This window comes from Nocardia sp. NPDC059195 (assembly GCF_042754695.1).
In the GTDB taxonomy this organism is placed as follows: Bacteria; Actinomycetota; Actinomycetes; order Mycobacteriales; family Mycobacteriaceae; genus Nocardia.
Map to the genome: position 1 here is coordinate 1 of NZ_JBHZBG010000036.1, position 57,671 is coordinate 57,671.

Below are 57,671 nucleotides of genomic sequence, written 5' to 3' on the forward strand. Positions count from 1 at the left end.
AGCCTTCGGCTCAGCGCTTTCGAGCGCTAACCGGCGACCCGGCCGCGGACCGGCCACTTCGTGGCCGTCCCTCCCCAGGGGTCGGGAGTGCGGGGCTGGTAGTGCGGTCATGGCGGATTTGGGGTGCACGGTGTGGTTGGTGGTGCGGTCATGGCGGGCTTGGGGTGCACGGTGTGGTTGGTTTGGGCGGTTGGGCGGTTGGGCGGGACGCTCGTTGTTCGCGGTGGGGGGATAGGGTGGTGTGTACTGATTGAAGGGGAGTTCGGTGTCTGATTCGTCGGCAGGTCAGGGGTATTCATCGCAGGATGATGGGGTGACTGCGTATCCGGTGAATCCTTCGGGCTACGCGCCTGTTCCGCAGCCGCCTGTTCCGCAGTCGCCGTATTGGCCGGGCGCTCCCTATCCTGTGCCGGGTGGTGCGTATCCGCCGGTGGATGCCGGGCCGCGGATTGTTCCGCAGAGTGTGCAGATCGCGTTCTACGTGATGCTGGCCGGGGCCGTGGTCACGCTGCTCGGGATGGCTTACTCGCTCACCATGCTCGACGAGGCTCGTAGCGATGCGCTCGACGCGTCGGGTGGGGTGTTGCGGGGGGACGACCTGGATCTTCTCGTGTATGCGAGCGTCGGTGGGGCCCTCGCGAGTTCGCTGGTGACGGCGGGGTTGTGGGTGTGGATGGCCTTCGTCTGCCGGGCGGGGAAGAACTGGGGGCGGATCACGGGGACGGTGTTCTTCGGGCTCAACGCGCTGTTCTATGTCTTCGGCACGGTGATGGCGATCGCCACCTCGACGGCCGGTATCGCGCTGGTGTTCAGCACGGTCACGTTGGCTATCGGACTGGCCGCGGTGATCCTGTTGTGGAACGGCATGTCCGGTCCCTACTTCGCACCGCGGACGCCACCGGGCTATCCGGCCTACCCCGGCTATCCGCCTATCGCGCCGTAGTTGAAGTTCGCCCGGTAGACGCTCGGGGAAACGCCGAGCTGGCGAACCATGTGCTGGCGCAACGACTCCGCCGACCCGATCCCGCTGTGCCGCGCAACCTGTTCGACCGGCAACGATGTCGATTCCAGCAGCTCTCGGGCTCGGTGCAGGCGCTGACCCAGTAACCATTTCTGCGGGCTGAGTCCGGTTTCCTCGTGGAATCGGCGGGTCAGGGTGCGCACGCTGGTTCGGGCGTGCTCGGCCAATTCGCGCAGCGACAGGGGAGTGTCGAGGCGCTCCAGTGCCCAGGCTCGGGTGGCCGAGAGCGAGAGGTCGTCGTCGGCGGGTAGTGGGGTGTCGACGAACTGGGCTTGGCCGCCGGGCCGCACGGGTGTCACCACCGCGGCGCGCGCGGCGGCGTTGGCCACGGTGGCGCCGTAGTCGGCTCGAATCAGGTGCAGGCACAGGTCGATTCCGGCCGCCGCGCCTGCCGCGGTGGTCACCGGCCCGTCCTCGATGAACAGCGCGTCGGTGCGCACCTGGACGAGCGGATGGTCGCGGGCCAGTTCCTCGGCCAGGCCCCAGTGCGTGGTCGCGGTGCGGCCGTCGAGCAGTCCGGCCTGGGCGAGCACGAACGCGCCGCTGCAGATCGAGGTGACCAGGACGCCGCGGTCGACGGCCGCGCGCAGTGCCTTCAGCGTCACCGGATCCGCGTCCGTGCGGCTGCCCGTACTGGGCACGACCACCGCGTCGGCGGAGTCGAGGACGTCGAGCCCGTGCCGGATCACGACATCGAATCCGCCTGGCGTCGATGGCAATACTCCTGGCTCGGCCGTGCAGACCACCACCCGATAGCCGGGCTCGCCGTCGATCATGACCGAGCCCATCAGGGTTTCCGGCATCGACAGGTCGAAGGACTTCACCGGCGGGACGGCCACCACAGCAATGGTCTTCATGGCCCGATCCTTGGGATAGCTGGCATTGTGGCCACTAGTCTAGTCGTCCCGCGAACGGCATCGTTGAATGTGCGGGCGTAACCCCATCGCCCCATCGAAAGATGTTGTTGTGAAAGGGAATTCACATGTCCACTCATGTAGTGATCGGCCGAGGTGGTACCGCCACCGCTACCGCGTTGTCGCTAGTCGAAGCCGGGGATCGCGTCCGGATGGTGAGCCGGAGCGGGCTCGGCCCCACCCATCCCGACGTGGAACTGATCGCGCTCGACGCACTCGACACCACCGCCCTGACCGAGATCGCGACTGGTGCGGGCACCGTGTTCAACCTGGCGATGCCGGCGTATCACACCTGGCCGCACACGGTTCCGCCCTTGTTCGGCTCGATTCTGTCGGCGACGGAAACCGTTGGCGCCGACCTGGTCATGCTGGGAAATCTGTACGGCTACGGCCCGGTCGACGGTGTCGTCAGCGAACGCACCCCGCTCGCCGCGACGGGTAGTAAAGGGGCGGTCAGAGCCAGAATGTGGGCCGATGCGCTCGCCGCGCACGAGGCGGGCCGGTTGCGCGTCACCGAACTGCGCGCGGGTCAATTCCTCGGCGCGGGCGCGATCTCGATCTTCTCCCTGCTCGTTCAGTCCGCCGTCCTGGCGAATACCCCAGCCCGGGTGCCGCAGGAACTCGACCTGGCGCACTCGTTCACCGCGATCGGTGATGCCGCGGCCGCACTGGTCACCCTCGCGCGAGACGACCGGTCGTGGGGGAGGGCCTGGCACGCCCCGGTGATCACCACGACCGTGCGCGAGGCCGCGAACCGGCTCGCCGCGCTGGCCGATGCCGCGACACCCGAACTGGCAGTGCTCACCGACGCGGAGATCACCGAACTCGCCGAGGAGGATCCGTTCTGGGCTGAGCTGTTCGAGACGAGACACATGTCCCATCGCGAGTTCATCGTCGACGATTCGGCGATACGTTCCACCTTCGGCCGCACCGCGTCGACGCTGGACGAGGTGCTCGCCGAGGTGGTCACCGCCGACGCGGCCGCACGGGTAACCATCCCCGACGCGGGGTAGCTGCGGCCGAGGCTGTACCGATATTCGCCGCCCTCGAATCTGCGCTTCTTGTCGGTGCCTCGGCGCACACTGAGCCGATGGCATACGACGAGGAACTCGCCGAGCGGATCCGGGAGATCGTCTACCCGCGGCCCGACCTCGCCGAGCAGAAGATGTTCGGCGGTCTGGCCTTTCTGATCGGCGGCAATATGGCCGTGGCCGCCAGCGGCAAGGGCGGGCTGCTGGTGCGGGTCGCTCCGGCCGACGGCGATGGCCTGCTCGATGGATCGGCGATCACGCCGATGGTGATGGGCGGGCGCGAACTACACGGCTGGCTGCGAGTGGCGCCCGCAACGGTCGACGACGACACGGCACTGCGGGAATGGGTCGAACGTGGAGTGCGGTTCGCCGAGACCTTGCCGCGAAAATAAGTTCGGTGGATGTGTCGAAGCGTGGTGTTCGGCTCCGACCAGTGGGTGAAGCAAGCCACTCACCTGAAGGAGCACATCATGTCTGTCAACACTTTCCTCTGGTTCGATGCCGACGCCGAAGCAGCGGCCGAACTGTATGCCGCGACCGTGCCGAACTCGCGCATCGTCGAGATCACCCGCCAGGGTGACGGCTCGGCCTTCATCATCACCCTCGACCTCGACGGTCAGGCCGTCACCTTGATGAACGGCGGCCCCGGCCACCCGCACAGCGATGCCGCGTCTTTGCAGGTGGTCGTGGATACCCAGGAGGAGATCGACAGCCTCTGGGCGGCACTGTCACAGGGCGGCGGAACCCCCGGCCCGTGCGGCTGGCTCACCGACCCGTTCGGTGTGTCCTGGCAGGTCGTCCCGGCCGTGCTGCCCAAGCTCATGGGTGGTGAGGCCGAGCGCGTCATCGCCGTCGGCACGGCGCTGCGCTCGATGTCCAAGCTCGACATCGCCGCCCTGCAACAGGCCTACGACCAGGCCTGAACGCGCGAACGGCCGCCGCGGGGAGAGGTTCGCGGCGGCCGTTGCGTGCGGGCGGGCTAGTCGGCCGAGCCCGACAGCAGCCCACCCAGGCCGGAACCGGTACTCGTCCCACCGCCGGGCGTGGTCGGCTTCGGGGCGACGGTGATGGTGACGGTCTTGGAGCTGATGAGCTCCTGCACCGCCTTGATCTCGTGCGCGCCGGTGGTCTTCGGCGTCCAGGTGATGGTGGCCTTGCCGTCCGACACCGAGACCGGCTCACCGATCTGGGTGCCGTTGTCGGTGAAGGTCACCTTGAACAGGAAGGAAGTGGCCGTGACATCGGCGGTGACGGTGTAGGCGGTATCCACATAGTGGGTGCTACCGCTCACCGCGATCCCCTGCACGAGCGCGGATGCCTGCGGTGCTGCCAGTACGGCGGCCGCGGCCACCGCGGTGAAGGCCGTCAGTCCGAAACCGGCACGCCGCGCCTGGTAGATCTTCATGATGTTCTCCTGTTCGCGCTGATGATGAGCGCGACATTAGCCAGCGGATCCGGCCCGTGTCCCGAAAACTGAAATAACGATGTTTAAAAGTGTGGAGGCTGGTTGCGTCGCAGGTGGCGACCGAATTCACCCGGAGCGGATGAGGCAGCCGCGGCGACCGGCCGCGACACTGGAACCATGTCGACGTCGGGTCCGCTGCGCTATCAGTTCGTCATCGAGGGCGAGCTGTCCGAGCGTGTCCTCGCGGCTTTTCCCGAGCTGCGCCCCAGTTCGCATTCGCCCACCGGGACGACCACCCTCTACGGCCTCGTCGCCGACAGCACGGCCATGCGCGGGGTGATGGCCCGCATCGACACCCTCGGCCTCACGCTGCTGAGCATGTCCCAGTTACCCGACTGAGCGTTCACCGACGAGTCGAACTCGATCTGATAACGAGCGCCCCTACTTCACCTGGCCAGCAACCGAACAGCCGCCGTTTCGCCTACCGTCGATCTCGGCGGAGGTCGGCCGCCGCGCGGTGAATGGCGTGTTCAGGAGGGTGAAGATGGCTTCGTCGTCGGGTTTTCTGGACTTTCACAGTGGCGGCTCGGTGATAGCTGTGGTCGGTCCGTACGCCGGCCTGCCCGAGCTGTCCTTCGCGCCGGTTCGCTGCAACGAGGCGTTCGCCCGCCTGGATCGGGCGCAGGCCGGCGCCGGGCACACGGTGCTGCTGTGCGGACCGGCGGGCAGCGGAAAGACCGTCGTGCTGGTCGACTGGGTGCGCCGCCGGTGCCCGGCGCGCGTCGCGTGGTTGACCGTCGCCGAACAGCACGGTACCGACCTGCTGGCCGAGATCGCCCGAACCCTCGATCCCACACCGGATTTCGTTCCGGCCGGCGGGCTGCACACGCCGATGGACCGCGCCGCGGACCTCGTCGCCGCCCTGGCCGATGTCGAGCCGACAGTGCTGGTGATCGACAACGCCCACCTGCTCACCGACCCATTGCAGCTCGCCGGCCTCGAATACCTGCTCACACACCTGCCCGCCCAGGTCACCGCGTTGATCGCGAGCCGCTTCGACCCGCCGCTACGCTGGCACACCCTCGATCTGGCGGGCAGGCTCACCCGGATCGGCGCGCCCGAACTCGCCCTCTCCCCGGACCGGGCCGCCCAACTGCTCGCCCAGCACGGTTGCCGACTCGACGACGACGAGCTCGCCGTGGTCCAGAACCTGACCTGTGGCTGGGCCGCACTGGTCCGCATCGCCGCGATCTGTCTGTCGGCCACCGGGACCGACCGCGACACCGCCCTCGCCGCACTGGCCCGTCCCTCGCACGCGGTCGCCGACTTCCTGGTCGCCGAACTGCTCGCCTCGCTACCGGCCCCCACCCTCGAATTCTTGGTCGCCACAGCGGTTCCCACGCGATTCTGCCTGCCGATGGCCGAAGATCTGGTCGGTGACGACGCTGCCCGCATCCTCGACGAACTGCTGCGCGCCAACTTCCCCTTGCACACCGTCGCCCAGGCGGGCGAACTCTGGTACACCTACCATCCGCTCCTGCGGGCCTACCTGCTCGCCGAGGCCGCCTATACCAGGCCCGATCGCCTGCCCGACTGTCATCGCCGGGTGGCGGCTTGGTTCACCGCGGCCGCGATGCTGGAGCCCGCACTCGAGCACGTCGTGGCCGAGCCCGGCGCGCCCGGCCTGGTGGCCTTCCTGCGCGACTGGGGACTGCGCATGGTTCTGGAAGGAACGGGCCATACTCTGCTCGCCGCCGTCGAAAACTTCGCCCAGCACGATACTTTCGTCCGCCTGCTGCGCGCGGCCGTCGCGGTGGAGTCGGGCGATATCGCCGCCGCCGAGGTCTATCTCGAGGCCGCCCACGTCGGCCCGGAATCGGCGGCGCCGATGGTGCCCGCCGAGTGGGTGGCCGCCCTCGATCATGCCGTGAGCGCGGGAGTCGCTGTGCTGGTGGGTGATTCGTCTTCGATGCGCTGGCCGCTGCCGCCGGTGACCGGGCAGTCCGACCTCGACTGCTACGCCGCGCTGCACTGCGGAATCGCCGAGATCTACGGCGGCGAAATCGACAGTGGCGCGGCGTCTGTGCGCCACGCGATCGTGCACTCCGAGCAAACCGGTCTCGGTCGCGTCGCAGTGCGCGCCAGAACCGCGACGGCCGTGGCGGCCGGGATGGCGGGCCGGGTCGGCGAGCTACGAGCGCTGGCGGCCCAGGCGATCGACTGCGCCGAACGCTATGAACTGGCCGGTTTCCCCGATGCCGCTGCGGCCAGGGTGCTCGCGGCCTACGGCGCCTACCAGCAGGGTGTGGATTTCGAGCGGCCGTTGCCGAGCTTGCTCTCGGCCGCGGCCGACGAGACCGTGGTGCCCGCACCGGTGCGCCAGGCGGCGATCATGACCGGCGTGCTGCTGTTCGACGACGCCGCTGATCGCTCGGCCGCCGCGGTCGCGCTGAGCAAGCAACTCCACCGCCTGCTCGACGAATCGCCGACACTGCACGGCACCGGCGAACTGGTCACCGATGTGCTGTGGCTACTGCTGCGCGTCCAGGCCAGGGCGGACGCGCGGCAGTTGATCGACCACGCGGCGCGGGTGCTCGGCGAGACTCCGGACCTGGCTGTCGCCGAAGCGGGACTGGCTCTCTATGCCCATCGCCCCGCCGTCGTGCTGACATTGCTGGAACCGCTGCTCGCGACCGGGCGGCTGTCGTCGCGATCGGTGGTCGCGGCGTGGCTGCTGGTCGCGGTCGCCGCCGACCGCCTCGAACGCCCCCGCAAGGTCGACGACGCCGGTGAACAGGCCCTCGCGCACGCGGCCACCGAACAGCTGACGCGCCCGTTTCTCGACGTGCCGGCGGCTGCCGATCTGCTCGCCCGGATCGGCGCGCGCTTCGGCCAGTACGCGGCTCTCGTCGACCGTATCCGCGCCGACCGAGGCGCCACCGCGGGCGCCCCGCAACTCACCCACACCGAACTGGTTGTGCTTCGCCAACTTCCCTCCGGCATGACGGCCGGCAATATCGCCGCCGACCTGGGCGTCTCGGTGAACACGGTCAAGACGCACCTGCGCGGCATCTACCAAAAACTCGCCGTCAACGCCCGCGCCGAGGCGATCGCCCAGGCGCGCGTGCTCGGCCTGCTCTGAGCTCAGTCCGGTGCCTGCAAAGCGGGGAACCAGACGTCGGTGAGGACGGTGGCGGCCTTCTCGGCAGTGACCTCGATGGTGCCCTGCATGGCCCATCGGGTGAAGAACCGTTCGAGCTGGGCGACCAGCAGTTCGATCCGCAGCCTGGCCTCGTCGCGGCGATGTTCGGGCCAGCGCGAGAGGTAGGCGGGCATGCTGTCGGCCAGCGTCATGATCCCCTCGCGCGCCAACGCGCGGAACTCCGGCTCGAGCGCGGTGGCCTCGTCCCAGGCCGGGAGCATGTCCCTGTTGGTGAGGAACCAGTAGATCGCGCGGGTCATCCACTCCCGCAACGCGGCACGGGAGCCGTCGGTGAGCACCCGGTCCAGGTCGGCGTAGAACTCCCGAACGCTGGTCAGCGTGCCTTCCTGGGCGATGGCGCGCAGCACCTCGCCCTTGCTCGTGAAATGCAGGTAGAAGGTCGCCCGGCTACAGCCGACGGCGGCGACGATGTCGTCGACACGGACATCGGAGTAACCCTGCGTCTCGAACAGGGTGCGCGCGGTCTTGACGATCCTCGCCTTCGTCAGGCGCTTCTGTTCCTCGCGTAACGATCCACGACGGGCGGGTTCGGTCGTCATCGGGTCAGCTTAGACGATCCGCCCATTCACTGGACATGATGTCCAGCGAGACGCTATCCTGTGGTCCACGTCACTCGGCATGGTCAAAGGTGACCGAGGCCGCTCAGGAGTTGTGCATGGATTCACGTCATTTACCCAAGGTCTGCGTCATCGGCGCCGGACCTTCGGGTATCACCGCCGCGAAAAGGCTGGCCGAGAACGGGATTCCGTTCGACTGCTACGAGGCATCCGACGAGGTCGGTGGCAACTGGTACTTCAAGAACCCTAATGGCATGTCGGCGTGCTATCAGAGCCTGCACATCGACACCTCGAAGTACCGCCTGCAATTCGAGGACTTTCCGGCACCGGCGGATTGGCCGCACTTCCCGCATCATTCCCAATTGCTGCAGTACTTCAAGGACTACGTCGACCACTTCGGGCTGCGGGAGCGGATCCGGTTCAACAGCCTGGTCACCGCCGCCGAGCGCGACGACGCGGGTCTGTGGCGGGTGACGACGGCGACCGGCGAGACCGAGGTCTACGACGCGCTGATCGTCTGCAACGGCCATCACTGGAATCCCCGATTCCCGGACTATCCAGGCGAATTCGACGGCGTGCTCATGCACAGCCACGCCTACAACGACCCGTTCGACCCGATCGATATGCGCGGCAAGCGGATCGTGGTGGTCGGCATGGGCAACTCGGGCCTCGACATCGCCTCGGAACTGTCCCAGCGCTTCCTCGCCTCGAAGCTGTTCGTCTCCGCCCGCCGGGGCGTGTGGGTGCTGCCCAAGTACGTGAACGGGCAAGTGGGCGACCGGGCTTCGATGCCCGCGTGGATTCCCGGCAAGATCGCGCTCAAGCTCAAGCAGCGCTTCGTCCGCAAGAACCGCGGCGAGATGTCGACCTACGGTCTGCCGACACCCGATCATGAGCCCTTCGAGGCGCATCCGTCGGCGAGTGAGGAGTTCCTGCACCGGGCCGGCTGCGGTGACGTGGAGTGCAAGCCCGCGATCACCCGATTGGCAGGCGACACTGTGCATTTCGCCGATGGCAGCAGCGAGCAGATCGACGTGATCGTCTGCGCGACCGGCTACCACATCAGCTTCCCGTTCTTCACCGACACCGAACTGGTGCCCGACGCGGCCAACCGGTTCCCGCTGTTCCAGATGATGATGAAACCCGGCGTGGACAACCTGTTCTATCTCGGTCTCGCCCAGCCGATGCCGACTCTGGTGAACTTCGCCGAGCAGCAGAGCAAGCTGGTCGCCGCCTATCTGACCGGGCATTATCACCTGCCCCCACGCGCGCAGATCGACGAGGTGCTCGGGGCGCAGGAAGCCAAACGTAGTGGGCGCTACTACGATTCGCCCCGTCACACCATCCAGGCCGAATTCGAGCCATACGTGCGCTCGATGACCAAGGAGATGGAGCGCGGAGCGAAACGTGCCGCTGCCGCGGGGAATTCCCTGCCGGTGCCCGCTCGGGTGACGGTCGAGGTGGCGCGATGAGCACCTCTTCGGGCTTCTGCCGCGACGAATTCGCTGGGGTGCGTGCGGCATTCGATGAGCACCTCGCCTCCGGCGCCGAACTCGGTGCCGCCCTGTGCGTCACCGTCGACGGCGATCCGGTTCTCGACCTCTGGGGTGGCTACGCCGATCCTGAGCACAAGACCCCGTGGGGCGCCGACACCCTGGTCAACGTCTTCTCGGTCACCAAGACGATGACCGCGCTGTGCGCACTGCTGCTGGTGGACCGGGGCGAACTCGACGTCGACCAGCGCGTCGCCCACTACTGGCCCGAATTCGCGGCGAACGGCAAGGCCGACATCGAAGTCCGCCACCTGCTCTCGCACACCTCGGGCGTCTCGGGCTGGGACAAGCCGATCGAGCTGTCCGACATCTACGACACCGATGCCGCCGCCGCCCGGCTGGCCACGCAGGCGCCCTGGTGGGAGCCGGGCACCGCCTCGGGCTATCACGCCATCAACTACGGCCATCTCATCGGTGAACTGGTGCGCCGCATCACCGGTCGTTCGCTCGGCCGGTTCTTCGCCGATGAGCTGGCCGGGCCCTTGGGCGCCGATTTCCACATCGGCACCGGCCCCGAGCACGCCGACCGGATCGCCACCCTGATCCCGCCGGAGATGCCGGATTTCGACCTGTCGACCCTCGATCAGGACAGCGTGCTGATCAAGACGCTCACCAGTCCCTGGCTGGAGGTCTCCGAAACCGCGACGCCCGCCTGGCGCGCGGCCGAGATCGGCGGCACCAACGGGCACGGCAATGCGCGCTCGGTGGCGCGCGTCCAGTCGCTGATCGCCAACGGTGGCGAGCTGAGCGGCAGGCAGTTCCTCTCGCCCGCGACGATCGAGCTGATCTTCCGCGAGCAGGCCGACGGGATCGATCTCGCCTTGCTCGCCCCGCTGCGCTTCGGCATCGGCTACGGGCTGCCCCGGCCGCAGACCTTCCCGCACATTCCGGACGGGCGGGTGTGCTGGTGGGCCGGGTACGGCGGCTCGATGGTGGTCAACGACCTGGATCGCCGAATCACCTTCGCCTACACCATGAATCGGATGGCCACCGGTTTGATCGGTTCCAATAGGTGTGACAGCTATCTGAAGGCCACGTTCGACGCGGTCGGCGGCGCCCGATGACCATGCGCGCGATGCAGTTGACGGCCCCGGGCACCCTCGAATTGCGCACGGTGCCCGTGCCCGAGCTCGGCCCCGATGATCTGCTGCTGCGGGTCGGCGCGGCCGGGATCTGCCATTCGGATTCGTTCGTCCTCGGCTTGCCGTTTCCGATGAGCGAGTCCCCACTCACGTTGGGCCACGAGATCGCGGGCACGATCGAGGCGGTCGGCTCGGCGGTGACGGGCCGACGGGCCGGCGAGCGGGGCATCGTGTACCTGTGCTGGTCGTGCGGTGAATGCCGGGAGTGCCTGCGCGGCAACGAGAATGTCTGCCTGGCCGCCGGTCGCACCGCGATGCCACCGTGCCCCGGTCTCGGGCCCGACGGTGGCATGGCCGAGTACGTCCGCATCCCGGTTCGCTCGTTCGTGCCGATCGCCGACGAACTGGACTTCGCCCATGCCGCACCACTGGCGGACGCGGCACTCACGCCGATGCACGCCATCCGCGGCGCCATGGACCAGCTGTGGCCCGGCGCTACCGCGGTCGCCATCGGCATCGGCGGACTCGGCCACGTGGCGATCCAACTGTTGAAGACCCTCACCGAGACCACGGTGATCGCGGTCGACGTCGACGCCGACAAGCTCGCCCTCGCCACCGAATGCGGCGCCGACATCGCGTTGAAGGCCGACGAGAACACCGCGGCCACGATCCTGGAGCTCACCGGTGGACGTGGCGCGGAGGCGGTGTTCGACTTCGTCGGCTCCGATCCCACCGCGAAACTGGCCGTCGAAACCGTCGCCCCGAACGGCGCCTACCGAATGGTCGGCCTCGGCGGCGGTATCCCCGGCATCGACTCGGGACCGGCGGGCGGACCCGGTCTGCCGTGGGGTGCCACCGTTCGAAAGTCCTACGGCGGCACCAGAACCGACCTCATCGACGTGGTGGCGCTCGCCGCCGCGGGCAAGGTGCGCGCCGAGGTCGAGCGGTTCGACCTCGCCGACGCGCGCGCCGCCTTCGACCGACTCGACTCCGGCGCGATCCGCGGACGCGCCGTCCTCATTCCCTGATGGAGAAGAAGAACATGACCAACGCTGTAGACCCGCAGGAATTCGTCGCCAAGGTCGCCGCGGGCCTCACCGCCCCCGGCGCGCCGTTCGAGATGACCGTCGAACCCGTTGTCGGCGTGCCGATTCCGGTTTTCGCTAAGCGCTACACCAACTTGCGTGAGCTGCTGGAGCACTCACTGCGATGGGGCGAGCGCGACTACCTCGTCACCGAGGACCGCCGGATCTCCTTCGCCGAGCACGCCGCGGCCGCGGGCGCGCTGGCCACCGCGCTCGCCGCCAGGTACGGCATCGGTCAGGGCGATCGGGTCGGCATCCTGGCCGCCAACGGCCCGGACTGGGTGATCGCGTTCTGGGCGGCGCAGTGCCTCGGCGCGATCCCGGTCGGCTACAACGCCTGGTGGGCACCTCGGGAGATCGCCTACGGGCTCGAGCACGCCACGCCGACCGTGGTCATCGCGGACGCGAAAAGGGCTGCGCTGCTGGCCGAAACAGGGACCGAGCTGCCCGTCTTGACCATGGACGAGGATCTGCCCGCGCTGATCGCCGAGTTCGGTGGCGGCGAGATCCCCAGCACGCCGGTCGCCGAAGACGATCCTGCCGTCATCCTCTACACCAGCGGTACCAGCGGTAGGCCGAAGGGCGTTGTCCATTCGCAGCGAAACATGGTGGCGATCAGCGACTACCACCGTTTCACCGACGCCATGCTCGCCGCGTTCATGGGTCAGGAGCCCGGCGACGCGCCGAGCGAGCGCCGGTACCTGGTCACCGCGCCGCTGTTCCACATCGCCAGCCTGCACAACCTCGTCATCCCGCGGCTGCGCACCGGTGCGGCAGCGGTGTTCCCGCACGGTGGCTTCGAAGTCGGCCGGGTACTGAGCCTGGTCGAGCGCGAGAAGGTCACCAACTGGGCCGCGGTGCCGACCATGGCCTCGCGCCTGCTGGAACATGAGGTGGCCCAGCATGATCTGTCCTCGCTCACCGCGCTTTCGCTGAACTCCGCGCCGTCCTCGCCCGCGTTGCTCGCCGCCTTGCGTGCGAAGATGCCGACCCTGCAATTCGCGCTGACCACCAGCTACGGGCTCACCGAGAGCGGTACCGCGGCGACTGTCGCCACCCCGCTCGACCTGGCCGCCGACGACGCCTCGGTCGGCAGGGCGATCATCGGGGTCGCGATGGAGATCCGCGATGCCGCGGGCAACGCCGTCGGCGACGGTGAAGAGGGTGAGATCTGCATTCGCAGCCCCTATGTGATGCTCGGTTACTGGAACGACGACGCGGCGACCGCGGCGTCGATCGACGACCAACGCTGGCTGCGCTCGGGCGATTTCGGCACGTTGAACCAGGGCAGGCTGACCGTGTCGGGTCGCCGGACCGACCTGATCCTGCGCGGCGGCGAGAATGTGTACCCCACCGAGATCGAGAACGTACTCGTCGAACACCCGGCCGTCCTCGATTGCGCGGTCTTCGGCGTGAGCCATCCCGATCTCGGCCAGGAAGTAGCGGCCATCGTCGTCGCCGAACCGGGCACGGTGGACCCGGAGGAACTGCGCGCCTTCGTCGCCGAACGCCTCGCCTATTTCAAGGTGCCCGTCCGCTGGCGGATCACTTCGGACATGCTGCCGCGCAACGCGACCGGTAAAGTCATCAGGCGCGAGCTCGCGATCTAAAAGGGGTCAGAAATGTTCGACAGCATCATCAAAGGTGGCCGGTTCTTCGACGGCACCGGCGCCCCGTCCGCGGTTCGCCACCTCGGCATCACCGACGGCAAGGTCGCCGAGATCTCGGCGACCCCGCTCGACGAAACCGGCTGCGACCGGGTCGTCGACGCGACCGGCAAATGGGTCATGCCAGGCATGATCGACATCCACACCCACTACGACGTGGAGGTCCTGCTCGACCCGTCGCTGTCGGAGTCGGTGCGCCACGGCGTCACCACCGTGCTGCTCGGTTCGTGTTCGCTCTCGACCGTGCACGTCGACGGTGAGACCGCGGGCGACCTGTTCGGCCGGGTCGAGGCCATCCCGCGCCAATACGTGGTCGGCGCGATGAACGACGTCCAGACCTGGAGTACTGCAGGCGAATACATCGACGCGCTCGAGCAGTTGCCGCTGGGCCCCAACCTGGCCGGCTTCATCGGCCACTCCGACATCCGCGCGGCGGTGATGGGTCTCGATCGCTCCACCCGCAAGGAAGTGAAGCCGTCCGCCGATGAGCTGGCCGAGATCGAGCGCATGCTCGTCGACGCGCTCGACGCCGGGTTCGTCGGAATGTCTTCGCAGCAGCTGCTTTTCGACAAGCTCGATGGGGAAACCTGCCGATCGCGCACGCTGCCGTCCACCTATGCCAAGAGCAAGGAACGCCACCGGCTCAACACGATCCTGCGCAAGCGTGGTCGCGCGTTGCAGGGCGGGCCCGACATCACCAACCCCAAGAGCTTGGTGTCGATGGCGGTGTCGAGCATCGGCCTCTGGCGTAATCCGCTCAAGGTGAGCCTGCTGTCGGCGGCCGATGTGAAGGCGGTGCCCGGCGCGTCCAAGATGTTCCCCGCCGTCGGCAAGATCATCAACGGACTCGACGGCAACTTCCGCTGGCAGCATCTGCCGGTGCCGTTCGAGGTGTACTCCGACGGCATCTCGCTGCCGGTGTTCGAGGAATTCGGTTCCGGCGCTGCCGCTTTGCACCTGTCCGATCAGATCGACGAGCAGCGTCACCTCATGCAGGACGAAGAATACCGCCGCTCGTTCCGCAAGGACTACGACAACAAGTACGGCCCCCGCGCGTGGCACCGTGACTTCTTCGACGCCGATATCGTCGACTGCCCCGATGAGACCGTCATCGGCAAGACCTTCGGCGAGGTGGGTGTCGACCGCGGCGGCCTGCATCCGGTCGACGCGTTCCTCGATCTCGTCGTCGAGCACGGTGACAAATTGCGCTGGCGCACAACCATTTCCAACCACCGCCCCGAGGTGGCCGATGTCCTGTCCGCCGACCCGTCGGTCCAGCTCGGCTTCTCCGACGCGGGCGCGCACCTGCGCAATATGGCCTTCTACAACTTCGGCCTGCGCCTGCTGCGCCGGGTCAACGACGCGGTGAACCGCGACAAGCCGTTCATGACAGTCGAACACGCGGTGCACCGCCTCACCGGCGAACTCGCCGACTGGTACGGCCTCGACACCGGTCACCTGCGGGTGGGCGGCCGCGCCGATGCCGTCGTCATCGACCCCGCCCACCTCGACGAAACCCTGGACGCCTACGCCGAGGATCCGATCGCGATCTTCGGCAATCTCTCGCGCATGGTCAACCGCAACGACGAGACCGTCACCGCGGTCTTCGTCAACGGGCGATATGTCTTCGGCGAGGGTCAGGCCGATCCGGCACTCGGCACCGAACGAGTGGGGGATTTCCTGCGCGCCGAGTAGGACGAGTGCAAGCCCGTCGACCGGGCCGCGAGGCAGCCGAACCTGCTCGCGGTCGGGTCAACGGCACCGACCCGTCGCGCACGCGGAGCCCGGTGCGCGACGGGCCCACCTCGATCTGCGACCCTCACCTGACGAGGCGAGCGGTGTTCGACCCGAATCCGGTCGCGGCCCGAACACCCGCACATCAGCGAGAGGACTCGACATGTCGGACGCGAAACGGATCACCTGGGGCAAACCCCGCCACCCCACCGACGCCGACCGCGACGCCCTACGCGAGGACCTGCTCACCAAGGCCCGCGCCGTGCGCGCCGACGGCTGGGCGAACTACCGCACCGAGTGGCCCGCGGGTCAGGTTGCTGTTGTCGCCTATCTACTCGACGACACCGAAGTCCTGACCGAACTCGAAGAAAGCGAGAGCACCGTCTTGAGTCGTTTCGCAGCTGACCTGTTCGGCTTCACCGGGGGGCGCAAAGACAACGAAAAAGGTCTCGTCGACACCCAAGCCTGGTTCAGCACCGTCCGCAAATCCCTCGCCACCCAGCGTCGTGACCTGTAGCTGGTCGGAGTTCCCGTCGGCTGGATCACCTCGATACGCGATGCCCTACGTGATACCCTACGTGCATGAAGGTGAAGACGAGCGTCTACCTCGATCAGGAGCAAACCTCGCGTTTGAAGCATGCCGCTGAGGCGACCGGTCGATCTGAGGCGGAGCTCATTCGAGAGGGCATTGATCTCATCCTGCTGCGTGCCCCTCGGCCGCCGCGCACACGACCTTGGCCTACTTTTGATTCCGGTGATCCGCATTTTGCGACACGGGCGGACACTCTGCTCAATGACGCCTACGAACAGTGAGCTTCTTCATCGCGGACACCTCCGCGATCATCGCCGCATATGACAGCGCCGCTCCACAAGGTCCTCGCGTCCGGGAGTTGCTCGGCACTGGCGTAGCAGTCGTGTCGGCGCTGGTCTTGGACGAGGTCGACCACCTGCTGGTCGCACGGTTCGGTAAGGACCGCCGCCACGCCAACCTTGTCCTCGATGATCTACTGACGTCGGCAGAGGAGGGAAGCGTGCTCATTCCACCGGTCGATCATCCTGACATCCGCCTCGCGCATCGTATTATCGGCCAGTTCGCAGGTTTGCGGCTCGACCTCGCCGATGCAGTCAATGTTGCTCTCGCAGAGCGCTATCTGACGAACGAGATCCTTACGCTCGACGAGCGCGACTTCCGCGCCCTCAAGCCACTGAACTCGTCGTACGCGGCTTTTCGGCTACCGATCCAGGATTCATGAGGACCTCGGGCGCTCCACAGGCCAGCCGCGCCACCAAGCCGTCTGCCGCGGGCATTTCGTGACAGAAGCCACAACGCAGGGCATCATGAAGTCTCGCGACCGGGCGCGGCAGGGACAACGGTTGTATGGGCGGATGGAGCGCGCGCTCGGCGGTCGCGGTCTTCGTGCCGTCAATCAGCGGGTGGGGCGGACCGCGGCGGCTTCGCTAATCTCCTGATGTTGTTGCGGCACAACGACACCGGGTACCGGCCGCGAACCCCGCTGGAGCGAATCTGGGAGAGCTCCGTGTCTAACCCGCCATCGCTGCGACGGTGAGTGCTGATGAACCTGATCGTTCTGCGCACGATTACCGGCGGATTGTTGCTCGCGGTATTCGTGCAGAGTGTGGTGTGGTGCTTCGATCCGAAGCAGGAAGTCATGCAACCGATCAATGCGGTACTACTGATCGCGGCCGCGATCTGCGGCATACCCGCCGACCGGGTCGCCGCCGCAGCGCAGAACCGTCGTCAAACGCTGCTGGCCATGGCACACGACCTCACCCGCAGTCGTGCCCTGCTGACGGAAGCGCGGACACTCGCCGCGCGCCCGAGGGAGGGTCAGATCTACCCACGTCTGAGACTCGCGACGCTCGATACCGCCGTCTTGATGAATGCGCTGAGCGTTCCACGCGACCGGGCGGTGATCGACCGGGCGTTGGATCTCGAGGGCCTTGCCTTCGAGCTGAACCGCAGGCTGGAGATCACCGAGGTCAGGTTATGTACGGCTGAGGACATTCAGCGCGCCGAGATCGACCATCTCGCCGCGACGGCCGCGAACCCGGACGGACCTTTCGCTCGAACCGCTGCCGCGTTGACCGCCTTGGAAGACGCAGTTGAGGCAGCGTTGCGCCCGGCCTGGCCGCGGCGGGCTACTACCAGCGATCCGGGGTGACCGGCGCGTCCCACGCCTTGGCGAAACGGGTCTTGTCCTTGGTCTCCACTTCCTTGCGGCGGTAGACGATGTAAGGGCGGGTGACGTAGCCGATGGGGGCGCTGAACATGTGGACCAGGCGGGTGTAGGGCCAGGCCGCGATCAGGGCGAGGACCACGAGGCCGTGGAGCTGGAAGGTCCAGGGGACACCGACCATCAGGCCCGGTTCGGGGTTGATCGAGAACAGGCTGCGGAACCAGGGGGAGACGGTTGTGCGGTAGTTGTAGGTACCCCACAGCAGGTTGGAACCCCAGGTGTTGCTCAGGCCGGTGACCAGGGCCAAGGTCAGCAGCGTGTACATCATCACGTCGTTGCGGCTGGTGTTCTTGCGCACGGCCGGAATGACGATGCGGCGGTAGCACAGGATGGCAACGCCGAGCACGACCATGAGTCCGGCGATGGAACCCGCACCGACAGCGAGGATGTGATAGGCGTGCTCGGAGATGCCGACCGCCGCGGTCCAGGATTCGGGGATCAGCAGGCCCATCACGTGACCGAAGAACACGCCGAGCATGCCGAAGTGGAACAGCGGGCTGCCCAGTTGCAGCAGCTTGGACTCATAGATCTGCGAGGAACGGGTGGTCCAGCCGAACTGGTCGAAGCGATAGCGCCAGACATGGCCCAGCACAAAGGAAGTCGCCGCGATGTAGGGCAGGATCAGCCACAGGCCTTCGGGCAGGGGGATGGTGGCGTTCATCTGCGGCCTTCCGTGGCTTCGAAGAGTGCGGGGTCCATGGCGTACGGCTCGAGGCCGACCTCTTCCTCGGGCGGACCCTGGGCGGCGAGTTCGGCGATGCGCCTGCGGTCGGCGGTGGTGACCGGCGGCAAGGTGGTGAGGACCGCGCCGAGGACGCCGCTGTAGGGAGAGTTGTTGTCGCCCAGCGACAACCGCAGCAGTTCCATTACCGGCACGTGCTCGCCGAGCAGGCGTTCGCCACCGATCGGGTCGATGGTGGCGGCGAATTCCAGCAGCACCGGCAGGTGGTCGGGCAGTTCCTCGTCGCCGAGTTCCACCCCCGCCTGGCGGTAGGCATGCTTGAACCGCAGCAGCGCCATCCCGCGTTTGCGGGTGTCACCGAAGGCGTAGAACGTCAGGTGCAGGCTGGCGCGGCGGCGCATGTCGAAGGTTTCGACGTAGCTCTGTGCCACCTCGATCGCCGGGGTGTCGCGCAGGTAGGCGAGTATCTCGGCGAAGTGCGCCTGCACCTCGTCGGGCAATCGCGCCGCGGCTTCGGTCAACTGGTCGAGCATGGCCAGGGTCTGCTCGCCGGGGTAGTCGAGCAGGAGCGCGGCGAGCCGCCACACGACCAGGCGGTCGTGCTCGGCCATCTCGGTAACCGGTTGGGGCCGTTTACGAATCGACAGCAGACTCATGGTGCGACACCGCTCACCGGGGTGTCGGCGACGGCAGCGCCGTTGCTGCCGTTGCCGTTACCGGTCTCCCCGTTGCCGGCTGTCTTGCCGTTCGCGTTCGGCAGGAGTCCACTGGTGCTGCGCCCATCCCAGTTGAGCAGGTTGATCCGGCCCGACTTCTCCTCGGGCGCGGCCTGATTGGTGTCCGACAGCGAGAACTTCTCGACGACCTGGTCGAACGCGGTCATGCCGGGCCCGCCGTCGGTGTCGAGACTGCACCCGGTGGCCAGCGAATCCAGTTCGTGCGCTTTGGAAGTCGCGCCCATCGGGATCACGTACCGGTGCTCGTACTTGGCGATGGCGAGCAGCCGGTACATTGCCTCGATCTCTTCGGGCTCGAGACCGATCGACGGCGCGATGTGGGCTTCGGGTTCCTCGCCCAAGTTGACCGAACGCATGAATGCCCGCATCCCGGCCAGCCGCTGCAACGAGGACCGCACCGGCCCGATCTCCCCGGCGGTGAACAGCTCGGCGAGGTATTCGAGCGGGATGCGCAGCGCGTCGATGGCGCCGAACAGGTTGCGCACGTCCTCGCCATCGTGACCGGTCTCGGAGAGCACGTCGACGACCGGCGACAGCGGCGGTACGTACCAGACCATCGGCATCGTCCGGTATTCCGGGTGCAGCGGGAGCGCCAACTGGTAGTCGACGATCAGCTTGTACACCGGCGAATCCTGTGCGGCGGTAATCCAATCCGACGAGATGCCTGCCTTCTCGGCTTCGGCGATCACGCGCGGGTCATGCGGGTTGAGGAACACCCCGAGCTGGGAGGTGTAGAGATCCTGCGGATCGGTGACCTGGGCCGCTTCGAGCACCGCGTCGGCGTCGTAGAGCATCACGCCGATGTAGCGCAGCCGCCCGACACAGGTCTCCGAGCACACGGTCGGAATCCCGACTTCCACACGCGGGTAGCAGAAAGTACATTTCTCCGCCTTGCCCGTCTTGTGGTTGAAGTAGATCTTCTTGTACGGGCAGCCGGTGATGCACTGCCGCCAACCACGGCATTTGTCCTGATCGACGAGCACGATGCCGTCTTCCTCGCGCTTGTAGATCGCACCCGAGGGGCACGACGCGGCGCAGGAGGGGTTGAGGCAGTGCTCGCAGATGCGCGGCAGGTAGAACATGAAGGTCTCTTCGAACTCCAGTTTCACCTTGGTTTCCAGCTTGCCGAGGATGGGGTCCTTGCCGACCTGCTCGGGACCCGAACCCAGGTCGTCGTCCCAGTTCGCACCCCAGGTGACCTTGGTGTCCTCACCGGTGATCAGCGACTTGGGCCGCGCGACCGGGGTGGTGTCCGTGGGCGGCGACGACAACAGGTTGTCGTAGTCGTAGCTCCACGGCTCGTAGTAGTCGTCGACCGTGGGCAGATCGGGGTTGGCGAAGATGTTCATCAGGCGCTTGAAACGCGAGCCCGACTTGAGGGTCAGCTTGCCGCGCTTGTTGAGCGTCCAGCCACCCTTCCACTTCTCCTGGTCCTCGTACTGGCGCGGATAACCCTGTCCGGGACGGGTTTCCACGTTGTTGAACCACACGTACTCGGTGCCGCCGCGGTTGGTCCACGCCTGCTTGCAGGTGACCGAGCAGGTGTGGCAGCCGATGCACTTGTCCAGGTTCATGACCATGGCGAGCTGAGCCATTACACGCATGTCAGTACTCCACGTTCTGGTTGCGGCGGCGGATCGTGGTGACTTCGTCACGCTGGTTTCCGGTGGGGCCGTGGTAGTTCAGGGCGAAGGACTGCTGGGCGTAGCCGCCGATCAGGTGCGAGGGCTTGATCAGCACCCGGGTGAGCGCGTTGTGGATACCACCGCGCTTGCCCTTGGCTTCCTTCGTGGTGTCCTCGGCGCCTTCGATGCGCGGTACGTCGACCGCGCGGTCCTGGGCGTGGTACATGAAGACCGTGCCTTCCGGCATGCGGTGCGAGACGATCGCGCGGGCGACGACGACACCGTTGCGGTTGATCGCCTCGATCCAATCGTTGTCCGCCACCCCGATCTTCTTGGCGTCGACGTCCGACATCCAGATCGTCTGACCGCCGCGCGAGAGCGTCAGCATGTGCAGGTTGTCCTGGTAGGCAGAGTGGATCGACCACTTGGAGTGCGGCGTCAGGTACCGCACCGTCAGGCCGTTGCCGCTCACATTGCCGATGCTCGGCTCCGCGAACAGCGCCGACATATCCAGGGGCGGACGGAAGATCGGCAGTTGCTCGCCGAGTTCGATCATCCAGTCGTGGTCGAGGTAGAAGTGCTGGCGACCGGTGAGGGTGTGCCACGGCTTGAGCCGCTCGACATTGATGGTGAACGGCGAGTACCGGCGACCACCGGATTCCGAGCCCGACCATTCCGCCGAGGTGATCACGGGTACCGGGCGAGCTTGGGTGTCGGCGAAGGTAATCCGTTTGCCCTCGGCCTCTTTCGCGAGGTCGACCAGTTCGGTGCCGGTACGCCGCTCCAGCGCCTCGAACCCTTCGACCGCCAGCCGGCCGTTGGTGGTGCCCGACAGCGACAGAATGGCCTCGGCGGCGTGGGTGTCCTTGGCCAGTGACGGCCGGCCCGCCGCGATGCCGGAGACGATGGTGCCGTTCTGCCCGGCCAGGTACTCCACCTCTTCCTCGGGGAAGGTGGTGATGCCCTTGGTCGTCAGACCGAGCTTCTCCACCAGTGGCCCGAGCGCGGCCAGCTTCTCCGCGATCTTGGTGTAGTCGCGTTCGATCTCCACGATCTTGGGCATGGTCTTGCCCGGAATCGGCTCGCACTCACCGGCTTTCCAGTCCAGCACCTTGCCACCGGCCTGCGCCAGCGCGTCGGGAGAATCGTGCTGCAACGGCACCGCGACAATGTCTTTGCGGGTGCCGAGGTGCTTCTCGGCCAGCCAGGAGAACCCACGCGCGATCCGGTGGAACGCCTCGAAGTCGGTCTTGGCCTCCCACGGCGGCGAGATGGCGGGGGAGAACGCGTGCACGAAGGGGTGCATGTCGGTGGAGGACAGGTCGTGCTTCTCGTACCAGGTGGCGGCGGGCAGCACGATGTCGGCGAACAGCGTGGTGCTGGTCATCCGGAAGTCCAGTGCGAGAAGCAGATCCAGCTTGCCCTCGGCACCTTCCTCACGCCATTCCAGTTCTTTCGGGCGCACGCCGGTCGCATCGGTGGTCTGCAGGTTGGACCCGCAGCCGAGCAGGTGCTTCTGGAAGTACTCGTTGCCCTTGCCCGAGGAGCCGAGCAGGTTCGCGCGCCACACGGTGAGCACGCGCGGGAAGTTCTCCGGAGCGTCGGGGTCTTCGCAGGCGAAGCGCAGGTCGCCCGATTTCAAACCGTCGACGACGTGCTCGGCGGGGGTCTTGCCCGCTTCGGCTGCCTCGTCGGCGAGGTCGAGTGGGTTGCGGTTGAACGTGGGGTAGCTGGGCATCCAGCCCAGACGACTCGCCAGGGCGATGTTGTCGGCGGCGGTGCGGCCGGCGAACTTGCCCTTGCCCAGCGGCGACGCGAACGAGTCCGAGGTGAAGGGGTCGTAACGCCACTGGTCATTGGTGAGGTACCAGAACACGGTGCCCTGCATCTGACGCGGCGGACGCTGCCAGTCGGACGCGGAAGCCAACGTGGCCCAACCGGTGACGGGACGGCACTTCTCCTGGCCGACGTAATGGGCCCAGCCGCCACCGTTCTTGCCCTGGCAGCCGGTGAGCAGCGTCAGGGTGAAGAAGGCACGGTAGATCTGATCGGAGTGGAACCAGTGGTTGGTGCCCGCGCCCATCAGGATCATCGAGCGACCGCCGGAACGTTCGGCGTTGTCGGCGAATTCGCGTCCGATGCGCGCGGCCTGCGCGGCGGGAACGCCGGTGATGTTCTCCTGCCAGGCCGGGGTGTACGGCGACTCGGCGTCGTCGTAGCCCTTGGCCCATTCACCCGGCAGGCCGTCGCGGCCGACGCCGTACTGTGCGAGCAACAGGTCGAAGACGGTGGTAACCCGTTTGCCCGCAACGATTTTCGTCGGCACACCGCGGATGATCGACCCGGCGACATCGGTGTCGAATCGCGGCAGCGCGATGGTGGCGGGCTCGTCGGCGGAATGGCCGAGCAGGGTGAGCAGCGGGTCGACACCCTCGAGGTCGAGGTTCCACTTGCCCGCCTCGCGCTCGCCGAAGCGGTGGCCGAGCGAGCCGTTGGGCACGACCGGGTTGCCCGCCTGGTCCAGCAGCACCGGCTGGTGCTCGACGCCCTCGCCGGTGTGGCCCAGATCGGCGGCGGTGAGGAACTTGCCGGGAAGGGCGCCGTCCTGATCTGCCGCCTCGTCGAGGCAGATCAGGTACGGCAGATCGGTGTAGGACTTGATGTAGTCGGTGAACATCGGAGTCTGCTTCTCGATGAAGAACTCCTTGAGCACCACGTGGCCCATCGACATCGCCAGCGCGGCGTCGGTACCAGGGCGCGCGGCCACCCATTCGTCGGCGAACTTGGTGTTGTCGGCGTAGTCGGGGGAGACCACCACGACCTTCTGGCCGCGGTAGCGCGCCTCGGTCATGTAGTGCGCGTCGGGGGTGCGGGTCACCGGGACGTTGGAGCCCCACATGATGAGGTAGCCCGCGTCGAACCAGTCGGCGGACTCCGGCACGTCGGTCTGGTCGCCGAACACCTGCGGCGAGGCCACCGGCAGGTCGGCGTACCAGTCGTAGAACGACAGCATGTAGCCACCGATCAGCGACACGAAGCGCGCGCCGGTGGCGTGGCTGACCATCGACATCGCGGGGATCGGCGAGAAGCCGGCCACGCGGTCGGGGCCGTACTGCTTGATCGTGTAGACATGCGCGGCGGCCGCGATCTCGGCGGCTTCCCACCATTCGGCGCGGACGAAACCGCCCTTACCGCGCGCGGTCTTGTACGCCTTGGCCTTGGCCGGGTCCTCGACGATGGACTCCCAGGCCAGCACCGGGTCCTTGAGTTCGGCCTTGGCCTTGCGGTACAGGTCGAGCAAGGTGCCACGCACGTACGGGTAGCGCACGCGGGCAGGGGAGTAGGTGTACCAGGAGAAGGAGGCGCCACGCGGGCAGCCGCGCGGCTCGTACTCGGGCTTGTCCGAGCCCACCGACGGGTAGTCGGTCTGCTGGGACTCCCAGGTGATCACGCCGTCCTTGACGTAGATCTTCCAGGAACACGAGCCGGTGCAGTTCACGCCGTGGGTGGAGCGCACCACCTTGTCGTGCGACCAGCGGTCCCGGTAGAACTCGTCGGCATCGCGGCCGCCGACCTTGTAGACGGACCGGTTGTCGGGCGAGACCTCGCCCCGCTGAAAATACTTACCGAGGTTCAGCAATGTGTCGCCGAAATCGGTGGGCGACGGACCTTGCGTGCGCGAATTAACCACGACGCCCCCTTCGAGTACGTGAAATCGGGCTGTTGGGGAAACTCTAAGGAGGCGGACTCCTTCGGCAAAACGAACTTTTCACATCCGTATTCGGGTCGCGGTGAGCTGTGAGGTCGGCGAAATGCTGTGGTCACGGGGGAGGTACGTGGCGGCGCCCGCGATCGGGGGCTCACCAGGGTGAACGAGGCGCGAGCTGGCCGAACGCGGAGATCGAGGGGTGCGTCGGCGGGTCGGCGGTGATGCTTCGGAAACGACTGGTTCTCCCGCGGTTTACATTTGTTTACACGCCCGGTGTGCCCGCTGAACAGCGCTGATGTGACGCCACACACAACTATGGTCGAGTCGGATGAGCATCCGGCGCGGTGCCGAGTCGGCCGGCGGTGGCAGGACGTACCCGGTGGTACCGGACGATCGTCGCGCCCGGCGGGACGGGTTCCGGCGTCGATCCGCGGCGAACTGGCGAGGCGCCGATCGGCGGTGGGTGTCCAGGAGGGGCGACGACCGCGGTCGAGCGGTGCGGAATCTTATAGCAATGCTGAACGGAAAGAATTAGAATCCTTTTAATTCGGTTCGGCACACCGTATTTCGTGACCACGCACACAGTTGCCGAAGGTTAACTACCCAAATGGCGCGGCGCCAATATAAAGAAACGGCATCTTTTCCGGTCGGCGGTTGGTTCGAGCTCGAGCAGTCGTCCAGGATGGGCCTGTGCAGACAGGAAGGGTTGGGGTGCTACCGAAGCCATCGTTCGACGGACCCGATGGGCCGCCGAAACCGCCGACGCTCGGCGGATTGCTGCGGCGACTTCGCGACGATCGGCGGATTTCGAGGGAAAAACTCGCCTTCGCGGCGGGGGTCAGCTCCAGTTACATCACGCATTTGGAGAGTGGGGATAGAGACCGGCCGACACGCGCGGTGATCGAGGCGCTCGTGCGCTACCTCGACCGGATCGCGCCGGTGACAGATATCGAGCGCAGACATCTATTCGATCTTGCCGGGCTCGCCCCTGTCGATAATCCCACAGTCGAGGATCTGCGAGCCGAGATCAGCGTCGAGATGCGCCGGACATTGGCGTTGCAGGAACCCGATCTGGCGGCCTATGTCGACACGCGCTGGAACGTGCTCGCGGGCAACGAATCCTACGACCGCGCGTTCCCTGGACTGGTCGAGGATGTCAATATTCTGCGCTGGTTCTTCGGCAACCCGCTCTCGCGCAAAGTAATGGTGGAATGGGAGAAGGAGTCCACGCTCACCGTGCACTGGCTGCGCGGACTGATCGGCCAGCAGGTCGGCGGTGACTGGGCTGCCGAACTGCTCGACGAATTGGCGCAATATCGCGACTTCCGCCGCACATGGGACGACGGCGACACCGCGTACGGGCGCGAGCACACCGCCATGCGGCTGTGCGATCTGCACACCGGCGAGAACTACACCGTCGACGTCCAGCTGTTCCGGCTCGACTCCGTCGCCTATCCCGGCCGCATCCAGTACTACCTGGGTGTTCGCGGTCTCGATCACTAGATTCCGACGACCGCCGCCGACTGGACGGCGTCCGGGGCGCTGGCCGTGACCAGTGCGGCCAGTGCCGCGGCGACCTGCTCGGGATGGGTCAGCGCGCAGCCGTGGCCCGCACCGGCCACCGTGCGCACACCGTTCGCGCCCGGCAGCCCGTCCGCCAATCGCGTGCATTTGTCGGCGGTGCTGCTGTGGTCGTGTTCGCCGCGCAGCACGAGAGCGGGCACGCTGATCTCGCCCAGCCGCCCACGGACCGAATCGCGCCCGATCAGGCAGTCGGCCGCCGGGCGGATCGCGGTGCGATCGGCGGCGAGCCAGCGGGTGATCCAGGTCCGCCAGATCTCCGGATCGGTGCCGCCGATCAATCGCGGCGCGAGGTCTTGCGCCAATGGCCGCAATGCGCCGCCGTCGCACCATTCGTCGAAGAAGTTCTCGTAAAAGGTTTCATCGTCTCTGGTGCACGCATCGGCCTCGGTATCGAGCAGTGCCAGCCCGGTGACGCGTTCGGGCGCGAGCAACGCCATCCGCAGTGCCGCGTAACCGCCCTGACTCACGCCGCCGACAATCGCGTTCTCGATGCCGAGTGCGTCGAGCACCCGCAGGCCGTCGGTGGCCAGATCCCAGTAATCGAAACCGGGGTTGTCGCCGTATCCGGTCCGGCCGTGACCACGGGCGTCCCAGGTGACGACATTGATATCGGTGTGCGCCAGTACCTTCCGGATCGGGTCGAACATGGATTCGTCCATGAGGAAGCCATGGGCGAGCAGCAGCGTCGGACCGTGGACGGCATCGGTGTGGAAATGGATATTGACAGAATCGGAGTGCACGAAGGGCATGGTCGAAACATACAAGCGAATCAGTCGATTTCGCCCGGTTGCGGACCGAATGCGGCATCGCCTGATCGGTGTACGGCCGGTTCTGTGAATTCACTGGCGAGTGTATGTACCTATCTGGGGACAAATATTTGTGCGCGCCCAGTGGACATGTCTGTTCATGACCGATTGGATAGGAGGCGTCGGCGAAAATCGGCTCGAATCGGAAAAACGGGGATATTGATGAGGGTGACGGAGCAGGGGCAGGATGCCCACATAAGTCTGGCCGCCGCGGGTGACAGCGTGTCGGCGACATTCGCGGTGTGCGACGCGGAGGGCAGGGCGATCTGGTACGGCCCGTTCATCGACGCCGACGCCGACCATCCGCGCGGCGACCAGCTCGCTGCCGCCATGGGTGCCGCGGGCCGCGCGATCTGGCTCGCGGGCCGAGCGCGCGAGGACACCGGGGTCGAGAAGGTGACATTGCACCTGGCGGTCAGCGAGGAGGGGCTCGACGCCATCACCCTGGCCTGCACCGCGTCGATGGCCGGGCTGGCCCTGGATCTGGTTGTCACCGAAGACAATCCGGCACTGGACTGGTGCCAGGCCTTCGGCAGGCTCGACTGGACATCGGGCCCGTTGACCGATCTCGTCGATCCAGAGGTACCACAGACGATTCCGATGCTGCGGGCGATCACCGGCGGCCTCGACCAGCAGTCCGAACCACAGGAAAGGCTCGACATGCACGAACTGGCAATCGATCCCTCGATGGAACTGCGCTCGGCACTGGAAAGTCTGCTGCTGCACGACGCCGTCGGCATGGACGCCAAGATGCGTCACGCCGTCGCCGCCGTCGTCCACCTCGCTGTCGACACCCCGCACGGCCCGCCCGAGGACGCTGAGGAATTCCTCGGCCGCCTCGACGCCTCCTGGCTGGTCGCGGCCTGGCTCGGCCACGACACCGAACTCTCCCTCATCGCCACCCTCGCCGCCGGCGAGATCCCCGCCCTGTCCTGGTGCGAACTGATGTTCACCACCACACTGGCACCATGGTCGACGAGTCCGGTCGCGGTACACGCGCGACGGGTGTTCGGGACCGTGCAGCGTGGGGCGCTGGGCGCGGTCCGGGCTCAGGTCGGCTGAGCAGCGTCGCGCTCCGGGTTCGTCATCGGTGGTGTCGGTCGGCGTCTATGTCGGCGAAGGAGCTCACCCAAAGATGGGGTGGGCGTGCAGGGTTGGGCTCGCCGGGGCGGTGCACGCCGACGACCTGCCAGCCTGCGGTGACGGCGGCGTCGAGTTCATCCGGGTGGTCGGACAGAAACAGGATGTCCGGCGGGGCGACACCGATGCGTTCGGCGATGGATTCGTAGGACGTGGGCTCGCGTTTAGGGCCCGCGGTCACCAGGTCGAAGTGGTCGACTATGAGGTCGGACAGATCGCCCGCGTCGGCGAAGGCGAACCAATCACGTTGGTTGCGTTCGGATCCCGAGGAGTAGACGTAGAGCTTGGTGCCTGCGTCGTGCCACGCTTTCAGTGCGGGTGCCACGTCGTCGAAGAAGCGGCCGTGCAGTGCGCCCGCGCGGAAACCTTGGGCGCAGATCGCGCCCTGTGCAGTCTTGAGTGGTTCGGCCTTGACGTCGGATTCCAGCCAGCCGCGCAGGATTTCGGCGATGCGGTCGGTTCCCGCGTTGGCTTCACCGGCGAGTTCGCGGGTTGCGACGATCACCGAATCTGCTGTGCCGTCGGTGTTCTCGGACAGCCAGGCCCGAAGGTGGGCTGAGGTGTAGCCGTAGAGGTCGGTGCGGACCGCGTCGGTGGGGCTGGTGGTGCCCTCGATGTCGAGGACGATCGCGCGGGTCACGCGAGCAGTTCGTCGAGTGTCGGGAAGCCCGCGCTGATCTTGTCGCCGGTGAAGTCGCCGACCCAGCCGTCGGCCTCCTCGAAAAAGCGGATGGCGATGAAGTCGGGGGTGGTGCCCATGTCGAACCAGTGCAGGGTGCCCGCGGGGACCGAGAGCAGGTCGCCCGCTTCGCAGACCGTCGCGAGCACGGCATCGCCCACGTGCAGGTAGAAGCAGCCGCGGCCGGCGGCGAAGAAGCGCACCTCGTCCTCGGCGTGGCGGTGCTCATCGAGGAACTTCGCACGCGCGCCGGCGGCCGTGGCGGGCCACTCCGGGTTGCCGGTGTCGGGGTGGATGCGGGCGACGTCGATGTGTTCGTAGCGGCCCGAGGCGTTGAGTTCGGCGATCTGCGGGCCGTAGTGGGCGAGCAGGGTGTCGGAGTCCGTGGCGGCGGCGTCGGCGAGCACGTCCCAGTGCGAGTAGGCGATACCGTGCTGTGCCAGCTCGGCGCCGATCTCGGTGGGGTCGGTGGTGCGCACCCGGACGTCGGCGGCGTTGTCGGCGGCCATCACTTGCAGCAGGGTCATGTCGGTCCGATCTCGAGAGGCGTGGCGTCGGTACGTCCGGTGCGGGCGATCAACTCGCACAGGGCTTCCAGGCATTCGGCGCGATCACGCGCCTGGGCAAGTGTGTCACCCCACGTGGTGATCCCGTGCCCGGTAATGAGCAGAATCGGTGGGGCATCAGGGTTTTCGCGAAGAAAGGTTTCGATGTCTGTGCCGATGCGTGGGACGTCCGGCCAGTTCGGGAACACCGGGATCGCCACCGACGACGGGTCGGCGAGGCCGAATCCCTTGAGCAGTTCGAAACCGGTGATCCGCACAGGAGTGACCGCGCCGCCGGGCCGCGCGGCGGTGGTTGCCAGCGCGGTGGCGAACGGGGAGTGCACGTGCACGACCGCACCGGCAGGGCGGGTGCGGTAGACGGCGGTGTGAATGCTGGTCTCCGCGGACGGTTTCCGGGTCTGGCCGGGGCGCGCGGTGGTGTCAGCGATCGCGACGAGCACCGTATCGTCCGCGCCCAGTTCACCTTTGGACAATCCGCTGGCGGTGATGAGCGCATCCTCGCCGCCGCCGGGGAACCGCACCGAGATATTGCCTGCCGTGCCCGGCATCCACCCGCGATCATAGAGTTGACGTGCGGTGGCGGCGATCTCCTGACCTCGGGCGGCGAACGAATCAGAATTCCGGTAGACCACACCGTTTTCCGTGACCACAGCGGTGACGAGGTCGGTGGGTGTCACGTCGAAAGCCGGGTTGAATACCGCAGTGTCCGCCGGTGCTGTCGCGACCCCGCCGAATCCGGTGACCTCGGCAGCGGCTCGCTGTTCCACCACGATCTGCGCGCCGGTCGCCATCGCGGGATCGCGGGTGGACTCCGGGGCGACCACGATGAACGGGATGCCGTGGTGGCGTGCGGCCAGCGCCAGGGTGAAGGTGCCGATCTTGTTGGCGACATCGCCATTGGCGGTGATCCGATCCGCACCGACGAGCACGGCGTCGACCTGACCGGTCGCCATCGCCCACGCGGCGGCGGAGTCGATGGTCAGCCGGTGCGGGATGCCCACCTCGGCCAGTTCCCACGCGGTGAGCCGGGCGCCCTGCAGCAGCGGGCGGGTCTCGTCGACGATCACGTCCTCGACGGCCCCGCGCTCGTGCAGCACCCGCAGTGCCCCGATCGCGGTACCGAACGCGCTGGTCGCCAGCCGGCCGGTATTGCAGTGGGTCAGCAGCCGGAGCGGACGCTCACCGCACAGTCGTTGCACCAGGTCGGCGGCATGGGTGGCGGCGGCAAGGTTGACCCGACCGTCCTCGGCGAGCAAGTCGAGGGTCTCTGCCAGCACCGCATCGGCGCCGTCGGCGATCCGGGCACGTACCCGGTCGACTGCCCACGCCAGATTGACGGCCGTCGGGCGCGCCGCGGCGATGCGGTCGGCTTCAGCCTGCACCGCGGCCACATCGACCACGCGGTGAGCGCGGGGAGCGGTTTCGCCGGGCACGCGGTGGACCGGGCTGCCCCCGTCATCGAGTACGCCGTCGGTCGAGCTACCCGTTTTACCGGGCATACCGTTGGTCGGGCGATCCGCCGCGCCGGGCATACCGTGGCGGGTGTGTGTCCTGGTCGCGATGACCACACCGAACGCGCCCGCGATGCCGATCGCCGGAGCGCCGCGAATGGCGAGGGTGGTGATCGCGTCGATGATCTCGTCGACGGTGCGCAGGCGCAGTTCCCGCACCTCGTGCGGCAGTCCGCGCTGGTCGATGGTGACGAGCGCACCGTCGTCCCAGATCAGGGAACTGTCGTCCATCGGGGTTGTCCTTACAGGTCGCTTGCGATTGCGGCCCGTAAACGGTATCCGACCTGGGCGTGCCCGGACTCATGGGCCTACGTGTGAACAGAGCCCGAATCTGTCACCACATGTCCGAGCGGCTGAGACAACGCGGCGCTCTGTCGCGACGGCGCCGACTGCGGGCTGTGATCGTCGGGAGTTCCGTGCGACAGGCGAGACAGCAATCCTGGCCGGATACGGCTTCGCCGGCCTGTTCATCAGTCACGATCTGGCCGTGGTGCACCAGGTCGCCGACCGGGTTGTGGTGCTGCGGCAGGACCGGATCGTCGAAACCGGCGAGGTGCGCGCGGTATTCGCCGCACCGGCTCAGGAGTACACCCGCCGCCTGGTCGACGCGGTGCCCGTTCCTGATCCGTCGACGGCGCGGCGGGGGCGGGACGGATCCGGGGCAGGCGCGCTACTGAGCATTGGGGCATGACGTGGACGAGCCGCCGGTAGCGATACCGGCGGCTCGTCGACACACGTATTTCAGTGATGGCCGGGGCGGCGCTGCTGATCACGCCGATCGTCCTGGCCTGCTCGCGTCATCCCTTGCGAGTCCTGCTCCTGCCGCTGCCCCTGCTCCTGCCGCTGCTCCTGCTGCTGGCGCGGCATCTGCTTGGGCATTTTCTTCGGTGCTTTTTTAGACTTGTCAGCCATCTCCACACGGTCCTTTCCGAGGGATAAAGGTTTCAAAAGCCTTCAACGCACTGTCCGACGCAATCCACCTCGCGTGCGGGGCGTCCCACGCCTGACTCGTCCAACAATAAGCACCAATACGGCGCGAGGGTAGACCTGAGGCAAAAATAGGTCTCCTACCTGCGTGAATGCGGCGTGTCAGTGCCTGGGATCCATCGGTCCGGATAATCCGGACTCCGCCATTCTGTGCCGACTCGAGAATTGTGTCGAATGTGGGGTATTCGATCTCGGTCATATTCACGAGGCTTGGCAAGAGTTCGGTCAGGAGGGGAGTGGGAGGAACTCGACGGTTGATCCGTCGGTGGCATCCGGGGGGACGATGACCAGGCCGTCGCGGTCTATGAGGCCGGCCAGGTGGGCGGTGCGGACTATGGGGTCGCCGAGCCAGCCGCCGTCGGGGGCGTAGCGGGCGGGGGTGATGCGTGGGACCGGGGCGGTGATCTCGGCGGCGTTGTGGAGGGGGCCGAGGATTCTTCGGGGGAGGGGGGAGCCGGTGCGGGCGGCGACGATCGCGGGGGTCAGGGCGAGGAGGACGGCGATCGCGGCGAAGGGGTTGCCGGGGAGACCGAGGATGGTCGGTCCGGTGGGGAGCTCGGCGACGACGGTGGAACCGCCGGGGCGCAAGGCGAGTCGGGGGACCAGGATGCGGGCTTCGGCTCGGGCGATGGCGGTGCGGAGCTGGTCGGCCGCGCCGCCGCCGGTGGCACCGACGACGACGAGTAGGTCGAAATCGGAGGTGTCGGTGAGCATGTCGTCGAAGCCGTGCGCGGTGTCGCGCAGGTGGACACGGTCGATGACGCGAACACCGCAGCCTGTGAGCAGATCCGGCAGGACGGGGCCGATTGAGTCACGGGTCTGGCCGGTCTGGAGGGGGCCGGTGCTGCGAATTTCGTCGCCGGTCATGACAATTCGTGCGCGGACCGGTCCGCGCACGATGCCTGTGGTGACCTCGACCGAGGCGGCGGCCGAGCGCAGGGCCGCGGTGACTCGCGTGCCTGCCGGTGCCACGAGGTCGCCGATCTTCCTGTCCTCGCCGCTCTTTCGGACATCACCGCGGATCGGGGTGTCGGGCAGGCGGGTCAGTTCGTCGCCGGTGATGGCGGCGAATTCGTCGCGCAGGACCGACATTGTGCCGTCGGGGACATGGGCGCCGGTGGCGATGCGCACCGCTTCGCCGGGGCGCAGGCCCTCCGGCCTCGCGCCGCCCGCGAATCCGACGTCGCGGCGTAACTGCCACGGGCCGTCGCCGCAGACGGCGTAACCGTCCATGGCCGAGACGTCGAAGCGGGGCAGTGGGCCCGCGGCGGTGATCGGTGCGGCCAGTGCGGCACCGGGGACTTCGCTGAGCGCGGCCTCGTAGGTGACCAGGGGAGTCAGGCCGGTGCCGATACGTTCGCGCGCTTCGGTGAGGTCGAGGCGGGTCGACGCGCGGTCGGTGGCCAAGGACTCGCGGGCGCGGCGGACTTCGTCCTCGGTATCGCAATCAGCGATATCGGGCAGCTCGACCAGGATCGTCTCGGCGGGCACGATGGCCTTCATCGGCTGGTTCACCAGCGAATCCAGTCCGGCCAGCGCTGTGACCAGCGCGCTGCGCCGCCATGCGCCGACGAGATACTGCGGGCGACCGGAGGCATCGATCGCGAAAACGGCATCCGCGGTGGATTCGGTTGCGCTGCGGAGCAATTCGCGGACGGTCTCGTCGGTGAGGAAGGGCATGTCGGCCGCGAGCACGACCACCCAGGGCGCGACGGAATCGAGTGCGATGAGGCCGGTGCCGATCGCCGCGACCGGGCCGGAGCCCGGCGGCACCTCACGAACCTGGCCGAACCGGGAATCGAGCTGACGATGCGGTCCGACCACGACGACCTCGGCGCAGTCGCGCACCGAATCCAAGGCCGCGTCGAGCATCGAGCGACCACCGATCACGATCGCCGGTTTGTCGACCCCGCCCATCCGGCTGGCTCGCCCACCGGCGAGCACGATGGCATCGGCGGTGGTCATCGGATGATCCTGGATCGGGTAATCGGCACGAAAGTCATGCTAGTAGGCGTGACGCCGGTGCTCGCGCAGCCAATAGCCGCTCAGAGTCGCGCCGTGCGCAGGACGACGCGGCCGTCGACGATCGGAACGCCTTCTTCGGTGAGCAGCCGCAGCTGACGGGTGGCGAGGTGCGCGGCGGGGCGGCCGCTGGCGCCGATGACGCGGTGCCAGGGGAGGTCCGCGGAGTCGGTGCGCATGATCCAGCCGACGGTGCGAGCCGAGGACAGCCCGGCCGCCGCGGCGATATCGCCGTAGGTCGAAACGCGGCCCGGCGGGATCGCGGCGACGAGTTCGCGGACCTTCTCCACCTGTTCCTCCGTCGTGACGGCCATCGGGCTAGAGGACCGTGGCGATCAGCGCGGCCGTGTCGGCGGGGCGGGCCTGGGCGACCATGTGGTCGCAGTCCCAGACCTCGGCGGTGAAGGTGTCGAGGTGAGACGTGAGGGCGGCCAGGAACTCCGCGGTGACATACGGCGGCTGCACCTTGGCGGCACGGACCAGCACCGTCGGCAGATCGGCGGGCGGCAGCACGAACGGTCGCGCCAGCTGACCCCAGTACGAGGTGATCGCGGGCTGGAAGATGCGCCAACCGACCCGGCCGCCCTCGGTCGGCACGAGGTGCTCGGCCAACTCGCGCTCCAGGATCTCGGGATCTACTTCGCCGGGTCCCCACGCACTGACCTGCTTATCGGAGCGGGCCTCGGCGAGGTCGGTGTAATCAGGGGAGGCGAGATTCGCCAGGGCGATCTGCTCGATCAGTTTCGCGTCGATGCCGATCGCGGGATCGAGCAGGACGAGCGCGCGCACGAGGTCGGGATGCTGCCGGGCCAGATGGATGCCGGTCGCGCCGCCGAAGGAATGGCCGACCACGACGACCGGGCCGTCGGTCTCGGCGCGCAGCAGCTGCGCGAGATCGGCGACGATCGTGTCGAAATCCCACGGCGGCAGTGAGGTGGAGCGGCCGTGTCCGCGCAGGTCGGGGGCGATGATCCTGGCCTGGGGCAGGTGCTCGGTGGCGAGGGTTTCCCACCGGTTGCCGTGGCCGGTGAGACCGTGCAGGGCGAGGACGACGGGACCGTCGGCGGGGCCGAATCGGTGCACATGAAGCGACGACACAACTGCCATTCTGGCCGGTCGCGCCCGGTCGCGCAGCGTGTCCCCCCGGTAGGGGTGCGCCGGTGTGTCGGACTGGTCTGTTGCAATAGCCGATGTGGTGCGATCGGATAGCTCGGTGCGACTCGTGCGCCGGACAACGCGGGCGCCCCGGCCGCGGGCCTGGGGTGCGTCCGTCCGCGCGCTGTTCGCCGAGCAGGCCCAGCCCGCGCCGCCACGTCCGGGGTGGCGGCCGTGGCAGGTGCTGGGCGGGCCGGGCACGGGCAAGACCGCGCTGTTGATCGATCTGGTGACCGCGCGGATCGCCGACGGCGCCGACCCGGCATCGGTGCTGGTCCTCACTCACACCAAGCACGCCGCCGCCGCTCTGCGCGATGCGATCACCCACCAGCTGGGGCCCGCCGCGGGTGGTATTCCGGGCGCGAGCCGGGAGCCGATGGTGCGGACACTGCACTCCTACGCGTTCTCGGTGCTGCGCCGGCACGCGGACCTGCACGGCAATCCGCCGCCGCGGCTGCTCACCGGCGCGGAACAGGACGCGGTGCTCCGGGAGATGCTGCGGGGAGATCTCGCCGACATCGAAGATGGGGCAGGCGGACTGTGGCCGCCGCGATTGCAGCCCGCGCTGGCATTGGGTGGGTTCGCCGAGCAACTGCGCGATCTGATGTTGCGCGCTACCGAGCGCGGACTCGGGCCGGAGGACCTGATGGCGCTCGGTCGGGAACACGACAACGACGCGTGGGTCGCGGCCGGGCGGTTCTTCCAGCGCTACGAACAGGCCTCGATGCTGCGCTGGTCGGTCGGTGTCGCCGCGCCGGAGGCCACCGCGCCCGCCCTCGATGCCGCGGAACTGGTCGGTGCCGCTCTCGACGCCCTGGCCGGCGACCGGAATCTGCTTGCCGGCGAAAGGGATCGGATTCGCTTCCTGCTCGTCGACGACGCACAGCACCTCGACCCGCAGGCCGCGACGCTCGTGCGCGCCATCGGCAGCGGCAGCGCGAGCACCGTGATCACCGGCGACCCGGACCAGGCGGTTTTCACCTTCCGCGGCGCGGATTCACACTTCCTCACCGACCTCGACACCGTCGCGCAGCGTCGAATCATCCTGCGGCACAACCATCGCAGTGGTGCGCCGATTCGTTTGGCGAACGCTCGCATCGCGGCGAGGTTGCCCGGCAGCGCACGGCACCGGGTACTACCGGGACAGGAGAACAACGCACCCGAGCCCGCCGAAACCTGGGGACAGCCGGTAGCGAGCGAGACTTCGGCTCCGGGTGACATCGATCTGTTCGCACCCGGCGACCGAACCGATCGTGCCGGACACGATTCGGCGGGTCCGCGTCATGGCGAGTTATCGCACCGGGCAACCACATCCGACGATCTGCCGCCTGGGAACGAATCAGACGTGTGGTCAGGGCCGGAGTATTCGCTCGATGAACCGCCGCCGGATGACGAGTCATGGGTGCCGCCGGAGGACCTGCCGCCCGTCGACGAGTCGAGTGTGCGGGTGCGTGTGCTGTCGACGCCCGCCAAGGAAGCGGCGCTCATCGCGGATCATCTGCGCCGCGCGCACCTCACCGATGGGGTGCCGTGGTCGGCGATGGCGGTGATCGTGCGGTCGGTGCCGTTGTCGCTGGCGCCGTTACGGCGGGCGTTGCTGGCGGCGGGGGTGCCGGTACGCAGGCCCGCGGTGGCCGAGCCGTTGGCGCGGCGGCGTGGGGCGGCGTGGATGGTGCTCGCGTTGCGGGTGCTGTTGGCAGGGGATTCGTCGCGGCCCGGTTCGCGGCGGGCGATCGATGCGATGTTCTCGCCCGACGATGCGATGGATCTGCTGTCCGGACCACTCGGCGGGGCCGACCAGATCGCGCTGCGCCGATTGCGCCGCGGTGTGCGGCGCAGCGTGCTCGACCTGGAACGCACGGGTGCGCTCGCCGAGCCCTTCGCCGACGGCGCCGACCAGTTCCTGCTCTGGGAAGAGGTCGCGCCCGCGCCGGAAATGCCTGAGCCCGAACCGGATCCGGTCGACGACGAATGGCTGCCGCCGCCCGACCCGGATGATCCGCTGCGCCCGGAACCCGAACCGGACTGGGATATCGCCGAGCGGCTGCCCGACGATATCGACCTTCTCGATGTCGAGAACCCGCCTGCCGCGAACACCGTCGTGGAAGTCGTACGCCCGCAAGCGCCCGCGGTGCCGCTGATCGACCAATCCTCCGCCGAGGTACTGCGCGACCTGATCGTCGGCGTCGGCGAACAGCGATTGCTCGACGGGCTCACCGAAGTCGAAGCCGCGCCGCTGCGTCGCGTATTGCGTGCGGTGGCGAAGGCGAAACAGGCCCAGGCCAGGGGACAGGGTCTCGAAGACGTGCTGTGGACGTTGTGGACGAATTCGCGGCTGGAGCGGCGCTGGTTCCGGCAGTCGCGGCGCGGCGGAGCGTCGGGCATGCAGGCCGATCGCGACCTCGACGCGGCCGTCGAATTGTTCGATGCCGCAGCCGCTTACGTCGACCGGCTGCCGAAAGCGAGCATCGACGGCTTCGTCGAATACCTACTGCACCAGCAACTTCCGCAGCAGGGCAGACCGCTCACCGCCGAGGGGGACGCGGTGACACTGCTCAGCGCGCACGCCGCGGCAGGCCGGGAATGGGACGTGGTGGCGGTGGCGGCCGTGCAGGAGGGCATCTGGCCCAACCCCCGCTCGCGGGGCACGCTGTTGCACACCGAGGATCTCGTCGACCTGGTCGCCGGGGTCGATCCGGGCGCGACCGTGAGCCGGGCCGCGCCGATCCTGGCCGAGGAACGCAGGCTGCTGCTCGTGGCGTGCAGCCGGGCGCGGCGGTCATTGCTGGTCACCGCGGTCGAATCCGCTGCGGGAGACCAGGATCTGGTGCCGTCGCGGTTTCTCACCGAACTCGTCGGCGACGACGACAGCGGCGAACCCGGCGCGCTGCCCGTCGCCGATCCAGGGCGTGCGCTGGTGATGCACGCGCTGGTCGCCGAATTGCGCGGGGTGGTGTGTGATCCCGCGGCCGATCCCGACCGTCGCGACCGGGCCGCACGTCAGCTGGCGCGGCTCGCCGACGCGGGCGTGCCGGGCACCGACCCCGGCGACTGGTACGGCACCGCCGAACTCAGCTCGCAGCGCGAACTCTGGGACGACGACGATTCGCCGATCGGGTTGTCACCGTCGACGGTCGAACTGCTGCGCACCTGTCCGCTGCGGTGGGCGCTGGAACGGCACGGCGGCACCGACGGCGACAACCCGCACGCCGTGAAGGGCAACCTCGTGCACACCCTCGTGCAGGCGCTGGCAGGCGATGTCCCCGAGGCGCAGGTGCGAGCGGCACTGGACCAGGCGTGGAAAACGGTCGACCCGGCCGACGGCTGGCATTCGCGACAGGAACTGCGCCGCACCGAGACGATGCTGGAGACCTTCCTCGCCTGGGTGCGCAGCACGCGCGGTGAGCTCACCCAGGCCGGGGTGGAGGTGCCGGTGGACTGCGTGTTGCCCGCACGTACGGAAGGCGCACGGGCCGTGCGGATTCGGGGACGCATCGACCGGCTCGAACGGGATGCGCAGGGGCGCTTCGTCATCGTCGACGTGAAAACGGGCAAGACGCCGGTCAGTGAGAAGGCGGTGGCCGACCACGCTCAGCTGGCGACCTACCAGGTGGCGGCCGCCCATGGCGCCCTGGACGAGGAAGAGCCGGACGAGCCGACTGCGGTGGTCGACCCCGGTGGCGCGCGGCTGGTCTATGTCGCCAAATCGAACCGCAAGACCGGCGCGGCCGAGCGGACGCAGAGCGCGCTCGACAGCGACGGACTCGACCAGTGGCGCACCACCATTCACGATGCGGCCGACGCGACACGCGGGCCCGGCTATCTGGCGGTGCGCAATGACGGCTGCAGGCATTGCCCGGTCGCGGGCAGTTGCCCGGTGCAGGACACCGGACGGCAGGTGACCGACGAGTGAGCGGCGTGCGCGTCACCCCGCAGCGGTTGGCCGACGCGCTCGGCCTGCCACCCCCGACCGATGAGCAGTCGGCGGTCATCGCCGCGCCACCAGGGCCGACCTTGGTCGTCGCGGGCGCGGGCGCGGGAAAGACCGAGACGATGGCCGCGCGGGTGGTGTGGATGGTGGCCAACCAGCTGGTCGCCCCGGATGAGGTCCTCGGGCTGACCTTCACTCGAAAAGCCGCCCAGCAGTTGACCTCTCGTATTCGTACGCGGCTGGCACGGCTGGCCGGCGCGCCACTGCTGCGCGAGATCGACCCCAGCGGCGCGTTGCGCACGATCGTCGCCGGGGCCGAGCCGGAGATCAGCACCTACCACTCGTACGCGGGCAGGCTGCTCACCGCACACGGGCTGTTGCTGCCGGTGGAGCCCTCGGCGGCGCTGCTCACCCAGACCCAGCTGTGGCAGCTCGCGCACGAGGTGGTGCGGTCCTGGGACGGTGATCTCGACACCGACCGCACCCCGGTCTCGGTGACCGAGGCGGTGCTGGCCCTGTCCGGGCAGCTCGCCGAACACCTGGTGGAACCGCAGCAATTGGCCGAGGCGCACGCGGAGCTGGAGAAGCTCGTCTACACGCTGCCCGCCGGTCCACGTCAACGCGGCGGACCGAGTCAGGCGCTGGTCGGCGTGGTGACCGCGCAGCGTGAGCGCGTCGCCCTGCTGCCGCTGGTCCACCAGCTCGCCGACGCCCTGAACCGGCGCGGCGCACTGGATTTCGGCTCCCAGATGTCGCTGGCCGCGCAGCTCGCCGTCGACCATCCGGAAGTCGCCGCCGCCGAACGCGCTCGATTCAAGCTGGTCCTGCTCGACGAATACCAGGACACCGGGCACGCCCAGCGTGTGCTGCTCTCGGCGCTGTTCGGCGATGCCGAAGCGGTGCAACAGGATCGGCCGAGGAAGCCGGTTCGGATTCGGGGTGATGCGCGGCCGACCCGAGCGCACGAGGCCGACACCCTGTTCGCGGTGGACGGTCATGATCCGCCATCCCCGCAGGTTGGCGTCGCCGAACAGGGAAGCGCTGACGTGGGGGTTGGCCACCTGTCGCCCGGTGGTGACTCTGTCGGCGAGCCGGGGGCCGGTAAGCGTGGTCGGGGTGAGCCGGCGACCGACGGTCCTGCCGGTGGTCGTCTCGGTGATGGCAGACCGAACGGTGGGCGCGCGTCTGACAGTGCCCTCGCGGTGACGGCGGTAGGTGACCCCATGCAATCCATCTACGGGTGGCGTGGTGCTTCGGCGGCCAACCTGCCGAGGTTCGCCACCGACTTCCCCGCTGCGCCAGGGATTCCCGCGCCGGTGCTGCCGCTGCTGACCAGTTGGCGCAATCCGCCCGAAGCGCTGGCGTTGGCGAATCTGGTGGCCGATCCGCTACGGAGGGTGGCGCGGGCGGCCGGTGGGGCGACGGTCGACGCGTTGCGGGCCAAGCCGCAATCGCATGCGGGAGTCGTCGAGTTCGCGCTGACCGAAACCATCGCGCAGGAGCGGGACTGGATCGCCGAGCGGATCGCGCGCGAGTGGGCGACGGCGCGGGAGCACGAAGACCCGCCACCTACTTCGGCGGTGCTCATCCGGCGCAATGCCGATGCGGCACCGCTCGCCGAGGCGCTGCGTGAACAGGGGTTACCGGTCGAGATCGTCGGGCTCGGTGGGTTGCTGGCGACGCCGGAGGTCGCCGATATCGTTGCCACGCTGCGGTTGATCGCCGAACCGGGGACCGGGAGTGCGGCGGTCCGGATTCTCACCGGGGCCCGGTGGCGGATCGGGGTGACGGATCTGGCCGCGCTGGCGCGGCGTGCGCAGATGCTGTCCATCAGCAGCGTGTCGGGTGCCGCCGACGCCATCACCGATGCCGCCGGACTCGCTACGGCGCTGCGTGAGGTCGCGCCCGAGCCGACCGAGCGGGCGGGTCTCGCCGATGCCATCGCCGATCCCGGTGCGGCGGACCAGTATTCAGAAGCGGGGTTCGCGCGGATCGCGGCCTTGAGTGAGGAGCTGGCCGCACTGCGGGAGCGCAGTGGGCAGCCGCTGGTCGAACTCGTCGCCGATGTCGAGCGGACCATCGGCGTCGGGGTCGAGACCCAGGCCAGGCGGGCGATCGCGGGTGGCGGCGCGGGGCGCGAGCACCTCGACGCCTTCGCCGAGGTGGTCGCGGGGTACGCGGCTGATTCCCGGGCATCACTGAGCGGCCTGCTCGCCTTCTTCACCGCGGCGGAGTCGGTCGAAAATGGTTTGGAGCCGGGCGAAGTCGAGGTCGCGCGCGATCGGGTGCAGGTACTCACCGTGCACGCTGCCAAGGGCCTCGAATGGGAGGTCGTCGCGGTGCCGCACGTGAGCGCGACGGTATTTCCCTCGACCACCGCCCTGAGTACCTGGCTCGGCGCACTCACCGAACTCCCCACCACCCTGCGTGGCGACCGTGCGCAGCCGGACGCGTCCGAGGGTGTGCCCGTGCTCGACCTGAGCGCCGTGGGGGACCGCTCCGAACTCGAACACGCGATCGCCGACCACAAGGACGCGCTCAAGAGCCGCCGGCTCGACGAAGAACGCCGCCTGTTCTATGTGGCTCTCACCAGAACTGAACGGGTGCTGCTGGTTTCGGCCTATTACTGGCCGGAGACCGGCACCTCGCAGAAGGGCCCGTCGGACTTCCTGCTAGAGCTCAAAGAGGCGAACGAGAACCCGGGCAGCGAGGCCTTCGGCGTCGCCACCATCGCCCGCTGGGACGATAAGCCACCGCCGGACGCGGTGAACCCCTTCGCCGACAACCCGCCGACGGCCCCATGGCCACGCGACCCGCTCGGCAACCGCCGCGACCCCATCGAGCAGGGCGCCACGCTCGTCCGCGAAGCGCTCGACGAATTGCGCAGCGGCACCTCAGTTGCCGACAGCACCTCCGGCGATCAGGTGGGGATCGACGACCCCGAAGGCTGGGTCAACGACGTCGACGCGCTCCTTGCCGAATTCACCGCGGCCGAACTCGCCGAACAACAGGTGGAGCTGCCGGGCCAACTCCCCGCCACCGCACTGGTGGAGCTGCGCGCCGACCCGACCCGGCTGGCCGCTCGGCTGCGCCGCCCGCTTCCGTACCCCCCGAACCCGATGGCCCGGCGCGGCACGGCCTTTCACGCCTGGGTGCAATCCTGGTTCGGCACCGAACAGCTGCTCGGCCTCGACGAATTGCCCGGCGCCGCCGACAGCACCACCGAAATGGGCCGCGCCGACCAGGAGCTCGCCGCCATGCAGTCCGCGTTCCGCCGCTCACCGTGGGCGCACCGCAACCCCGTCGACGTGGAAGTGCCGTTCGAAACCAGCATCGCGGGCACGGTGATTCGCGGCCGGATGGACGCCGTGTTCGCCGAACCCGGTGGCCGCTGGATCGTGGTCGACTGGAAGACCGGCGCCGAACCCGGCCCCGCCGACGAGCCCGCCGTCGCCATGCAGCTGGCCGTCTACCGCCTCGCCTGGGCCCGCCTGATGGCCGCCCGCACCGGCGAGACCGAGGACCGGATGCTCCAACGCGTCGGCGCCGCATTCCATTACATCCGCTCCGGCCGCACCATCGCCCCCGAGCGACTGGCAGGCCCAGCCGAACTCGAGCGCCTCATCCGCGACGCCGCGCCGGAAAACACCGACACCGATCCACATGAGGCCAACTGAGCCGATAGTCTTGCGGTCGCCGAAGGATGACCTCCTGAGGCACAGGCCCGAGAATGATGTGGCGCTTGCGTCGGTTCTCTGCCGCCTCGATCCGAACAGACCTAGGGTTCCTGGGTCGCCTGATGTTTGTCAGCGCGACGAGGGAGTGCCCTGGCGAGGGAAGCTCGAGTTCGACTAGGCCGGTCACTCGGCGGCGCCAGCCGCCGGGTTTCGGCCGCCTTGATCTGGACTGACCGAAGGGCGCGACGAAGGAGTGCCCGTAGGGAGGGAAGATCAAGGTTCCCAGGCCGAAAACCAGCGGCGCCAGCCGCCAAAATTACAGGAGCAGCATGTTCGGTGACACGCGCAACCCGGTGGGGTTGAGCAGCAGTCCCGACTACGCCCTGGTCGGTCTGTTGCGGATCCCGGCGGCGCAGTCGAGCCCGTGGGTTTCGCTCACTCGTCGTGTGTTGTTCGCGATCTCACTGCTGTTCACCGCCGCGGCAGTGGTCTATCTCGGCCGCCACGGCTACCGCGACAACACCGGTGACGAGCTGTCGTTCCTGGACGCGATGTACTACGCGACGGTGTCGCTGTCGACCACCGGTTACGGCGACATCGCCCCGGTGACCCCGTCGGCACGGTTGGTGAACATCATCGTCATCACCCCACTGCGCGTCCTGTTCCTCATCGTGTTGGTCGGTACCACTCTCGGCGTGCTGACCGAACGGTCGCGGCAGGCATTCAAGATTCAGCGATGGAGGCACACCGTGCGTAATCACACCGTCGTCGTCGGCTACGGCACCAAGGGCCGCACCGCGATCGATGCGATGGTCGGTGACGGGATCCAGGTGTCCGACATCGTGGTGGTCGATACCGACCCCGTCGCACTCGAGGCCGCCGCTGCCGCGGGGCTGGTGACCGTGCACGGTTCGGCGACCAAATCCGATGTGCTGCGGCTGACCGGCGTGCAGCGGGCCTCCGCCGTCGTCGTCGCCACCAATCGCGATGACACCGCCGTGCTGGTGACGCTCACCGCGCGCGAGTTGAACAAGACGGCCAAGATCTCCGTGGCCATCCGCGAAGCGGAGAACACCCACCTGGTCCGTCAGTCCGGCGCCGACTCGGTGGTGGTGTCCTCGGAGACCGCGGGTCGGCTGCTCGGTATCGCCACCACCACACCGACCGTCGTGGAGATGATGGAGGACCTGCTCACCCCCGAGCAGGGCTTCGCCGTCGCCGAGCGCGAGGTGGAGGCGAGCGAAGTGGGCGGATCGCCGCGCCATCTCAGCGACATCGTGCTCGGTGTGGTGCGCAACGGCGCGCTGATCCGGGTCGGCGAACCCGAGGTCGACGCCCTCGACGCGGGCGACAAACTGCTCTACATCCGTCGCGCCGGAAAGTAAGTCGCCACGCCCGAGGCGTACCCCCCGCCTTCGCTGCTGAGGGTCGCTGTCGCGTCTGCGCCCATTATGCGTACCTCCACCTTCGCTCCGGCCGTGCGCAGCTGAAGAACGCTGTCCCGTCGGCGCACACTATGCTCGGCATCGTGTCGTTCCGGCTGAAAGACGTTCCGCTGCTGTCACGTTCCACCATCGACCGGGCGGAGAACGCCCGGCTCGATCCCGGAGCCCTGCGCGAAGGGTGGGGGAAAGCGAAGATCCTGCGTATCGACGCGCGCGGGAAAGTGCGGGTGGAGGGCGGCAAGATCATCCTCGACGCGGCTGTTTCGGTTGCCGAGGAGCCCGGCGCCGGCGCGGTTTTCCTCGGCGTCGTCGATGGCAGTCACCTATGGGCGGTTCGTGCGCACGACCTCGACGGCACACTGAAGGATCTGCGGACCCTCGGCGCCGTCGACGACTTCACCGCTGAGCTGCTGTCCACCGCGTACGCGCTGCTCAACTGGCACGACCGGGCCGGGTTTCACGGTGGCGACGGCACGGCGACCACGCCGGCGCGCGGCGGTTGGTCGCGGCTGACCGCGACGGGCGAGGAAGAATTCCCGCGGATCGACCCCGCGGTGATCTGCCTGGTCCACGACGGTGCCGACCGCGTGCTGCTCGCCCGTCAGCAGAGCTGGCCGGAGACGATGTTCTCGCTGCTGGCCGGCTTCGTCGAAGTGGGCGAATCGCTGGAGCACTGCGTGGAACGGGAGGTCCGCGAGGAGGTCGGCGTCGACCTGCGCGATATCCACTACCTCGGCAGCCAGCCGTGGCCGTTCCCGCGCTCGCTGATGGTCGGCTTCGCCGCGGTCGGCGACCCCACCCAGGAACTCGTGTTCTCCGACGGCGAGATCGCCGAAGCGCACTGGTTCACCCGCGACGAGGTCCGCGCCGCCTTGCAGGTCGGCGACTGGTCGGCGAGGGAACCCGGCGCACGACTGCTCGTCCCCGGATCCATCTCGATCGCGCGATCGATCATCGAGTCCTGGGCGGACTGACTCGGCGAATCAGGCCTGCTGGGCGGCCAACGCCTGCTTGACCGCGGCCAACGACGGGTTGGTCGCGGTGGAGCCATCGCGGTACTTGATCGTCGGCACAACGTGGTTGCCGTTGTTGACGCTGCCGACGAACTCAGCCGAAGCCGGATCGTCCTCGATATCGATCACCGAGTAGGTGATGCCCGCCTCGTCGAGCTGGGTCCGCAGGCGCCGGCAGTAGCCGCACCATGTGGTCGAGTACATCGTCAGATCTTTGGTTGCTTCAGTCACGCGATGTGCAACGTCGCGAAGAGGCGTGGTGTTCCTTGGATCGGCGGGCGTCGCGGTTTGTTGTCGGGGGTCGCTGTCATGATGGTGCGCGTGCCAGCACTCGATCTCACCGCCCTCGACCCGGAACAGGCCGCCGCGGTGCGGGCACCGCGGGGGCCGGTCTGCGTTCTCGCCGGTGCGGGCACCGGTAAGACCAGGACGATCACGCATCGGATCGCGCACCTGATCGCCGGTGGGCATGTGAAGGCCGACCAGGTGCTCGCGGTGACCTTCACGGCGCGGGCGGCGGGGGAGATGCGCAATCGGTTGCGCACGATGGGGCTCGGGGGCGAGGCCGGACAGGTGCAGGCGCGTACCTTCCACGCCGCGGCGTTGCGGCAGCTGCGGTATTTCTGGCCGCAGGTGGTGGGGGACGTGCCGTGGCGATTGCTCGACAGCAAGTTCCCTGTGGTCTCGCAGGCCGCGCAACGGGCGGGGCTGCGCGCTTCCACCGAAATGGTGCGTGACCTGCTCAGCGAGATCGAATGGGCCAAGGCCTCACTGATCGCGCCGGAGGACTATCCGGCCGCGGCCGCCAGGCATCATCGTGACGCGCCGGTCGACGTCGCCAAGGTCGCGCAGGTGTATCAGGGCTACGAATCCGCGAAAGCCTCCGCCGACGGCCTGCTGCTCGACTTCGACGACCTGCTCCTGCACACCGCGGCCGCACTCGAGGACTACCCGGCCGTCGCCGACGAGTTCCGCGGTCGCTATCGCAGTTTCGTCGTCGACGAGTACCAGGACGTCACGCCGCTGCAACAGCGGGTGCTCGACGCCTGGCTGGGCGAACGCGACGACCTCACCGTCGTCGGTGACGCGAACCAGACCATCTACTCGTTCACCGGTGCCACCCCGTCCTACCTGCTCGATTTCTCCCGGCGCTTCCCCGACGCCACCGTGGTCCGGCTCGAACGCGACTACCGGTCGACACCCCAGGTGGTCTCGCTGGCCAACCAGGTCATCGGCGCCGCGCGCGGGCGGATCGCGGGCACCCGCCTGGCGCTGATCGGCCAGCGGCCCGACGGTCCCGAACCGGAGTTCGCCGAGTACGCCGATGCGCAGGCCGAGGCCGTCGCCGTCGCCGTGCAGATCCAGAAACTGATCGCCGCCGGGACGCCTGCGGCCGAGATCGCGGTGCTGTACCGGACCAACGCGCTGTCGGAACCGTTCGAACAGGTGCTCGGTGCGCGGGAGATTCCGTTCCAGGTGCGCGGTGGCGAGGGGTTCTTCCACCGTCAGGAGGTGCGGCAGGCGGTGTCGGCGTTGCGTCAGGTCGACGCGCGCGACGACCTGCCCGATGCGGCGCGCAGTGGATCGTCGCTGATCACGCTGGTCCGCGCCGCGTTGGCACCGGTCGGGCTCACCGCGGAGGAACCGGCCGGTGCGCAGGCGAAGGAACGGTGGTCCTCGCTGCTGGCGCTGGTGCAGCTCACCGAGGAACTGGTCAGCCATGACGACGAGATGGACCTCACAGCGCTGCTGCGCGAGCTCGCGACCCGCGCCGAGGCCAAGCATCCGCCGACTGTCGACGGTGTCACCCTGGCCTCGCTGCACGCGGCGAAGGGCTTGGAGTGGGATGCGGTGTTCCTGGCCGGGCTCACCGACGGCACGCTGCCGATCTTCCACGTGCTCGGCAAGAAGAACGCGCCGGTCGACGAAGCGGGCCTGGAAGAGGAGCGACGGCTGCTCTACGTCGGTGTCACGCGGGCGCGCGAACATCTGAGCCTGTCGTGGACCCAGCGGCGACTGCAAGCGGGCGGGGACTATCGGCCGGTGATCCGGTCGCGGTTCCTCAACGGGCTGATTCCGGACAGTTCTTCGGCCTCGCGGATCGCCGTCGAGGTCCCGGCCAAGGCGGACGCCCCACGTCCGCTGTGCCGGGTCTGCCTCAAGCCGTTGATCGGCACTTATGCCACGATGCTCGGCCGCTGCAGGCGCTGCCCGGGCGAAGTCGACCCCCTACTGCTCGAGGCGCTGAAGGAATGGCGAGCCGAGAAAGCCGAGGCCCTGCAGCGGCGCGACTTCGTGGTCTTCACCGACACCACCCTCACCGCCATCGCCGAACAGCTGCCCGCCGACGATGCCGCGCTGGCGGCCATCGCGGGGATCGGTGCGAAGAAGATCGAAGAGTACGGCGCCGACGTGCTCGCCATCGTCGCATCACGTTTGCGGGCAACGGCACAAAACCCCAGGTAGAAAATAGGTTGTTAGGTTCTCGATCATTGCCTATGGTTGAGAGCACGCACCGAGAGTGATCTCGGTGCGCGGTAATTGTTCACACACGAGTTCAGGAGGGAGGCAGACACATGAACACGAACACCACGTTCGATGCGATGAGTAATCGCGTCCTGGTGAACGCATTTGTCATGTCCGCCTCCCGGGGGGTCCTCGCTCTGCAGGGGACCGGCCTGTCCGGCGGCGATGCCAAAGCTTCGATTCATCTCCTCCAGGACAAGCCCAGCGTGGGTTGGCAGCCGACCGCCGTTCCGGCACCGGCAGCAATCGCTGATGAAGCCGGTTACGCACCGGAGTTCACCGGCGCAATCCGCCTCCGCGTCCACCCAGCGACCGTGATCAGGTCTCGACAGAAATGTCGAACTAGGTAGGGAATACTTCCCAGACCTCCTGGCCACGGATCGCGAGAAGCGAAATCCGTGGCCATATTTATTTCGGCTCCTCAGCCGTAGGCACCGGGTTCGCACACCGAACATTCGACCGCTGCAAACGAGCTGAAGGAGAACGACGTGTTCACCGCCCAGGACTGGCCGACGGCCACTACTGACGTGACATGCCGAACCGTGGCGCAGACCCCTCGCGTCCGTGAGGTCACCAAGACTCTGCCCTGTAGGGGCGGAAACCCCGATCTGTGGTTCGCCGAGAGCCCCACCGATCTCGAGCAGGCCAAGGAACTGTGCGCGGCCTGCCCGATCCGCAAGGGCTGCCTGACCGCGGCCATCGATCGTGCCGAGCCGTGGGGCGTGTGGGGCGGTGAGATCTTCGACCAGGGTGTCGTGATCGCCCGCAAGCGCCCTCGCGGTCGCCCGCGCAAGGTCGCGATCATGGCATGAACCCGGGAAAAGGGTTGTACCGCAAGCGAACCGCTCACCTCGTCATGGTGAGCGGTTCGTTTTGCATTGTGCGGAAGTGCGTTCGACGGTGCGACCGTCGGCGAGGACCGGTGTGGTGGTGCGGACGCCGCTTATGAGGCTTGTTCGGCGCGGAAGCCGGGCACCCAGGTGCGAACCAGGTTCATGAAGCCGAGTTCGGCGTCGAGTTGGGCCAGGATGCCGACCGAACCACCGAGTACCCGGAAGACGGTGAGGTACTCGGCCGGAAGTTGCAGGGCACGAGCGGTTTTCATCTCGGGGCTGGAGAACTCGGAGGCCTTGCCCGCTACCTGTTGCATCCAGGTGCGGGTGAAGTGGAACGTGTCGGTGCGAATCGGGTCGCTGAACGGGCGCAGGTACGCCTCGATCTCCTCGTGGGTCACCACACGTCCCGGAATGACCCAGCCGTGCTCGTAGAGCAGCTCGGTGAGCGCCGCGTGCTCGTCGGCGACAGCGAGGGCCAGCATTCGGCCAAGGATCTCCGGGAAGCCGCCCGGCATCGGCGCGCAGGCGCCGAAGTCGAGCACGGCCAGGGTGCCGTCGGCCCGCACGAGGAAATTGCCGGGGTGCGGGTCGCCGTGCAGCAGACCGACCAGCTCGGGCGAGCTGAAGTGGAAGGTCCCCATCAGCTCCGCGATCCGATTGCGTTGCGCGAGGGTGCCCTCGGGATCCTCGGCGCCCGCCTTGATCAGCGCCGATACCGGGGTGCCGTCGAGCCATTCGGTGACGATCACCTTCGGGGCGCCTGCCACCACCTTCGGGACCGCGATGGTGGGATGCCCCTCGAACGCGGCCGCGAACCGGCGCTGATTGGCGGCCTCGATCCGGTAGTCGAGTTCTTCCTCGGTGCGTTCGGTGATCTCGGCGAGCAGCGGCTTCACATCGGCACCGGGGATCACCGACGAGAGCAGTCCGGTCATCCGGGACAGCGTTTTCAGATCGGCGCGCAGCGCGTCGTCAGCCCCGGGGTACTGCACCTTCACCGCCACCGCGCGCCCGTCGGACCACACCGCACGGTGCACCTGGCCGATGCTGGCCGAGGCGGCCGGGGCGTCGTCGAAGGACTTGAACCGTTCCCGCCACTTGGTGCCCAGCTGCTGGTCGAGCACGCGGTGCACCGTCTCCGCCGGCATCGGCGGTGCCGCGGCCTGCAGTTTGGTCAGCGCTTCGCGATAGTGCTCGCCGAACTCCTCCGGGACAGCGGCCTCCATCACGCTCAGCGCCTGCCCGAACTTCATCGCGCCGCCCTTGAGCTCACCGAGCACGGTGAACAGCTGCTCGGCGGCTTTCTGGTTCAGGTTCGCGTTGATCTGCTTCTTGTCACCGCCGACGAGCTTCTTGCCGAACCCGACAGCGGCTCGTCCGGCGATGCCGAGGGGAATCTTGGCCAACTTGGCATTGCGGCTGGAACTGCGGCGCACGATCTCGGACACGGTACCCATCATGGCTGAACCTTCGGGGTGTGTGCCATAAGAATGCTCACACCGGCCGATGCGATGCCCGTCACCTGGTAGCTCCCGGTGTACGTGCCGTCATCGTCCGGCACCCGCATTCCTGATGCGGTAGCCACGGTCGGCGCTGGATCTCGTGGGTGTCGAGGTCCAATTCCACGGTGGCGTCGAGTGTGCGCGGTTCCCGCCGCGGTGAACAGGCGACGATCGCCTCGAGTTCGCGCAGTGCCAGCGCCGTCGTCGCCGCGATACCCGCGGGGGAGGCGTGTCCGGTGCGGCCGAGCAGCTGGGCGGCCAGATGCGGCCAGTCGGTATCGAATCCGGCCCGGGTCAGGTCGGCACAGCGCAGGCAGCTGGTCTCGCCGGGCAACACGAGCGGGCCGACCACGCCGACCCCGTCGCGGACTCGCACCTGCAGGTGCGGCACCCGGCGCAACACCAGATCCACCGACAATCCAGGGTCGATCATCAACGCGTCGGTGAGCACCACCAGATCGCCCGCGGCGCCGACCGGAGTGTCGGGCCGGTACTCGCGCGAGCGGGTCGGCCGAAAGCCCATGCGCCGCAATCCGATCGCCACGGCATCCGAGAGCGGACCGAGGCCGTGCACGGTGATGCCGCGGATCTTGCCCAGTGCGGGTTCAGGTTCGAGCAGCAGGCCCGCCCGCTCGATCGCGGCGAGCATGCCCATCGTGCGGTCGGGGCTGATCCCGAATTCGCCTGCCCGCCAGATGATCTGGGGCCGCGATTGCAGTCCGTCGAGCAGGCGCAGGAAGGCGAGCACGGTACCGGTGTCGTGGTCGGTGGTTTCCAGGAGCAGTGCGCGTTCGGGGTCCCAGCCGAGTTGGACCGTGCCGGACGGGCGAACCAGAGTGGTCACTCGCGGGTGGAGCATCGGGCCGCGCAGTGGAGAGGTGGTCGTCATGCCAGAAGTATCGGTACCCGGCGGGCGCGCAACGTGCGCCGAAAGTGCGGTTATCCACAGGCTTTCGGCGTGTCGGCCTGCGGATCTCGAATTGTGAACAGCCGCTGTACGGCGGGTCGTCGCAGCATTTTCCCGACGAACGTTAGCCGCGGAACCGTGTTGCGCCACCGAGATCCGAACTTTTCTGACAGACCTCGGTGGCGGTGCGGATCAGGGCTTGCCGGTGCCGGAATCCGGGTCGGTATCACCCTCGTCACGCGGGGTTTCGCCGGAATCGGTCTCATCGGCCTTGGCTTTGCCGAGATCGGCCGCGTCGCGTTCGCGCGCCTCGGTCTCGGCCAGCTGGGCCAGCGGGTCGTCGAAAGCGCCTGTGCTGCCACCGATAATGGAGTCGATGAAACCGGCTGGTGAGTCGAGATCGGTGGAATCGGGCAGCAGATCGGGGTGTTCCCACACCTTGTCGCGCCGCTCCATCTCCACATCGGTGGTCAGCCGCCGCCACAGCGCCGAGGCCTCACGCACCTTGCGCGGCCGCAGCTCCAGTCCGACGAGCGTGGCGAACGTCTGTTCGGCCGGCCCACCCGTCGCCCGGCGGCGACGCAGCGTCTCCGACAGCGCGCCCGCGCCCGGCAGGCGCTCGCCCACCGCATCGGTGACCACGACATCGACCCAGCCCTCGATCAGCGCCAGCAGGGTCTCCAGGCGCTCGAGCGCCTGCTTCTGCTCGGGCGTGGTCTGCGGCTCGAACGTGCCCTGGGAGAGCAGTTCCTCCAGCTTGGACGGGTCGCTCAGCGACATCGGGTCGATGCCCTGCGCGGCTTCCTCGATCGCGGAGAAGTCCATCTTGATGCCGCGCGCGTAGTCCTCGACGGCGCCCAGCACCTGCTGACGCAGCCACGGCACATGCGCGAAAAGCCGCTGGTGGGCGGCCTCACGGGCCGCCAGGAACACCATGATCTCGCTCTCGGGCTGTTCGAGCCCCTCGCTGAACGCCGAGATCGCGGTCGGCAGCAGCGCCGCGGTACCGGCCGGGCCGAGCGGCAGACCGATATCGGTGGAGGTCAGCACCTCCTTGGCCAGCTGGCCCAGCGCCTGACCGAGCTGGGAACCGAACGCCAGCCCGCCCATCTGGCCGAGCATGCCCACCATCGGCCCGGCGAACTGCTTGGCCTCCTCGGGCAACTGCGCCGTCCACATGCCCGAGATCTGCTCGGCCACCGGATCGCACAGACGCTTCCAGGTGGGCAGGGTCTCTTCGATCCAGTCGTTCGGGGTCCACGCGACGGTCTTGGTGGCGCCCGCGGGCAGCACGGTGGCGCCGTCGAGCCACAGCTCGGCCAGGTGCGCCGCGTCGGTCACCGCCTTGGTGGTGCCCGCGGTGATGGGGGCGATGGTGGAGCCGAGTTGCTGGCGGGCCAGGCGCTTGGCGACGTCGTAGTTGACCGGGCCGGATTGCGTGCCGCCGGGACCCATGCCCTGGCCCATGCCACTGATCATCTGCCCGAGCTGGCTCAACATCTGGCCCAGCTGGGACGGATCGAACCCGCCCGCGCCACCCGCTCCGAACCCGAACGGATCGTTTCCGCCAGGTCCGTTGCCCTCGGCGCGACGCTTGCCGGAATCGTCGTCGTCGCCGGTCGAGAAGCCGAAGGGGAGATCGCTCATACCTCTTACGTTACGCGGGACCCCGGGGCCCACGGTGTTCGCGCATCGCGAAATCGCGGCGACATCGGCCGCGCCGCAAAAGCGTGCCACTACCGTCGGTCACGGTCGCTGATCACTACTGTGGTCCGAGTGAATCGTCGGATCCTCACCCTGATCGTCGCCCTCATCCCTGTACTCGTGCTCGGCGTGGCCGGCAGCGTGGTCACCGTGCCGTTCGTCGCGCTCGGCCCCGGCCCCACCTTCGACACCCTCGGCCAGGTCGATGGCAAGGAGGTGGTCGATGTCACCGGGGCGCCACTGGATCCCACGAGCGGGCACCTCAATATGACGACCGTGTCGGTGCGCGACGGGCTGAACCTGTTCGAGGCGTTCGGGTTCTGGGTCAGCGGTGAGCACGGCCTGGTACCACGCGCCGAGGTATACCCGCCCGGTGTGTCACGCGAGGAGGTCGACAAGTCCAATCAGCAGGACTTCAAGGACTCCGAGAGCGATGCCGAGGTCGCCGCGCTGCACTACCTGAAGATGCCGACCGTCGTGCTGGTGCGCGGACTCGGTGAACAGGGCCCGGCCAAGGGTGTGCTCGAAGTCGGCGACGAGCTGATCAGCATCGACGGCACCGCGATCACCACGCCCAAGGATGTGATCGACATCGTCGGTACCAAGGGCCCCGGCGCGACCATCAGCGTGGTCTACCGGCGCGGCGACGCCGAGCGGACCAGCCAGATCACCCTGGCACCCCGTCCCGACGACGCGGCAAAGGGCTACCTCGGCATCACCCCCGGCGAAGGTGGACGTCCGCCGCTGCAAGTCGAGTTCAACCTCGCCGATATCGGCGGACCGTCGGCCGGGCTGATGTTCAGCCTGTCCCTGATCGACAAGCTCTCGCCGGGCGAACTCAACGGCGGCAAGTTCGTCGCGGGCACCGGCACCATCGACCAGGACGGCAAGGTCGGCCCGATCGGTGGCATCCAGTACAAGATGATCGCCGCGCGCGAGGCAGGCGCGGAAACGTTCCTCGTCCCCGCCGACAACTGCAACGAGGCCGGTCAGCGGGCCCCCGAGGGCCTGCGATTGGTGAAGGTCGACACCCTCGACAGCGCGATCACCTCGCTGGCCGACATCAACGCGGGCCGTGAGCCGATCAGCTGTGGGTAGCTCACTCCAAGGTGTGGTGGAGGGCCTCGACCAGGCCCGGTGCCAGGTTGGGGTAGGTGCGCAGGTCGAGATCGCCGAAGCCGTCGTCGTCCTCGGGGCGGATCTGCAGCAGGCACAGGGTGGCGCCCTGGCGCAATACGCCCGCGATGAGGCGGGCGTCGCGGCGGCCCGGATGCGCGTGCGCGGCGGCGCGCCCGGCCGCGTCCGCGGCTTCGTCGTCGGCGAGTAGCGGAACCAGCGCCTCGTCGAGATCGCTCTCGGCGTCGGGCGGCAGCACCACGATCTCCTGCACCAGCACACAGCCCTCGACCGCGGGCGGCCAGGTGGTGGTGGCCAGGAACTCGTCCAACGCCATCGACCCGCCGGTGATGTCGTCGGGGAAGGCGTCCTGGGCAACGGGGGTCAGCTCGCTGCCGTCGTCGAGCTGGTCCTGCAGGTCCGGTTCGGCCGCGGCCAGGTCGGCGGTCGGCACCAACGCGAACATCTGCGGCGGGTTTCCCCAGCCCTCGGCGTCGGCGAACTCGACGACCTCGCGCACACAGCGGGCGAGGAGAACTTCGGCGTGCTCGTCTTCGGTCACCCGCACATCCAATCATTTTCGGCCCAGACGCTTGCACGGTGTCCGATTTCCGTAGAGTGGGCGCCAACGGTCCGGCAACGGATCGCCCGCAACATTCGGACTGCGGTGACTGCGCCGATCACGGTGTGGAGCCGCCGGAGCATGGAGAGTGGCACCGTGGGCATGCGGCCCCCCACCGGCTTACCTTCGCTGTCCCGACGCAGCCGTGTGCTGCTGGTGACAGCAGTCGTCCTCGCGGCGCTGCTGCTGCTCGGGCCCCGCTTCACCGATGCCTATACCAATTGGTTGTGGTTCGGTGAGGTCGGTTATCGCAGTGTGTATCTGGGCGTGTTGCGCACACGCCTGATCCTGTTCGTTGTCGTCGCGTTGCTCGTGGGCCTCGTGGTCTGGGCGGCGCTGCTGCTGGCCTATCGGTCGCGTCCGGTGTTCGTGCCGGTCGCCGGGCCCAACGATCCGATCGCGCGCTACCGCACGACCGTGATGAGCAAGCTGCGGCTGTTCGGCGTCGGTATCCCGGTGCTGCTCGGCGTGCTGTCGGGGCTGGTCGCGCAGTCGAATTGGGCGACGGTGCAGCTGTTCCTGCACGGTGGCGAGTTCGGTCAGCAGGACCCGCAGTTCCACCTCGACATCGGTTTCTACACCTTCGATCTGCCGTTCTACCGGATGGTGCTGAACTGGCTGTTCGTCGCCGTGGTGATCGCGTTCTTCGCGAACCTGGTGACCCACTACGTGTTCGGCGGTCTGCGGCTGGCCGGGCGTGAAGGCACCCTCACCAGGGCCGCGCGCGTGCAGCTCGCGGTGATCGCGGGAATCTTCGTCCTGCTCAAGGCGGTGGCGTACTGGTTCGACCGGTACGACCTGTTGTCGAGCACCCGCAAGGAGCCGACGTTCGGCGGTCCGTCGTTCACCGATATCAACGCGGTGCTGCCCGCCAAACTGATCCTGCTCTCGATCGCGGTGATCTGCGCGATGGCGTTCTTCGCCGGAATCGTCTTGCGCGATCTGCGGGTTCCCGCCATGGCGGCGGCGCTGTTGGTGCTGTCGTCGATCCTGGTCGGTGCGGTGTGGCCGATGGTGGTCGAGCAGTTCTCGGTGCGCCCTAACGCGGCCGAGAAGGAGAGCCCCTACATCGAGCGCAACATCTTGGCGACTCGCGAGGCGTACGGGATCACCGACGACAAGGTCGAGTATCAGGACTACCGAGGTAGTTCCACGAAGAGCCCGCTCGAGGTCCCCGCCGACGCGGCGACCATCGGCAACGCGCGCCTGCTCGACCCGAATATCCTCTCGCCCACCTTCACTCAGCTGCAGCAGCGCAAGAACTTCTACGGCTTCCCCGAGTCGCTGGACATCGACCGCTACAACATCAACGGCGATCTTCAGGACTACATCGTCGCCGCCCGCGAGCTGCATCCCCAGGCCCTGTCGGGCAACCAGAAAGACTGGATCAACCAGCACACCGTCTACACCCACGGCAACGGGTTCGTCGCCGCGCCCGCCAACCGCGTGAACAAGCCGCAGTCCGAGGCGCAGAGCGCCGCGGGCGGCAGCGATTCGGGTTATCCGCTGTTCATGGTCAGTGACCTGTTCACCAAGGTCGAGGATCAGCAGATCAAGGTCGACCAGCCGCGCATCTACTACGGCGAGCTGATTTCCCAGACCGATCCCGACTACGCGATCGTCGGTTCCGCCGAGGGGGAGGCTCCGCGCGAATACGACTCCGACGAGGCGCAGTTCACCTACGACGGCAGCGGCGGCGTGCCGATCGGGAACTGGTTCAACCGGCTCGCTTTCGCGGCCAAGTACGCCGAGCGCAATATCTTGTTCTCCTCCGCCATCAGCGAGGACTCCAAGATCCTGTTCAACCGCGGTCCGCGTGATCGGGTGCAGAAGGTCGCACCGTGGCTGACCACCGACGGCAACGCCTACCCGGCGGTGATCGATGGCCGCGTCAAGTGGATCGTCGATGCCTACACCACGCTGGACAAGTACCCCTACGCCCAGCCGACCTCGCTCGACGGCGCGGTCGAGGACAGCATCGACAAGAAGACCGGGCGCGTGATCCCGCGCAAGGAGGTCAGCTACATCCGTAACTCGGTGAAGGCCACCGTCGACGCCTACGACGGCACCGTCACCCTGTACGAGACCGACACCGTCGACCCGGTCCTCAAGGCCTGGCGCGGGGTGTTCCCGGACGCGGTGAAGCCGCAGAGCGAGATCTCCCCCGAGCTGCGCGCGCACTTCCGCTACCCGGAGGACCTGTTCAAGGTCCAGCGCGACATGTTGACGAAATACCACGTGGACAACCCGCGCGAGTTCTTCACCAACAACGCGTTCTGGTCGGTGCCCAGTGACCCGACGATCGAGGGCGGCACCTTCAACCAGCCGCCGTACTACGTGCTGCTGGGCGATCCGAAGACCACCAAGCCGGTCTTCAACCTGACCTCGGCGATGGTCGGCTACAACCGGCAGTTCCTGTCTGCCTATATCTCGGTGCGCTCCGATCCCGAGAACTACGGCAAGTTCACCGTGCTGCAGCTGCCGACCGACTCCCAGACCCAGGGTCCGCAGCAGACACAGAACTCGATGACCACCGCCGACGCGGTGTCCCGAGAGAAAACCCTGCTGTCGAACTCGAACAAGATCCGCTACGGCAACCTGCTCACGCTGCCGGTGGCCGACGGCGGCATCCTCTACGTCGAACCGTTCTACAACGAACGCAACACCGGTTCGTCGACCTTCCCGCAGCTGCTTCGCGTGCTGGTGAGCTATCGCGACGCGGCGGGCAGCGTGAAGGTGGGGTACGACTCGACATTGGCCGGTGCGCTGAATCAGGTGATACCGGGTGCGGGTTCGCTGGCGACACCGTTCGGTGGCGATCCGGCGGTGAAGCCGAAGCCGGGAGCGACCCCACCGGTGGACCCGGGTACCGTCACGCCGCCTGCCGGCGGGACGACACCGCAGCCGGGGACCACACCGCCCGCGAGTTCGCCGACCCAAGAGGCCGCGGCCGCCGAGGTCAGCCGCAAGATCGAGGCGGTGCGCACGGCGATGCGGTCGGGCAACTTCACCGATTACGGTAAGGCGCTGGACGAACTGGACGTCGCGATGAAGGCGTACCAGGACGCCGCAGGCCGGTAACCACCGGCACGCAAGAAAGGCCCCGTCGGGATGACGGGGCCTTTCTTGTGCAGGGGGAACGGTGGATCAGCCGCCGATCGAGGCGATCAGCGGAGCGTTGGCGTTCAGCAGGTCCTGGTACTGACCCGAGACACCGTACTGGTCGGCCAGGGCCTGGCCCGCGGCCTTGGCCTGTTCGACGGCAGCCTGGACATCGGTCTTCGCCTCGGCGGGCAGCTCGACCGGCAGTTCGACGGCGGGCTCCTCGACCACCTCGGGCTCGGACGCGCCCGACTGCAGGAACTGCCCGCAGTGCGGCCACGCGCCGACGCCCTGGCTGGCGAGCACGTTCTCCGCGACGCGGATCTGCTCTGCCTTGCTGGCGTTGTGCGCCGAACCCTGGCCGCCGTTGGCCGCCCAGGTGCTCTGCGAGAACTGCAGCCCGCCGTAGTAGCCGTTGCCGGTGTTGATGCCCCAGTTGCCACCGCTCTCGCACTGAGCGACGCCGTCCCAGTTGTAGGCGGCGGCGGAGGCGGTGCCGGTGGCGAGGCTGAACGGAACGGCAACCAGGGCGCCGGTGATGGCGGCGACGCCAAGGG

Annotated in this window: 48 protein-coding genes (1 of these 48 running past the window's edge); 27 read left to right on the top strand and 21 right to left on the bottom strand. The window is 67.8% G+C overall.

Features of this window, described 5'->3' with window-relative positions:
• Positions 1-313 precede the first annotated feature (313 nt).
• Complete coding sequence (locus tag ACFXKN_RS29940) at positions 314-943, top strand: hypothetical protein (RefSeq protein ID WP_378940270.1); 630 nt, start codon at positions 314-316, stop codon at positions 941-943.
• Here ACFXKN_RS29940 and ACFXKN_RS29945 read toward each other — a convergent pair.
• The gene (locus tag ACFXKN_RS29945; protein WP_378940268.1) at positions 922-1,878 is read right to left on the bottom strand and encodes a GlxA family transcriptional regulator; all 957 of its coding nucleotides are present in this window, start codon (positions 1,876-1,878) and stop codon (positions 922-924) included. The genes ACFXKN_RS29940 and ACFXKN_RS29945 overlap by 22 nt on opposite strands.
• 125 nt (positions 1,879-2,003) lie before the next feature.
• On the opposite strand from ACFXKN_RS29945, the gene ACFXKN_RS29950 reads away from it, so the two are divergent.
• From ACFXKN_RS29950 to ACFXKN_RS29960, 3 genes are all read left to right on the top strand, one after another.
• Positions 2,004-2,948: an NAD-dependent epimerase gene (locus ACFXKN_RS29950; protein ID WP_379434268.1), complete on the top strand. Its 945-nt coding sequence runs from the start codon at positions 2,004-2,006 to the stop codon at positions 2,946-2,948.
• Positions 2,949-3,025: 77 nt separating this feature from the next.
• Positions 3,026-3,358: a TfoX/Sxy family protein gene (locus tag ACFXKN_RS29955; RefSeq protein ID WP_378940264.1), complete on the top strand. Its 333-nt coding sequence runs from the start codon at positions 3,026-3,028 to the stop codon at positions 3,356-3,358.
• Positions 3,359-3,436: 78 nt separating this feature from the next.
• The gene (locus ACFXKN_RS29960; protein WP_378940262.1) at positions 3,437-3,889 is read left to right on the top strand and encodes a VOC family protein; all 453 of its coding nucleotides are present in this window, start codon (positions 3,437-3,439) and stop codon (positions 3,887-3,889) included.
• Between the two features lie 56 nt (positions 3,890-3,945).
• On the opposite strand, the gene ACFXKN_RS29965 is transcribed toward ACFXKN_RS29960, so the two are convergent.
• The gene (locus ACFXKN_RS29965) at positions 3,946-4,371 is read right to left on the bottom strand and encodes an Ig-like domain-containing protein (RefSeq protein WP_378940260.1); all 426 of its coding nucleotides are present in this window, start codon (positions 4,369-4,371) and stop codon (positions 3,946-3,948) included.
• A gap of 177 nt (positions 4,372-4,548) precedes the next feature.
• Between ACFXKN_RS29965 and ACFXKN_RS29970 the strand changes: the two genes are divergently transcribed.
• Entirely contained in the window at positions 4,549-4,770 is a 222-nt protein-coding gene (locus ACFXKN_RS29970) for a hypothetical protein (protein WP_378940258.1), read from the top strand.
• Positions 4,771-4,915: 145 nt separating this feature from the next.
• Positions 4,916-7,513 (top strand): LuxR C-terminal-related transcriptional regulator, encoded by a 2,598-nt coding sequence (locus tag ACFXKN_RS29975; protein WP_379434269.1) that lies wholly within the window; start codon positions 4,916-4,918, stop codon positions 7,511-7,513.
• Between the two features lie 2 nt (positions 7,514-7,515).
• On the opposite strand, the gene ACFXKN_RS29980 is transcribed toward ACFXKN_RS29975, so the two are convergent.
• Positions 7,516-8,133 (bottom strand): TetR/AcrR family transcriptional regulator, encoded by a 618-nt coding sequence (locus ACFXKN_RS29980; protein WP_378940254.1) that lies wholly within the window; start codon positions 8,131-8,133, stop codon positions 7,516-7,518.
• A gap of 116 nt (positions 8,134-8,249) precedes the next feature.
• Here ACFXKN_RS29980 and ACFXKN_RS29985 point away from each other — a divergent pair, with 116 nt between their 5' ends.
• The 9 genes from ACFXKN_RS29985 to ACFXKN_RS30025 all read left to right on the top strand — a co-directional run bounded on the left by ACFXKN_RS29985 (position 8,250) and on the right by ACFXKN_RS30025 (position 17,455).
• Positions 8,250-9,623 (top strand): flavin-containing monooxygenase, encoded by a 1,374-nt coding sequence (locus ACFXKN_RS29985; protein WP_379434270.1) that lies wholly within the window; start codon positions 8,250-8,252, stop codon positions 9,621-9,623.
• Entirely contained in the window at positions 9,620-10,768 is a 1,149-nt protein-coding gene (locus ACFXKN_RS29990) for a serine hydrolase domain-containing protein (protein ID WP_378940250.1), read from the top strand. The genes ACFXKN_RS29985 and ACFXKN_RS29990 overlap by 4 nt, the downstream gene beginning before the upstream one ends.
• A gap of 2 nt (positions 10,769-10,770) precedes the next feature.
• Positions 10,771-11,814 carry an NAD(P)-dependent alcohol dehydrogenase gene (locus ACFXKN_RS29995; protein WP_378942913.1) on the top strand — a complete coding sequence of 348 codons (1,044 nt, stop codon included), beginning with the start codon at positions 10,771-10,773 and terminating at the stop codon, positions 11,812-11,814.
• A gap of 14 nt (positions 11,815-11,828) precedes the next feature.
• Positions 11,829-13,481, top strand: coding sequence for a class I adenylate-forming enzyme family protein (locus tag ACFXKN_RS30000; protein WP_379434271.1), 1,653 nt, complete (start codon positions 11,829-11,831; stop codon positions 13,479-13,481).
• 12 nt (positions 13,482-13,493) lie between these two features.
• On the top strand, positions 13,494-15,233 hold the full coding sequence (locus tag ACFXKN_RS30005) for an amidohydrolase family protein (protein WP_379434272.1): 1,740 nt from the start codon (positions 13,494-13,496) through the stop codon (positions 15,231-15,233).
• A 202-nt stretch (positions 15,234-15,435) separates the two neighbouring features.
• Positions 15,436-15,789, top strand: a complete 354-nt coding sequence (locus tag ACFXKN_RS30010; protein WP_379434273.1) for a hypothetical protein — start codon at positions 15,436-15,438, stop codon at positions 15,787-15,789.
• Between the two features lie 65 nt (positions 15,790-15,854).
• Positions 15,855-16,085 (top strand): CopG family transcriptional regulator, encoded by a 231-nt coding sequence (locus ACFXKN_RS30015; RefSeq protein WP_378940242.1) that lies wholly within the window; start codon positions 15,855-15,857, stop codon positions 16,083-16,085.
• Positions 16,082-16,525, top strand: coding sequence for a PIN domain-containing protein (locus ACFXKN_RS30020; RefSeq protein ID WP_378940240.1), 444 nt, complete (start codon positions 16,082-16,084; stop codon positions 16,523-16,525). Before ACFXKN_RS30015 ends, ACFXKN_RS30020 begins: the two co-directional genes overlap by 4 nt.
• A gap of 321 nt (positions 16,526-16,846) precedes the next feature.
• Positions 16,847-17,455: a hypothetical protein gene (locus tag ACFXKN_RS30025; RefSeq protein WP_378940238.1), complete on the top strand. Its 609-nt coding sequence runs from the start codon at positions 16,847-16,849 to the stop codon at positions 17,453-17,455.
• Here ACFXKN_RS30025 and narI read toward each other — a convergent pair.
• Genes narI through ACFXKN_RS30045 form a run of 4 tightly spaced genes read right to left on the bottom strand, consistent with a single transcriptional unit; the run spans position 17,436 to position 24,265 of the window.
• Positions 17,436-18,191, bottom strand: a complete 756-nt coding sequence (gene narI, locus ACFXKN_RS30030; RefSeq protein WP_378940236.1) for a respiratory nitrate reductase subunit gamma — start codon at positions 18,189-18,191, stop codon at positions 17,436-17,438. The two genes, ACFXKN_RS30025 and narI, sit on opposite strands and share 20 nt — an antisense overlap.
• Positions 18,188-18,868 (bottom strand): nitrate reductase molybdenum cofactor assembly chaperone, encoded by a 681-nt coding sequence (narJ, locus tag ACFXKN_RS30035; protein WP_378940234.1) that lies wholly within the window; start codon positions 18,866-18,868, stop codon positions 18,188-18,190. Before narJ ends, narI begins: the two co-directional genes overlap by 4 nt.
• Positions 18,865-20,544: a nitrate reductase subunit beta gene (gene narH / locus ACFXKN_RS30040; RefSeq protein ID WP_378942908.1), complete on the bottom strand. Its 1,680-nt coding sequence runs from the start codon at positions 20,542-20,544 to the stop codon at positions 18,865-18,867. The genes narJ and narH overlap by 4 nt, the downstream gene beginning before the upstream one ends.
• Positions 20,545-20,554: 10 nt before the next feature.
• Positions 20,555-24,265, bottom strand: coding sequence for a nitrate reductase subunit alpha (locus ACFXKN_RS30045; RefSeq protein ID WP_378940232.1), 3,711 nt, complete (start codon positions 24,263-24,265; stop codon positions 20,555-20,557).
• 792 nt (positions 24,266-25,057) lie between these two features.
• On the opposite strand from ACFXKN_RS30045, the gene ACFXKN_RS30050 reads away from it, so the two are divergent.
• The gene (locus ACFXKN_RS30050; protein WP_379434287.1) at positions 25,058-25,786 is read left to right on the top strand and encodes a helix-turn-helix transcriptional regulator; all 729 of its coding nucleotides are present in this window, start codon (positions 25,058-25,060) and stop codon (positions 25,784-25,786) included.
• On the opposite strand, the gene ACFXKN_RS30055 is transcribed toward ACFXKN_RS30050, so the two are convergent.
• Positions 25,783-26,616 (bottom strand): alpha/beta fold hydrolase, encoded by an 834-nt coding sequence (locus tag ACFXKN_RS30055; protein ID WP_379434274.1) that lies wholly within the window; start codon positions 26,614-26,616, stop codon positions 25,783-25,785. The genes ACFXKN_RS30050 and ACFXKN_RS30055 overlap by 4 nt on opposite strands.
• A gap of 219 nt (positions 26,617-26,835) precedes the next feature.
• Between ACFXKN_RS30055 and ACFXKN_RS30060 the strand changes: the two genes are divergently transcribed.
• A complete protein-coding gene (locus ACFXKN_RS30060) occupies positions 26,836-27,735 on the top strand; it encodes a hypothetical protein (protein WP_379434275.1) in 900 nt (299 codons plus the stop codon).
• Positions 27,736-27,757: 22 nt separating this feature from the next.
• Here the strand turns inward: ACFXKN_RS30060 and mtnC are convergent, their stop codons facing one another.
• From mtnC to mtnA, 3 genes are read right to left on the bottom strand one after another with little or no spacing between them, the layout of a single operon-like run.
• Positions 27,758-28,453, bottom strand: a complete 696-nt coding sequence (gene mtnC, locus ACFXKN_RS30065; protein WP_379434276.1) for an acireductone synthase — start codon at positions 28,451-28,453, stop codon at positions 27,758-27,760.
• Positions 28,450-29,019: an acireductone dioxygenase gene (locus ACFXKN_RS30070; RefSeq protein ID WP_378940222.1), complete on the bottom strand. Its 570-nt coding sequence runs from the start codon at positions 29,017-29,019 to the stop codon at positions 28,450-28,452. The genes mtnC and ACFXKN_RS30070 overlap by 4 nt, the downstream gene beginning before the upstream one ends.
• On the bottom strand, positions 29,016-30,800 hold the full coding sequence (gene mtnA, locus ACFXKN_RS30075; RefSeq protein WP_379434277.1) for an S-methyl-5-thioribose-1-phosphate isomerase: 1,785 nt from the start codon (positions 30,798-30,800) through the stop codon (positions 29,016-29,018). Before mtnA ends, ACFXKN_RS30070 begins: the two co-directional genes overlap by 4 nt.
• Before the next feature lie 256 nt (positions 30,801-31,056).
• Between mtnA and ACFXKN_RS30080 the strand changes: the two genes are divergently transcribed.
• Positions 31,057-31,260, top strand: coding sequence for a hypothetical protein (locus ACFXKN_RS30080; RefSeq protein WP_379434278.1), 204 nt, complete (start codon positions 31,057-31,059; stop codon positions 31,258-31,260).
• A 50-nt stretch (positions 31,261-31,310) separates the two neighbouring features.
• On the opposite strand, the gene ACFXKN_RS30085 is transcribed toward ACFXKN_RS30080, so the two are convergent.
• The 4 genes from ACFXKN_RS30085 to ACFXKN_RS30100 form a co-directional block, all read right to left on the bottom strand.
• The gene (locus tag ACFXKN_RS30085; protein ID WP_378940216.1) at positions 31,311-31,481 is read right to left on the bottom strand and encodes a hypothetical protein; all 171 of its coding nucleotides are present in this window, start codon (positions 31,479-31,481) and stop codon (positions 31,311-31,313) included.
• Between the two features lie 300 nt (positions 31,482-31,781).
• Positions 31,782-33,521 carry an NTP transferase domain-containing protein gene (locus ACFXKN_RS30090; protein WP_379434279.1) on the bottom strand — a complete coding sequence of 580 codons (1,740 nt, stop codon included), beginning with the start codon at positions 33,519-33,521 and terminating at the stop codon, positions 31,782-31,784.
• 80 nt (positions 33,522-33,601) lie between these two features.
• On the bottom strand, positions 33,602-33,892 hold the full coding sequence (locus ACFXKN_RS30095; protein WP_378920489.1) for an MGMT family protein: 291 nt from the start codon (positions 33,890-33,892) through the stop codon (positions 33,602-33,604).
• A 4-nt stretch (positions 33,893-33,896) separates the two neighbouring features.
• Entirely contained in the window at positions 33,897-34,685 is a 789-nt protein-coding gene (locus tag ACFXKN_RS30100; protein ID WP_378940210.1) for an alpha/beta fold hydrolase, read from the bottom strand.
• A 115-nt stretch (positions 34,686-34,800) separates the two neighbouring features.
• On the opposite strand from ACFXKN_RS30100, the gene ACFXKN_RS30105 reads away from it, so the two are divergent.
• From ACFXKN_RS30105 to nudC, 4 genes are all read left to right on the top strand, one after another.
• Complete coding sequence (locus tag ACFXKN_RS30105; RefSeq protein ID WP_379434280.1) at positions 34,801-38,646, top strand: ATP-dependent helicase; 3,846 nt, start codon at positions 34,801-34,803, stop codon at positions 38,644-38,646.
• Positions 38,643-42,341, top strand: coding sequence for an ATP-dependent helicase (locus ACFXKN_RS30110; RefSeq protein ID WP_378940206.1), 3,699 nt, complete (start codon positions 38,643-38,645; stop codon positions 42,339-42,341). The genes ACFXKN_RS30105 and ACFXKN_RS30110 overlap by 4 nt, the downstream gene beginning before the upstream one ends.
• A gap of 329 nt (positions 42,342-42,670) precedes the next feature.
• On the top strand, positions 42,671-43,726 hold the full coding sequence (locus ACFXKN_RS30115; protein ID WP_378940204.1) for a potassium channel family protein: 1,056 nt from the start codon (positions 42,671-42,673) through the stop codon (positions 43,724-43,726).
• A 140-nt stretch (positions 43,727-43,866) separates the two neighbouring features.
• On the top strand, positions 43,867-44,760 hold the full coding sequence (nudC, locus tag ACFXKN_RS30120) for an NAD(+) diphosphatase (RefSeq protein ID WP_378942898.1): 894 nt from the start codon (positions 43,867-43,869) through the stop codon (positions 44,758-44,760).
• Positions 44,761-44,769: 9 nt separating this feature from the next.
• Here nudC and ACFXKN_RS30125 read toward each other — a convergent pair whose 3' ends face one another.
• Entirely contained in the window at positions 44,770-45,003 is a 234-nt protein-coding gene (locus ACFXKN_RS30125) for a mycoredoxin (protein WP_143876199.1), read from the bottom strand.
• Positions 45,004-45,108: 105 nt separating this feature from the next.
• On the opposite strand from ACFXKN_RS30125, the gene ACFXKN_RS30130 reads away from it, so the two are divergent.
• The 3 genes from ACFXKN_RS30130 to ACFXKN_RS30140 all read left to right on the top strand — a co-directional run bounded on the left by ACFXKN_RS30130 (position 45,109) and on the right by ACFXKN_RS30140 (position 48,137).
• A complete protein-coding gene (locus ACFXKN_RS30130; RefSeq protein WP_379434281.1) occupies positions 45,109-47,265 on the top strand; it encodes an ATP-dependent DNA helicase UvrD2 in 2,157 nt (718 codons plus the stop codon).
• 110 nt (positions 47,266-47,375) lie between these two features.
• The gene (locus ACFXKN_RS30135; protein ID WP_379434282.1) at positions 47,376-47,675 is read left to right on the top strand and encodes a hypothetical protein; all 300 of its coding nucleotides are present in this window, start codon (positions 47,376-47,378) and stop codon (positions 47,673-47,675) included.
• Between the two features lie 138 nt (positions 47,676-47,813).
• Positions 47,814-48,137, top strand: a complete 324-nt coding sequence (locus ACFXKN_RS30140; RefSeq protein WP_101468522.1) for a WhiB family transcriptional regulator — start codon at positions 47,814-47,816, stop codon at positions 48,135-48,137.
• A 131-nt stretch (positions 48,138-48,268) separates the two neighbouring features.
• Here ACFXKN_RS30140 and ACFXKN_RS30145 read toward each other — a convergent pair whose 3' ends face one another.
• From ACFXKN_RS30145 to ACFXKN_RS30155, 3 genes are all read right to left on the bottom strand, one after another.
• A complete protein-coding gene (locus tag ACFXKN_RS30145) occupies positions 48,269-49,621 on the bottom strand; it encodes an ABC1 kinase family protein (RefSeq protein WP_379434283.1) in 1,353 nt (450 codons plus the stop codon).
• Between the two features lie 58 nt (positions 49,622-49,679).
• Positions 49,680-50,552 (bottom strand): TOMM precursor leader peptide-binding protein, encoded by an 873-nt coding sequence (locus ACFXKN_RS30150; protein WP_378940196.1) that lies wholly within the window; start codon positions 50,550-50,552, stop codon positions 49,680-49,682.
• A gap of 210 nt (positions 50,553-50,762) precedes the next feature.
• Entirely contained in the window at positions 50,763-52,217 is a 1,455-nt protein-coding gene (locus ACFXKN_RS30155; RefSeq protein WP_379434284.1) for a zinc-dependent metalloprotease, read from the bottom strand.
• Positions 52,218-52,346: 129 nt separating this feature from the next.
• Here ACFXKN_RS30155 and ACFXKN_RS30160 point away from each other — a divergent pair, with 129 nt between their 5' ends.
• Positions 52,347-53,372, top strand: a complete 1,026-nt coding sequence (locus ACFXKN_RS30160; protein ID WP_378940192.1) for a PDZ domain-containing protein — start codon at positions 52,347-52,349, stop codon at positions 53,370-53,372.
• Between the two features lies 1 nt (position 53,373).
• Here ACFXKN_RS30160 and ACFXKN_RS30165 read toward each other — a convergent pair whose 3' ends face one another.
• Positions 53,374-53,952 (bottom strand): PPA1309 family protein, encoded by a 579-nt coding sequence (locus ACFXKN_RS30165; protein WP_378940190.1) that lies wholly within the window; start codon positions 53,950-53,952, stop codon positions 53,374-53,376.
• 156 nt (positions 53,953-54,108) lie between these two features.
• Between ACFXKN_RS30165 and ACFXKN_RS30170 the strand changes: the two genes are divergently transcribed.
• On the top strand, positions 54,109-57,093 hold the full coding sequence (locus ACFXKN_RS30170) for a UPF0182 family protein (RefSeq protein ID WP_378942888.1): 2,985 nt from the start codon (positions 54,109-54,111) through the stop codon (positions 57,091-57,093).
• A 66-nt stretch (positions 57,094-57,159) separates the two neighbouring features.
• Here the strand turns inward: ACFXKN_RS30170 and ACFXKN_RS30175 are convergent, their stop codons facing one another.
• Positions 57,160-57,671: the 3' portion of a transglycosylase family protein gene (locus tag ACFXKN_RS30175; RefSeq protein WP_378940188.1), read on the bottom strand. The gene runs 31 nt beyond the window's last position; only the last 512 of its 543 coding nucleotides appear in the window; its start codon lies off the right edge, out of view; it ends in the stop codon at positions 57,160-57,162.

What these genes read in the sequence shown, in the direction of transcription:
- ACFXKN_RS29960 (WP_378940262.1), top strand. Translation starts at nt 3,437, where the DNA reads ATGTCTGTCAACACTTTCCTCTGGTTCGATGCCGACGCCGAAGCAGCG.
- ACFXKN_RS30060 (WP_379434275.1), top strand. Translation starts at nt 26,836, where the DNA reads ATGAGGGTGACGGAGCAGGGGCAGGATGCCCACATAAGTCTGGCCGCC.
- ACFXKN_RS29990 (WP_378940250.1), top strand. Translation starts at nt 9,620, where the DNA reads ATGAGCACCTCTTCGGGCTTCTGCCGCGACGAATTCGCTGGGGTGCGT.
- mtnA (WP_379434277.1), bottom strand. Translation starts at nt 30,800, where the DNA reads ATGGACGACAGTTCCCTGATCTGGGACGACGGTGCGCTCGTCACCATC.
- ACFXKN_RS29950 (WP_379434268.1), top strand. Translation starts at nt 2,004, where the DNA reads ATGTCCACTCATGTAGTGATCGGCCGAGGTGGTACCGCCACCGCTACC.
- ACFXKN_RS30150 (WP_378940196.1), bottom strand. Translation starts at nt 50,552, where the DNA reads ATGACGACCACCTCTCCACTGCGCGGCCCGATGCTCCACCCGCGAGTG.
- ACFXKN_RS29965 (WP_378940260.1), bottom strand. Translation starts at nt 4,371, where the DNA reads ATGAAGATCTACCAGGCGCGGCGTGCCGGTTTCGGACTGACGGCCTTC.
- ACFXKN_RS30010 (WP_379434273.1), top strand. Translation starts at nt 15,436, where the DNA reads ATGTCGGACGCGAAACGGATCACCTGGGGCAAACCCCGCCACCCCACC.
- narH (WP_378942908.1), bottom strand. Translation starts at nt 20,544, where the DNA reads ATGGCTCAGCTCGCCATGGTCATGAACCTGGACAAGTGCATCGGCTGC.
- ACFXKN_RS30015 (WP_378940242.1), top strand. Translation starts at nt 15,855, where the DNA reads ATGAAGGTGAAGACGAGCGTCTACCTCGATCAGGAGCAAACCTCGCGT.
- ACFXKN_RS30100 (WP_378940210.1), bottom strand. Translation starts at nt 34,685, where the DNA reads ATGGCAGTTGTGTCGTCGCTTCATGTGCACCGATTCGGCCCCGCCGAC.
- ACFXKN_RS30145 (WP_379434283.1), bottom strand. Translation starts at nt 49,621, where the DNA reads ATGATGGGTACCGTGTCCGAGATCGTGCGCCGCAGTTCCAGCCGCAAT.
- ACFXKN_RS30135 (WP_379434282.1), top strand. Translation starts at nt 47,376, where the DNA reads ATGAACACGAACACCACGTTCGATGCGATGAGTAATCGCGTCCTGGTG.
- ACFXKN_RS29980 (WP_378940254.1), bottom strand. Translation starts at nt 8,133, where the DNA reads ATGACGACCGAACCCGCCCGTCGTGGATCGTTACGCGAGGAACAGAAG.
- ACFXKN_RS30125 (WP_143876199.1), bottom strand. Translation starts at nt 45,003, where the DNA reads ATGTACTCGACCACATGGTGCGGCTACTGCCGGCGCCTGCGGACCCAG.
- ACFXKN_RS29995 (WP_378942913.1), top strand. Translation starts at nt 10,771, where the DNA reads ATGCGCGCGATGCAGTTGACGGCCCCGGGCACCCTCGAATTGCGCACG.
- ACFXKN_RS29970 (WP_378940258.1), top strand. Translation starts at nt 4,549, where the DNA reads ATGTCGACGTCGGGTCCGCTGCGCTATCAGTTCGTCATCGAGGGCGAG.
- ACFXKN_RS29955 (WP_378940264.1), top strand. Translation starts at nt 3,026, where the DNA reads ATGGCATACGACGAGGAACTCGCCGAGCGGATCCGGGAGATCGTCTAC.
- ACFXKN_RS30025 (WP_378940238.1), top strand. Translation starts at nt 16,847, where the DNA reads ATGAACCTGATCGTTCTGCGCACGATTACCGGCGGATTGTTGCTCGCG.
- ACFXKN_RS30090 (WP_379434279.1), bottom strand. Translation starts at nt 33,521, where the DNA reads ATGACCACCGCCGATGCCATCGTGCTCGCCGGTGGGCGAGCCAGCCGG.
- ACFXKN_RS29985 (WP_379434270.1), top strand. Translation starts at nt 8,250, where the DNA reads ATGGATTCACGTCATTTACCCAAGGTCTGCGTCATCGGCGCCGGACCT.
- ACFXKN_RS30095 (WP_378920489.1), bottom strand. Translation starts at nt 33,892, where the DNA reads ATGGCCGTCACGACGGAGGAACAGGTGGAGAAGGTCCGCGAACTCGTC.
- ACFXKN_RS30155 (WP_379434284.1), bottom strand. Translation starts at nt 52,217, where the DNA reads ATGAGCGATCTCCCCTTCGGCTTCTCGACCGGCGACGACGACGATTCC.
- narJ (WP_378940234.1), bottom strand. Translation starts at nt 18,868, where the DNA reads ATGAGTCTGCTGTCGATTCGTAAACGGCCCCAACCGGTTACCGAGATG.
- narI (WP_378940236.1), bottom strand. Translation starts at nt 18,191, where the DNA reads ATGAACGCCACCATCCCCCTGCCCGAAGGCCTGTGGCTGATCCTGCCC.
- ACFXKN_RS30115 (WP_378940204.1), top strand. Translation starts at nt 42,671, where the DNA reads ATGTTCGGTGACACGCGCAACCCGGTGGGGTTGAGCAGCAGTCCCGAC.
- ACFXKN_RS30070 (WP_378940222.1), bottom strand. Translation starts at nt 29,019, where the DNA reads ATGACCCTGCTGCAAGTGATGGCCGCCGACAACGCCGCCGACGTCCGG.
- ACFXKN_RS30085 (WP_378940216.1), bottom strand. Translation starts at nt 31,481, where the DNA reads ATGGCTGACAAGTCTAAAAAAGCACCGAAGAAAATGCCCAAGCAGATG.
- ACFXKN_RS30000 (WP_379434271.1), top strand. Translation starts at nt 11,829, where the DNA reads ATGACCAACGCTGTAGACCCGCAGGAATTCGTCGCCAAGGTCGCCGCG.
- ACFXKN_RS29975 (WP_379434269.1), top strand. Translation starts at nt 4,916, where the DNA reads ATGGCTTCGTCGTCGGGTTTTCTGGACTTTCACAGTGGCGGCTCGGTG.
- ACFXKN_RS30130 (WP_379434281.1), top strand. Translation starts at nt 45,109, where the DNA reads ATGATGGTGCGCGTGCCAGCACTCGATCTCACCGCCCTCGACCCGGAA.
- ACFXKN_RS30055 (WP_379434274.1), bottom strand. Translation starts at nt 26,616, where the DNA reads ATGCCCTTCGTGCACTCCGATTCTGTCAATATCCATTTCCACACCGAT.
- ACFXKN_RS30005 (WP_379434272.1), top strand. Translation starts at nt 13,494, where the DNA reads ATGTTCGACAGCATCATCAAAGGTGGCCGGTTCTTCGACGGCACCGGC.
- ACFXKN_RS29945 (WP_378940268.1), bottom strand. Translation starts at nt 1,878, where the DNA reads ATGAAGACCATTGCTGTGGTGGCCGTCCCGCCGGTGAAGTCCTTCGAC.